Below are 50,424 nucleotides of genomic sequence, written 5' to 3'. Positions count from 1 at the left end.
TGTCGGGTCCCAGGTGATGCCTGACGGTTTGGTCCCAGGTGATGTTTGACGCTGGGCCTAGACAACATCGGAAACCTTGTGGGGCTTGTTGGCTTTCACGTTACGGACCGGGACGTCGGTCGTGCGGCGGATGACCCGGATCTGGCCGTCCAGCTCGACGGTGATCGTCGTGTCCGAGACGTGGACGGTCACGGTCTGGCCTGCGTAGGGGCGGCCGAGGGAGACGACCTGGCGGCAGACCATGACGGTGCCGACCGCGCTGACCCGCCGCTGCACCCGCACGGGCTCGACGCGGGGCCGTGGTGGCGGTCCGGCCGGCCGCAGGCCCCGCAGCCCGCGGACTTCCTCACCGGTCAGCGGGTTGGGCCGCACCCGCAGCAGTTCCCGTGAGGCCGGGTCGAAGAACGACAGAGTCTCGTCGTCGATGCGGACGCCCACCTGGCGGCCGCCGAGGATCTCCGCGGCCAGCACCTGGTGCCCGCCCAGGCCCACCAGGCCGCTGTTGTTCACCACCCGGTCCACCTCGAACGCCGCCTCGTCGCCGGTCGGCAGTGGCGAGGGTCCGGCCGCACGACCGCCCCGGGCCGCCAGCCGACCCAGGTCCGCCACGGACAGGTGCGACCGCACCGTCTTGATCCGCGTCCCGGCGATCAGCAGATGGATCACCGACGTGTCCGCCCAGAACGTCACCGTCAGCCCCGACCGGGCCGGCCCGAGCCAGAACTGTTTGCCCGCGACCTGCAGATTCCCACTCGCCGGCACCACCCGCTCGAACTCCACCGGCCCACCCGCCTCCACCGGAACCGCCGGGACCAGCTCCGGAAGGCCGGGCGACACGGGCGCCTCGTCGACCGGTTCCGGCTCCGCGGAAGGTGTCCGCTGCGGCGGCACCACCGCCAGCATCCCGGGCACCCTCAAGCCCAGCATGTCCCGCTCCTCGTCTGGAACGGGAGTGAACCGGTCGGCGGGAGACTGCATGTCCAGGGCCTGATGCGGACGCATCGAGTTGTATTCCTCCACCCAACGATCCAGCGCCGCCTGAGCATCCCCGACGCTCTCGAAAGCACCGCAGTCGTCGAGGAGTTCACGCCGCAGCGTCTGGTGGAACCGCTCGACCTTCCCTGTCGTGGTCGGCGAGGCCGGCTGGGTGAGCCGGTGGGCGATCCCGTTCTCCCGGCAGATCCGGTCGAACAGCACCTCACCGCCATGCCCGAACCGGTCGGTGAACTGCTTGCCGTTGTCGGTCAGCACCTCCTCCGGCACCCCGAACGTCTCCAAGGCCCTCGCGAAGGCCGCGCAGACCGCACGACCGGTCGCCCGCTCCACCACCTGCGCGATCACGCAGTACCGGGAATGGTCGTCCACCCCGGTCACGATCTTGGCTTCGGTCAGCTCACCCGTCACCGGGTCGACGAGCATGACCCCGCCGACGATGTCCATCTGCCACAGCTGCATCGGACGGTCCCGCTGCCAGCGCTTGTAATCCGACCGCTTCCGGCGCCGCACCCCCGGCTCGATCAGCCCATGCCGGACCAGGATCCGATACACGGTCATCCGCGACGGCACCGGTGAGACGGTCCCGGACCGCTCCAGCACGAACGCGATCCGCCGCGGACCCCACCTCGGATGCTTGCGCCGCAGCTCACACACCGCCGCCTCCACCTCGGCAGAAGCCTGATGCGGGCACGACGCCGGCCTACGCGACCGGTCCGCCAACCCCGCCAGACCCGACGCCTCATACCGGGACTTCCACCCGCTCACCGTCTGCCTGGACACCCCCAACTGGGCGGCGACCTCCGTCACCGTCGCACCCGCCAGCACCGCAAGCACAGCCCGGTATCTCTGCTCGACAACCGACAACTCCACCAGCGCCAATCCCGGCCTCCTGCCACACGCCGCAACGACGTGCACAGAAAAGCCGAACACGGCCACCGTCAAGCATCAGCTGGGACCGAAGTGTCAAGCATCTCCCGGGACCGGACAGATCCTTGCCGTGCCGGTGAATTCAGAACAGCACCACTTCGCCCACGCAGCCGTGCGCCACTACAAGGACGCCGTCTTCCTGATGGACGGAGCACGGCTGCCGAACGCCGACCACCACTTCGGCGTGGCGGTGGAATGTGCCCTCAAGAGCCTGCTGCTCCGCTTCACGGCCGTCACCATGGACCCCGTGAAGCCCGGCGGTGACCGGTCGAAGATGCCTTATCTCAGGGACCCGAAGACCGGCAAGCCCGCGCACAAGTACGGCCATCTGCCCTGGGTCGCCACCGACGTCGCCCTCCTGACGCACGGCAGGACGGCGTCCCCTCTGACCACGGCCCTCGGCGGCCTGTCCGCCTTCGCCACCTGGTCGGTCGAGCACCGCTACCTCGACGGCAGCGAGGTCGTCGAGGCCGACGTGGGGCAACGGCGTACCGTGGCCGAGAAGCTCATCGTCCTGCACGAACAGGCCCTGATCACCGGAAGGCTGCCGTGACTGACGCCCCCGAACCGGCCGGCGGACCCGTCCGCTTCGCCGAGGCGCGCCCGCGCGCTCTCGCCCTCGCCCACGAGCTGGCGGCCGGCGGGACCGAGGTGCTGGCCGTACGGGACGTGCTGGGCCGGTTCACGCTCCTCGTCGACGACCGTACGCAGCCGCTCCCGCCTCCCCTGGAGAACCTGGAGGACGACTACGGCCCCCGGCTCGCCCGCGACCTCGGCCCCTACGCCTCCGACCGCCCGCTCCTGCGGGCCTCCGGCCTCTTCTCGGCCGACACCCTGCTGGACTCGGAGCGGGCCGTGCCCGACCCGCAGCGGCCCGCCGGCCGGGTCCGCGTCCTCGACAACACCGTGGTGGGCGAGGACTGGGCGCAGGTGTCCACGCCCGCACCCGAGGCGGACGGTTCCCGCACCCACCGCACCGCGCTCTACGGCTTCAAGGGCGGCGTGGGCCGCAGCACGGCGACCGCCGTCCTGGCCCGCCACCTGGCCGATAAGGGGCACGTGGTCCTCGTCGTCGACCTGGACCTGGAGTCCCCGGGCGTCGGCACACTGGTCGCCGCCGGGGCGGACCTGCCTCCGCACGGAGTGATCGACCACCTCGTCGAGTCCGCCGTGGGCAACGCCGAGGGCCTGGACCACGTGATCCGCTCCGGCTACACACCGCGAGGCGGCCGGGGCGAGCTGTGGGTGGCACCGGCCCGCGGCCGTGGCACGCCCGGCGTCCCCTACGCCTACGTCGACAAGCTCAACCGCACCTACGCCGACGTCCCCGGCGCCGATTTCGCCGACCGGCTGGAACAGGCCGTGCGCGCCTGCGAGGACGCGGTCGCCCGGGACGGGGACAGCGGACGCCGCCCCGACATCGTCCTCCTCGACAGCCGCGCCGGAATCCACGACATCGCGGCGGTCGCCATCTCCCGCCTGTGCGACCTGGCCCTGCTCTTCGGCACGGACAACGCGCAGACCTGGGAGGGCTACGGCGACCTCTTCGCGGCCTGGCTCTCCTCCGGGCAGGCACCGGCCGTCCGCGAGAAGCTCCGCATGGTCGCCTCGATGGTCCCCGACTCGCCCGAGGGCGCCTACCTCCAGTCGTTCCGCGAGCACGCCTGGGAGTGCTTCGCCCAGCTCTACGACGACGTCCCCGCCGGGTCCGACGAGTACGGCTCCGACGCCTTCTCCCCTTCCCTGGAGGACGAGGCGGCGCCGCACCACCCCGTCCCGATCCTCTTCGAACCGGGCCTGGTCGGCCTGGACCTGGTCACCGCCCCCGGGTGGCAGGACCGGGCCTTCGTGCAGGCGGCGTACCGGGACTTCCTCCCCACCGCTACGCTCCTGATCACCGCCGACCCGCAGACCAGCGAAGGACCGCGATGACCACCCCCCTGACCGTCGAGGAGTACCGCGAGCTGCTGGCCGGCGCCCTCCCGGAGGCCTCGGACGCCGACACGGTGGAGCCGAGGGTCGAGAGCCTGTTCACCCCGGACACCCACCGCGCGGCCCTGTACGTCGACAGCACGGTGGTCCGCGGCGGCCGGGGCGTCGGCAAGACGTTCTGGTACCGCTCGCTCCTCAACGAGTCCCTGCGCGAGGTCGCCGCCCAGGAGTACGGCATCGAGCGGTTGCGCCGGGTCACCGTGTCGCAGGGATTCGGCGCCGCCCTGCGGCACGACCTCTACCCCGGCCCGGGCGCCCTGCGGCAACTGGTGGAGGAGGGCGTCCGCCCGTACGACCTCTGGTACGCCGTCCTGCTGACCGCGTTCGGCCAGCAGGAGCTGCGCGAGCTGCCCGAGTGGAGGGACAAGGCCCTCTGGGTGCGCGCCAACCCCGGCGCGGCGGAGCGCACGGTGCAGAAGGTGGACGAGGAGGCACGGCAACAGGGCGTCACCCACCTCATCCTCTTCGACGCCCTGGAGCACCTGCACCGGGTCCGGGCCCAGGCCGACCGGCTGGTGGGCGGCATCATGGAGCTGGCGCTCGCCATGCGCCTGGGGACGCGCAGCATCCGCTTCAAGGTCTTCATCCGCCCCGACATGTACGACGGCGCCCTGCTCCACTTCCCGGACGCCTCCAAGCTGACCTCCAACGCGGCGGCCCTGACCTGGTCCCGCGCCAACCTCTACGGCCTGCTCTTCCACACCCTGGGCAACCACGACAGCGAGCTGGCCGCCCGTTTCCGGCAGCTCACGGGCGGCTGGCAGAGTGAGGCGTCCGGCAGGCGTCACGTCCCGCCACCGCTGCTCAGCGGCGACGAGCAGTTCCAGTCGGAGCAGTTCACGCAGATCGCCGGACCGTACATGGGCTCGAACTTCCGCAAGGGCCACACCTTCACCTGGCTGCCCAATCACCTCATGGACGGCGTGGAGCAGGTCAGCCCCCGCAGCTTCCTCAGCGCCTTGCAGAAGGCACTGTCGGAGACTCGCGGCCAGTACGCCGGACACGAGTACGCACTGCACCACGAGGGCATCCGGCGCGGGGTGCAGAAGGCTTCGGAAACCCGGGTGACCGAGGTCAGCGAGGACATGCCGTGGGTGGTGTCGGCCATCAGGCCGCTGGCCGGACACCAGGTCCCCGTTGAGCAGGCGAAGGTCGAAGCCCTCTGGCAGGAGTTCCACCTCGCGGACGAGTTGCGCAAGCTGGCCGAACGCTACGAGCCCCAGGGCGACGACGAGATCAAGGTCCGGACCGGCCCTCGCTACCCCGAGGACCCGAAACTGCTGATCGAGGAACTCATCGGCCTGGGCGTGATGCGCCGCCGTCGCGACGGACGCATCGACCTGCCGGACGTCTACCGCATCGCCTTCGGCGTGGGCCGCAAGGGCGGCGTGCCCCGGGTCGCCGGCTGATCCCTGCCGTCTGCCGTCTGCCGTCTGCCCTCTGCCGTCAGCGGCAGCGCGGGCAGTGGGTTTCGTCGCCCACGGGCCTGAAAAGCAGCGGTTGCACGTGGTCGCCCGCGCACTCGCGGGTGCCTGCGAGGCGGGTGGAGAGGCGGGGGCCTGGAGGGTGCTGCCGGGCGGGGCGGTCGTCCGCGTGCGGTGACGTGGTGGTGGCGCGCTCTGGCTGCGTCGGCGGTGGCGGTACGTCGCGGAGCAGGTGGCGCAGGAGGCCGCCGGGGCGGTGGACGGGGGAGCCGTCGTCGGGCAGGCCGCGCAGGATGTGCGTACGGACGGCGGTGGGCGGGTGCCCGGCGGCGAGCCAGCGTGCGGTGAGACTCGTCAGCTCGGGGCGCATGGCGCGAGGGATGTGGCGCAGGTCGGGGGAGAGGGCGGGGAAGGCGTCGACGAGGGAGCGGGCTGCGGTGAGGTGGGGCTCGGAGGGGGCGCTGTCGTCCGGCTGTGGTTTCTGTGTTTCGGTCTCGGTCGGCGCGGGGGGCTTGGGGGGTTGGTTGGGGGTGTTTCCCTCAGGGTCTTGAGTTGGATGACCGTCGGTGGGCGGGGTGGTCGGCTGACCGACGGCCGGTGAACGACGCCCCGGTGCGAGCTGCGGCGATACGCGCTCGGTGGTGGTCGTCCCGGCCGGGCCCAAAGGCATCTGGGCGAGCAGCTTGACGGCTTCACTCTCACTCAACGGCACGCTGGAGACGAGCTGTTGGGTGACCCAAAGCCCGCCGGGTCCTTGGAGTCGCCGCTCGTGCACGAAGCCCTCGTCCTTGAGCTGCCGCTTGGCCCGGGTGAAGGCACAGCCACCGATGCGGGCGCGTTCAGCCGTACGGGAGAGGGATTCCCGGGTGCCGGGAGGGAGCGAGAGCTGCCAGGTCAGGAGGCGAACGGCGTCGGACGACAGCCGGGGATGCCGGATGAGGTCGTGCGAGAACTGGGTGAAGGCGCGCGGGGGCGCGATAAAGTGCCGGTAGATCACGGTGGAGTTGCCTTCCACTGATGGTTCAGGCCCTTGCCGACGGATTAGGCCCCGTCGGTGGGGGCTGCTTTGTGTGGTGACGCTGAGATGGACGGTAGCTCACTGAACGTGGCTGCGTCGAAGCGTTGAGTGAAGAAAGCTTTCACTGGCCGGCGTTCACTCACACGAAGCAACTTGCCCGCTCATGACCCCTGTTGACGCACGCGCGTCCTAGCCTCCGGTTACGGAGAGTGGCTGGACGACGCTGAGGGAGCGAGGCGGGCATGGACGCGGGAGCGGATGCGGGCGGGGCGGAACCGGACTCCAGCGGGCAGTTCCTGCGCTGCTTCGGTCGTCAGATGAAGCTGCTGCGTGAAGTCGCGGGGCTGACGCAGGCGCAGTTGGGGGAGCGGGTCGGGTACGGCGAGGCACAGATCGCGGCCGTGGAGCAGGGTCGGCGCATCCCGAAACCCGAGCTGGTCGACGCGGTGGACCGGGCGGTGGGGGCGCACGGGGTGCTGGTGGCGATGAAGGAGGAGGTGGCGCGAGCGCGGTACCCGTCGTTCTTTCGGCGGTACGTGCAGCTGGAGTCCGAGGCAGTTGAGTTGCACGCCTATGTGAGCCACGTGATCAAGGGGCTCTTGCAGACGGAGGACTGTGCACGGGCGGTCTTCCAGATGTGGCGCCCATTGCTGGACGAAGAGGCCATCGAACAGGGTGTATCCGCACGCATGGAGCGACAGCAGCTCTTTGCGCGTCGCCCGGCGCCACTGCTTAGCTTCGTCTTCGACGAGCACGTGCTGCGCAGGCCCCTGGGCGGACGGGACGTATGGCGCGGTCAGTTGGAGCAACTGCTGATCTACGGCTACCAGCGCAACGTCCGGATGCAGGTGATGCCGACGGACCGGGAAGAGCACGCGGGGTTGGCCGGTCCCTTCACGTTGATCCACTCGAAGGATCAGCGCAGGATGGCCTACATGGAGGTGCAGGACGTGAGCGCCCTGTACTCGGAACCGAAGAAGGTCAGCCCGTTCGAAGCGACGTACGGCGTGCTGCGAGCTGAGGCGCTGACGCCCCGAGAGTCGTTGGCCTTCATCGAGAAACTGTTGGGAGAGCTATGAAGACAGGCAGCCCCGCGCCTGCCGCAGGCGAACTGCGCTGGTTCAAGAGCAGCTACAGCGCGGGAAACGGAGGCGACTGCGTGGAGGTCGCGAACACCGGTACGGCGATGCTGGTCCGCGACTCAAAGCAGCCGGAAGCGGCGCTACTCGCCGTTCCTACCGCTCAATGGACGGCGTTCGTACGGATGGCCACGCGCGGCTGATACGACGACGAGGGGCGGCCGGTGCGCCCCGGCCACCCCTCGTCGGTGTCACGCGCTCTTCTTGCTTCCCCGAGTCTTCCTCTCAGGACGCCAGTTGGTCAGATCGGACTCGGAGAGGCCCCGCTCTGTCCGGCCGTTGTCCAGGGCGGCCTGGAACTCCTCGGCGGGGTTGCCGTCCCACTCCTCGTCGTGACCGCCATACCACTGGTGCACCCAGGGCATCACTTCCCGCAGCCCGGCGAGCAGCGGCACGAACCGCGGATCTTCCTTCTCCCAGCCACCGCTCTCGACGCGGCTGCGGATGAGTCCGACGAGGGCGTCGGCTTGGTCGCGGTGATTCCAGCCGGCCCAGCCGAGGAGGAGGGAGGTGTCGGAGTCGGTGGAGGCGCCGGGGTAGGAGATGAACCGCTCCTTGGGCACGTCGAGCTTGCCGCGGTTCGACCAGTAGGAGTTCTTGAGGAAGTCCGCGCTGGTGTACTTCGGCGGCACCTTGATATCGAGCCGCTGGCCGGTCCGGTCCTCTTCTCGCTGCTGCTCCCAGACCTGCTCCCACTGGGCCCGCTTGCGCAGCCCGCTGTCCTTGTAACGGAGGGCGGCGACGTACGGCACGTGCTCGGCTTCGATGACGGCGGCGAGCACGGTGGCGAGGGAGGCTAACGAGAACACGGGGCTGCATCTCACCCGCTACGACTTCACTCACGGGCAGCCCACGCAATGGGTGAAGGGAGTCCGGGTGATCCTCAAGGCCGACCCGTCGGCACCGTCCGGCTACCGCGTCCTCACCTCGTTCCCCCAGCCGTAACTCGCATCCTTGGAGCAGTTGATGAGTCAGGCACTTCCGCCAGGGCAACGATTCTACGAACTCAGCGACCTGCTGGCGGCATACGCCCACGTGGATTTCACGTTCTCCGACACCGCAGAAGCTCCGGGACCCGCCCTGTCCGCCTACCTCAGGATGGCCGCACGTGACCCCGGGCGCGCCGCGACGGCGGTTCGGCAGATCGACGACCTGCTCGCCGTCGGTGTGTTCTCCGAGGAGATCGCGGACGAGGTGGAACACCTCCCGCACATCCGTCCGCCGATGGGTACGAGCGTTGAGGACTGTCTTCGCGTGGTGAAGGACCACCTTCACCGCTTCCTGCGCGACCCCTCACGCACCCCGCAGGCGAACCCGCAGAGCTCCTGGGAGTGGAACCAGCGCTTCCCGTCCTTGGGTCAGCTGCTCGGCGCCTACTTCCACCGGGACTTCTCCTACATCTACGAGTCCCGCGAAGAGGCCCTCGACGAGTACGTCGGCGAAGCCGATCCGCAGGACCGCGAACAGGCGGCCCAAGAGATCGGTGAGCTTCTGGAAATGGTGTCGTCGGAACGGGAACTCCGCACCGCGACGACGGCCTTGGGGCTCGACCTCCTGCCGCCGCGAGGCATGTCCCTGCGAAAGTGGCTCGAGTCGATTCGCCGAAGGATCACCGCAGCGTAGTCGCCCTCGTCGCCCAGTCTCGTCCCGTATCCGGCCACCGGGGACCGAGCGCTGCCTCGGGCGCGTGCGTCCCCCTGACCTTCCTGCCGAGGAGCCTTTCACCGACGTTCATCGGGCGTCAGTCGTTCCACGACTCGGGAGGCGGGCCGAAAGCCCGCCGACCGGCCCTCACCGCCAGGGTGGCGAGGGTGGCGTTGGCGCCGCCACCGATCACGGCGCCGATTCCGAACGGCGCCACTCGACCGAGGACGATGATCCCCTGCTTGGTCCCGTACTTGGTGATGAAGTGCGGGCCCAGCACCTTGTTGATCTGACGCAGCGTCTCGACAGGCACCTTGGCGACGATCTGCCGCCCCCAGTGCTTGCCCGTGGTCCCGGCGACTTTGGTGATGGTGGAGTTGCCGCTTCCGCCGAGCATGATCCCCATCACGATCGTGCGGCGGCGCTCGACCTCGGCGAGGGGGACTCCGTGGACTTCGGCAACCGAGAGTGCGAAGAGGACGCTCAGTTCGAGAGAGGAGAGGGTCTCACCCGCGGACAGCGCCAGGGCGACTCCGGTGCCGACACCCGGCGCGGCCGCAGCGCCCCCGACCGCGGCCCCCGACCCGGTCAGGGCGCTGACGTACATCCGCTCCAGGCTGCGGATCACCTCTGCGGGCGTCGCCTCCGGGTTCCGCTGGCGGGCCCGGGTGATGTTCCTGCGCACCAGCGGACTCTGGAGGTCGATCGCCTTGTCCAGGAGATCAAGGACTCGCTGGCCACGTGGCGCTTCGTCCGGGACCGGCCCATCGAGGGCATCTGTTGCCATGTCCTGATCTCCTTAAGATCTCCACATCGCGACCGAGACTATCCAGACCGAACTTGAGCCCGCAGGCTCTTCAGGAACAACCCGTCCAGCACCTCCCACTCCGTCACCCGGTCGACCACCTCCACGGTCCGGCCGTCCAGCGTCGGTGTGGCCCGCGGGTCCTCCGCCGGAACCAGCAGCCACAGCCCGTGGGGCGTGTCGGCGGGCCGACGCGCCGACTGCTGGAGCGCGGCCATCAGCTCTCTGCCGCCGGCCTCCCAGTAACGGGCGATCAGGCCCGCGTCATGAGCCAGCAGGACCGTCCGCGGCCCGGAGTTCTCCGCCAGGTCGAGCAGCCGCCCGCGCAGACGCTCCGACGCCAACCGGGTGTACGAGGAGAGCGCAGCGCCCAGTGTGCCGGTGGCCGTGTACTTGGCGTCCGCCTTCAGCAGGGCCTGCCAGCGCACCGACTGCTCCTCGGCCAGCTCCTTGAGCGCGCCCAGGAAGAGGCCGTTCAACGACACGGCGGTCGCCCCGTACCGCTCCGCCAGGCACGCGGCGGTGCCCGGCAGTTCCGCTCCCTTCAGCGTCAGTGCGAGGAACCCCCCTCGGCGGCGGGCCTCGTTGAGGCGTGCCGCCAGCGCCTCACGCGGGTCCCGGCCCTCGGCGATGCTGCCCTGAGCGGCGGCGTACAGGGAACTGGTGCTGGTCAGAACCGACGAGGACAGCACCGGCCGACTGCCCGCGCCGTCCCGCGGCTGCGGTACGAACCGGCGCCGGTCCTGGTCGTAGAGGAGGGGGAACCCCGCCTCGGCCAAGGCCTCACCCAGCTCCACGTACGTCGTCTCCGACAGCACGGCCAGACCGGGGAACCGGGCCCGGACACGGGACAGGAGATCCTCGGTGCCGATCCCGGTCTCGGGCCGCACACCCGCCGGAGCCTGCGAGACCCGCAGGGCACGCGCCAGGGTGAGCGACAGCGGGAACAGCTCCAGCCGCGGTGAGACGGCGACGCCGCCCGCCATCGACGCGGCCAGTTCCACCAGCCGGGTGTCGGCCAGCGGGGACATCCCCTCCGGGGCGGGCACGCCCCGCAGCTCCCGCAGCACCGTGGCACGTCCGGGCAGGGGGTCGCGACCCGCCAGGTCGACGGCGCACTCACCCAGGGCAGCGGCGTAGTCGGCGAGTTCCGCGGGGGTGGGGTCGTCCGCGCCCGGCTGGTCCTCCAGCGCGATCACCACGCGGCCCGCCCGCCGCTGCACGGCCAGTCGCGCGGGCGCTTCCCCCTGGGTACCCGACTGTTCCTCCTCGCGTCCGCGGATCTCCGTCTCGACCGCGGCCCGCACCACCGCCAGCGCCCGTGCCTGTGTCTCGTCCGCGTCGCCGGAGCCCGTACCGTGCCGGGCACGCAGCTCTGACGCCAGCTCCTCGGCCGTCGACACCCGGTCCCGATCGGCCAGGACCGCGACCAGTTCATCGCGGACTCTGCCGAGCCAAGGAAGCTCCGCCCACTGCTCGACCGCCACCTGGAGGTTCTGGGAGACGGTCGGCTGGCTGATGCCGAGCGAGTGGGCGATCGAGCTCTGTGCGGGCCACGGCTCAAGCGACTCCCCGGCCTCCAGCACGGCCGGCAACTGCAAGGTCGCCCGGACGACGTCGGGGCGGGGCCGGGTACGGCGCTTTCCCGGAGGCGGAGTCAGCCGCGCGGCCAGTGTGTCGACGGACTCCAGCAGCTCTTCCGGAGCGTCTGAGGCAACGGCCGACGGCTTGGCGGCCGACGCGCGCCGACGGTGGACCTGCGTCCACTGCCGGTGCCGGCGGTTCAGCTCCTTGCGGATCGCGTTGCCCGCGCCGCGCGCCCGCGAGATGTGGTGCGGCGGAATGTTCAACAACTGCTCCACCGTGTGCGCCTTCAGGCTCTCGGCGACCGACACCGCACGGGGGGACAGCCCTGCGGCGGCGAGCGGGGTGTCGAGCGAGGCCGCTTCGGCCGCCTGCTCACGCGCGTCCTCCAGGTCGTCCGCACTCATGCCGACCGTTGCGGGAGTGGTGGCCGGGCGAGCCGCGTCCGCTGTCCGGAAAACCTGCCGCCACGCCTCCTGCAACTGCCGCAGGCTGTCGTAGCGCTGCTCGGCGTCACGGTGCAGCGCGCGCTCGAAGAACCGCTTCAGGCCCTCACTGAGCGCGGCGGGGAAAAGCTCGGCGGACACGTGCAGCGCCGCGTCCGGAGCCATGCGCGGGTCCCCCTGGCCGTCTCCCCAGACCGGCCTCTCACCTGCGGCCATCTCGTGGAGCGTGACGGCAGCGGCGTACCACTCGGCGTGGTCGTCGTAACGCGAACGGCCGGCACTGCCCAGGAACGGGTCCAGGTAACCGCGCGTCCCCGCGTGCAGGTCCTGGTCGGGGGCGTCGGCCAGCGAGAAGTCGAACAGCATCAGCTGCCACGAACCGTCGCTCCGCTTGAACAGGCCGAGATTGTCGGGCTTGATGTCCCGGTGCCGCACCCCGCGGGCGGCGAGCGCGTCCAAGGCGTCGAACAAATCGTTGCCGAACCGCTCCAACTGGTCGTATCCCAGGGGCCCTTGGTCGCGCAATCGTGACCCCAGGCTCACCGGTTCACGGTCGTCCACCCCCCGGTACCCGCCCGCGTACTCCAGCTCCAGAACCGTGTGGCCCGCGAGCTCCTGCGGTTCGGCGAGCAGTTTCACGATGCGCCCGCCACCCACCTCCTTCAGGGCCTTGGCCTCCGCGAGCAGCCGAGCGTCCTTCTCCTGGTCCAGAGCGACCTTGAAGACCCGCAGGGAGCTCTCCGCCGGGGAGCCTTCCGTCCCCTCGTCGGCCGTACCGCGCACCAGCAGGGCGCGGGCCGTCGCACCCGTACCGAGCACACGCACCACCGACCAGGCACCGTTCAGACGCTGTCCGGGCTGGACCGTGAGGGGGTCCGCCTCCGGCCCACCGGACACCTGCGGAGCAGCCGCGTCCACCTCGGCGGCGGCAAGGAGTTCGAGGAACTCGTCGACGGAGGCCAGACGGTCCTGCACGTCCGCCGCGGTGGCCCGGAACACGAGCGTGTCCAGGGCGGCGGAGACGGAGTCGGACACGGCGTAGGGACGCAGTCCCTTGTCACTCTGCAGCCGTTCCAGCAAGGCGCTGCGGCGATCGGCCGGCGGACGCCCCGTGAGCAGGAGGTACGTGAGAGCGCCGAGCCCGAAGACGTCGAGGTCCACGGGATCGGCGAACTCCTGCTCCGTCTCCGGAGCCAGATACGTCTGCGCCGTGTCCGCGATCAGACCGCCGTCCAGAGGCGTGTCACCCAGCGAGCGGTGCAGGGTGGTCTCGAAATCGCGGGCCGCGGTCTGCCAGTCGGCGATGCGCAGAAGGGGAACGGTGCCGTCCTCCCGCGCCGATACGTACACCGAGCGCGCCGACAACGCCCGGTGGTACAGGGACCGGTGGTGGGCATAACGCACTGCTTCCGCGAGCTGCCGAACCAGATCGAGACGGATCACGGGGGAGAGGAGGCCGCCGTACGCGTCGAGGTAGGCGTCGAGCCGCAGATCCGACTCCCGGTGCCGGAAGAGGATCGCCGGCCCGCCCTGGTGCTCGCGGATCTGCACCGCCTGCACGATGCCGCGGTGGTTGATTCCCTGGAGCACCTGGTACTCGCGGCGGGCGGCGCGGTCCACCTTCGCCCGCTGCTCCTCCGACGCCGCGGCGCCGGCCAGGTATATACGGACACGGCCGCTCTCCTGGACGAGCCCGTCGTCCCGTACCGCCAGCCGGTCCTCCCAGTCGGGGCCCGCGTCGAGGGAACGGGGAGCGAGTTTCCAGTCGTCGCCGAAGCGCAGGTGCGCCGTGGAGTGGCTGATGCCGATCCGCTGCATCAACTGTTCCAGCCGCTGGCTGACCAGCGGGGTGACCCGCCAGTTCTCCCGCTCCGGAGGGCGGCTCAGCAGATCGTCCCAGATCTTCGGCAGGCCGCTCGCCCCGTCGTTGCGTCCGTAGACGGAACTGCGCTGGAACTCGTCCAGCTCGCTCGCGAGCCCCGGGTCGTGGAGGAAGACGGCAGGCTTGACGAACGGCACCTGCCGCGGATCCATACCGAGCGCCCGCGCCGCGCGTTCGAGCTGGCTCTTGAGCTCCTTGGCCTTGAGATCGGTCAGGTGGAGCGGATTGCGGATGGTGCGTACCCGGTCGCCGTGGAACTGCCAGGTGTCCCCGTGATTCACCACCCGGCCGGGATGCCCCTTCAGTTCCAGCAGGTACAGGCCGCCCGGTACGGCGATCAACACATCGCACTCGTTGATACGGCCGGACGGACCCGTGAACTGGAACGTGGCCCAGGCCCGGAAGGGCTCGGTCCTCGGCATCAGAGCCCGAAGATGATCGAGCCCCTCCTGCTCCCAGCGGAAACCGGATGTGCGCGGCTGGAACCAGCGTTCCCGGGTGACGGGAGCTGTTGGCCTGGGAGCGGCTGGCACCAAGCACCTCCGGGACGGCTGCGGCGAACGAGGGAGGGTCCGCGACATCTGCCCGAGCCCTCTCCATGACAGGGGAAGAATCCTAGTCCGCGCATACGACAGCCGGTCCGGAGCCGGTTGCCCGACCGCGGACGAAGGGGGCGTCGCTCGTCCCCTCCTACTGCGGCCCGTACTTCCGTCCCGTCCGGGACGAGAGTCCGCTCAGGATTCCCCGGGGCACCAGCTTCGCCGCGCCCATCAGGGTCTTGTAGCGGGGGTCGGGGATCGACAGGGTCTTCCCGCGCGCCAGGTCGCTCAGCGCCGCCGCGACGACCTTGTCCGCGTCCAGCCACATCCAGCCCGGGATGTTGTCCGTGCCCATCCCGGCCCGCTGGTGGAACTCCGTGCGCACGAAGCCGGGGCACAGGGCCATCAGGCGTACGCCGCTGCCGGCCAGGTCCTTCGCCACCCCCTGGGTGAACTGCACGACCCACGCCTTGGAAGCGCCATAGGTGCCGCGCGGCAGGAAGGCCGCGACCGAGGCCACGTTGACCACGCCACCGCGCCCGCGCTCCCGCATCGCCTCCGCCGCGGCCGAGGTCAGCTTGAGCACCGCCTCGCAGTGCACCCTGAGCATCGTCAGCTCGTCGGCCATGGAGACCTCGAGGAAGCGGCCCTTGTTGCCGAAGCCGGCGTTGTTGATCAGCAGGTCGACGGGCTTCCTGCGCTCGCCGAGCCGGGCTGCCACCGCGTCGATGCCGGCGCCCGTCGCCAGGTCGGCCGTCAGCACCTCCGCCTCGATGCCGTGCCGGTCGTGCAGTTCGGTCGCCTGTTCGCGCAGCCGCTTGGTGTCGCGGGCCACCAGCACCAGGTCGTGTCCGTCGGCCGCCAGCCGTCGCGCGAACGCGGCGCCGATGCCCGCCGTCGCACCCGTAATCAATGCCGTAGTCATGGCGCAAGGTTATGGGCCCGGACCGGGCAGGTCCGTTTCACTCACCCGGTCCGCCGCTCGTGAAGGTCCGGTGAGCGAAATGGCGGCGCGGCCGGACCAGGCTCCGTACGACTCCCCGTACGTCCGGGCCTCCGCCGGCGACTCCGGGTGGAGCGCCTCGCCCGCCGCGAGCAGCCGGGGCAGCGGCTCCCACTCGGTCGTCGCCGCCCGGAACTGCAACGCCACCGTCACCTCGTGGCCGGGCCGGTGCACGATCTCGACCGGGTCGCCGACGCGTGTCCCACCGGGCTCGACGACCCGCAGGTACGCGCCCGGCGCGCCCTTCCGCATGAAGCGCTTCACCCACCGCTCCTCACCGAGGCGGAACCGTAGAGCACTCCCCGTCAAAGCGTCGACGCACTATTCGGCGTCCGGTCAAAGCGTCGCTTATCCTCGAGGGTGTGATCGAGGCTCGTCATCTCCGCGTGCTGCGCGCCGTGGCATCGACCGGTTCCTTCTCCGCCGCGGGACGCGAGCTGGGCTGCACCCAGCCCGCCGTCAGCCAGCAGATGAAGGCGCTGGAGACCTCCGTCGGCACGCCCCTGCTCGTGCGCACCGGACGCGAGATGCGGCTGACCCAGGCCGGTGAGGCGCTCGTGCGGCACGCCGCCGGGATCCTCGCCGGGCTGACCGCGGCCGAGGAGGAGGTCGCCGCCATCGCCGGGCTGCGCGCCGGGCGGGTGCGCCTGGTCTCCTTCCCCAGCGGCAGCTCCACCCTCGTACCGACCGCCCTGGCCGCGCTGCGCGCCGCGCACCCCGGCACCCGGGTCTCCCTGGAGGAGGCCGAGCCGCCCAGGTCCGTCGCGCTGCTGCGCGAGGGCGACTGCGACGTGGCGCTCGCCTTCCGCTACGAGGGCGCCGCGGGTGCGCAGGAGTGGGACGACCTCGTCGTACGGCCGTTGCTGACCGACCGCCTGGTGGCGCTGGTGCCCGAAGGACACCGGCTCGCGCGCACGGAAGCCGACGGGGCCGTGGCCATCGGGGAACTCGCCCGGGAGGCCTGGATCGCGGGCTGCCCGCGCTGCCGCGGCCAGCTGGTCGAGGTGTGCGAGGGCGCCGGCTTCACGCCCCGCATCGACTTCGCCACCGACGACTACCCGGCGGTCGTCGGCCTGGTGGGGGCGGGGCTCGGCGTGGCCGTCCTTCCCCAGCTCGCCGTCGAGTCCGTACGGCCCCGGGGGGTGCGCACCGTGGCGCTGGAGCCCGCGGTGCGGCGGGAGATCGTCGCGCTCACCCTGCCCGACCTGGCCCAGGTGCCGGCGGTGACGGCGACGCTGGACGAGCTGGCTCGGGCGGGGTCGCGCCAGTCGGCGACGCGCTGAGCGGCAGTCCGGGACCACCGTACGCGGCGACCTCGGGTAGAGAAACGTTCCTTCAGTGCTGCGTGACCGCCTCCCCGCCGACCGACGCCGTCGCCGCCACCAGGCGGTTGCGGGCACGGCCCATGAGTTCCTCGCGCTCGTCCTCGGTCAGGCCGCCCCATACGCCGTACGGTTCGCGCACCGCGAGTGCGTGCGCCGCGCACTCGGCGCGGACCGGGCACCTCATGCAGACCTCCTTGGCCGAGTTCTCGCGAGCACTCCGCGCCGCACCGCGTTCGCCCTCCGGATGGAAGAAGAGCGAACTGTCCACCCCGCGGCACGCAGCCAGGAGCTGCCAGTCCCACAGATCCGCGTTCGGTCCGGGAAGGCGGGAGAAATCTGCCATTGCGTGACCCCTTGTAGCCGATGTGGGTAGATGCGGGGATACCAGCGTCCACGACCGTACAACTACGATCTAAGGAGATGAAAATATGACTCATTGCGAATCTAGCCGCAGACACCAGTGAAGTGGAAGAAAAGCGGCTGAATGGGGCATGGGTTGTGATGAAACGGGGCGGGTCCGACGCGCATGTCTGCTGCGTGGCGACCCCCTCACGTAGAGTGCCGAAGACGACACACAGCCCCGTAACTCTTTCGAGTGACCGTCGTTGAGAGTGCGGAGGCGGTTGAAGGAACAAGTGCTCGGGCGGGCGTCCGGGACGGTCGACCGCACAGGTGACGATTTCGTACCAGCCTGGAGGCTCAACGTGACGCGCATCAGCTGCGGAGGACGGCCATGACTTCCGTCCTCGTCTGCGACGACTCCCCGCTTGCCCGAGAGGCGCTCCGCCGCGCGGTCGCGACCGTGCCCGGCGTCGAGCGCGTGACGACGGCCGCCAACGGCGAGGAAGTCCTCCGCCGCTGGGGTGCCGACCGCTCGGACCTGATCCTGATGGACGTGCGCATGCCCGGCCTGGGCGGCGTCGAGACCGTCCGGCGGCTGCTGTCCGCCGACCCCGGGGCGCGCATCATCATGCTCACCGTCGCCGAGGACCTGGACGGCGTGGCTCTCGCGGTCGCCGCCGGCGCCCGCGGCTACCTGCACAAGGACGCCTCGCGCGCCGAGCTGCGGGCCACCGTGACGCAGGCCCTCGCCGACCCGACCTGGCGGCTCGCCCCGCGCCGGCTGCGTTCGGCCGAGATGGGCGCCGCGCCCACGCTCACCGCGCGTGAGATCCAGGTCCTGGAGGGCATGAGCCACGGCCGCTCCAACGCGGAGATCGGCCGCGAGCTGTTCCTCTCCGAGGACACCGTCAAGACCCACGCCCGGCGGCTCTTCAAGAAGCTCGGCGCCTCGGACCGGGCACACGCGGTGGCGCTCGGCTTCCGGTGGGGCCTGGTCCGCTAGGGGCACCCCGTGCGGTGCAGACGGAAAAAGCCCGTCGGGGATGCCGCGATTCCCGCTTATCGCGAGGTGAGCGGGGGTGACAAGGCGACCCGCCGGATGTCCGGTGCTTGTTTCGCCGCCGATGACGCATCCTTGAGGTGTGGAGTTCCTCGGGGACGAGTCGGTCGAGCGGAAGGGGAGGGCGCAGGGGATGAGTTCCGGCGCACCTGCTCATAACGCTTCGGTGCACAACAACGGGCGCGACGCCACGGATCGGACGGCCGCAAGGCACCATGGACCGATGCGTGACGACGAGGCGGCCCCTGACCAGGGGACGGTCGGTGGGCTCGTCCACCGCGCCGTCGACGGGGACGAGCAGGCCACGCACGACCTGCTCGCCCATGTCCACCCCTTGGCGCTGCGCTACTGCCGCACGCGTCTGTCCCGGCTGCCGGGTGACGCCCGGCACTTCGTCGAGGATCTCGCCCAGGAAGTCTGCGTGGCGGTGCTGCTCGCACTGCCCCGCTACAAGGACACCGGGCGCCCCTTCGAGGCGTTCGTCTTCGCCATCGCCGCCCACAAGGTCGCCGACCTCCAGCGTGCGGCGATGCGCCACCCCGGCTCCACGGTCGTCCCGTCCGACGAGATGCCCGAGCGGCCGGACGACTCACTGGGCCCGGAGGAGCGCGCGCTGCTCAACAGCGACGCCGCCTGGGCCAAGAAACTGCTGGCCAACCTGCCCGAGAACCAGCGCGAGCTGCTCCTGCTGCGGATCGCGGTGGGGCTCACGGCGGAGGAGACCGGGCAGATGTTGGGAATGTCACCCGGGGCCGTGCGCGTCGCCCAGCACCGGGCCCTGAGCCGTCTGCGGGCCCTGGCGGAGCAGTAACGCCGGGCGTGAACGGACGGCGGCCGGTGTCCGTACGAAGCTACGAACGCCACGGCCGTCCGGGATCGTGGAATGAGCCACCCGCATTCCCCGTTAGCATGGACATCCGCACCGATCAAGGCCATTTGGGGAAGGTGTCATGACTGCCAACGTCGACGGAGTGCCCGGAAAATTCGCGACACTCGGGCTGACCTACGACGACGTGCTGCTGCTGCCGGGCCCGTCGGACATGGCACCCGACGAGATCGACACCGCCTCGTACGTCTCCAAGAACGTGCGGGTCAACATCCCGCTGCTGTCCGCCGCCATGGACAAGGTCACCGAGTCGCGCATGGCGATCGCGATGGCCCGCCAGGGCGGCGTCGGCGTCCTGCACCGCAACCTGTCCATCGAGGACCAGGCCAACCAGGTCGACCTGGTCAAGCGCTCCGAGTCCGGCATGGTGGCCGACCCCATCACCATCCACCCGGACGCCACCCTCGGCGAGGCCGACGCCCTGTGCGCCAAGTTCCGCATCAGCGGCGTCCCGGTCACCGACGGCGGCAAGAAGCTGCTCGGCATCGTCACCAACCGCGACATGGCCTTCGAGACCGACCGCTCCCGGCAGGTGCGCGAGGTCATGACGCCGATGCCGCTGGTCACCGGCAAGGTCGGCATCTCCGGCGCGGACGCCATGGAGCTGCTGCGCCGCCACAAGATCGAGAAGCTGCCGCTGGTCGACGACCACGGCGTACTCAAGGGCCTGATCACGGTCAAGGACTTCGTGAAGGCCGAGAAGTACCCCAACGCCGCCAAGGACGGCGAGGGCCGTCTGCTGGTCGGCGCCGCGGTGGGCGTCACCGGTGACGCCTTCGAGCGCGCCCAGGCGCTGATCGAGGCGGGCGTCGACTTCATCGTCGTCGACACCGCGCACGGCCACTCCCGTCTGGTCGGCGACATGGTCGGCAAGATCAAGTCGAACTCCGCCGGCATCGACGTCATCGGCGGCAACATCGCCACCCGCGACGGCGCCCAGGCCCTCATCGACGCCGGCGTGGACGGCATCAAGGTCGGTGTCGGCCCCGGCTCCATCTGCACCACCCGCGTCGTCGCCGGCATCGGCGTCCCGCAGGTCACGGCGATCTACGAGGCGTCGCTCGCCGCCAAGGAGGCCGGCGTCCCGGTCATCGGCGACGGTGGCCTCCAGTACTCCGGCGACATCGCCAAGGCCCTGGTCGCGGGCGCCGACACGGTGATGCTGGGCTCGCTCCTCGCGGGCTGCGAGGAGTCGCCCGGCGAGCTGATGTTCATCAACGGCAAGCAGTTCAAGTCGTACCGCGGCATGGGCTCGCTGGGCGCCATGCAGACCCGCGGCGACCGCAAGTCGTTCTCCAAGGACCGCTACTTCCAGGAGGGCGTCGCCTCCGACGAGCAGCTGGTCCCCGAGGGCATCGAGGGCCAGGTGCCCTACCGCGGCCCGCTCTCCTCGGTCGTCCACCAGCTCGTCGGCGGCCTGCGCCAGTCGATGTTCTACGTCGGCGGCCGGACCGTGCCGCAGCTCCAGGACAACGGCCGGTTCGTGCGGATCACCTCCGCCGGCCTCAAGGAGAGCCACCCGCACGACATCCAGATGACGGTCGAGGCACCGAACTACAGCCGCAGCAAGTAAGCAGCAGCTCCCCGAGGGCGGCCCCGGACCACCGGGGCCGCCCTCTGCGGTGCCCCGCCGTGCCCGTCGGGGATACTGGAAGGCGCTGCAAACGCATCAGGGAAAGGCCACAGACGTGACTGAGATCGAGATCGGGCGCGGCAAGCGCGGCCGCCGGGCGTACGCCTTCGACGACATCGCCGTCGTCCCCAGCCGCCGTACGCGGGACCCGAAGGAGGTCTCGATCGCCTGGCAGATCGACGCCTACCGCTTCGAGCTGCCGTTCCTGGCCGCTCCCATGGACTCGGTCGTCTCCCCGGCCACCGCCATCCGCATCGGCGAGCTGGGCGGCCTCGGCGTACTGAACCTGGAAGGGCTCTGGACGCGGCACGAGGACCCGCAGCCGCTGCTCGACGAGATCGCCGGGCTGGACGCGGACAACGCGACCCGCCGCCTCCAGGAGATCTACGCGGCTCCCATCAGGGAGGAGCTGATCGGGCAGCGCATCAAGGAGGTGCGCGACTCGGGCGTGGTCACCGCCGCCGCGCTCTCCCCGCAGCGCACCGCCGAGTTCTCCAAGGCGGTCGTGGACGCGGGCGTCGACATCTTCGTCATCCGCGGCACCACGGTGTCGGCGGAGCACGTCTCCGGCTCGCACGAGCCGCTGAACCTGAAGCAGTTCATCTACGAGCTGGACGTCCCGGTGATCGTCGGCGGCTGCGCCACGTACACCGCCGCCCTGCACCTGATGCGCACCGGCGCGGCGGGCGTCCTCGTCGGCTTCGGCGGCGGCGCGGCCCACACCACGCGCAACGTGCTGGGCATCCAGGTGCCCATGGCGACGGCGGTGGCGGACGTGGCGGCGGCCCGCCGGGACTACATGGACGAGTCCGGCGGCCGGTACGTGCACGTGATCGCCGACGGCGGTGTCGGCTGGTCCGGCGACCTGCCCAAGGCCATCGCCTGCGGCGCCGACTCGGTGATGATGGGCTCGCCGCTGGCCCGCGCGACCGACGCGCCAGGCAAGGGCAACCACTGGGGCATGGAGGCCGTCAACGAGGAGCTGCCGCGCGGCAAGAAGGTGGACCTGGGCACGGTCGGCACCATCGAGGAGATCCTCACCGGCCCGTCCCGCAACCCCGACGGCTCGATGAACTTCTTCGGGGCGCTGCGCCGGGCGATGGCGACGACCGGGTACAGCGAGCTGAAGGAGTTCCAGCGCGTCGAGGTGACGGTGGGCGACTCGCAGCACCGCCGGTAGGTCCCACGGCACGCGGAGGAGGCCGGCCACCCGGACGGGTGGCCGGCCTCCTCCGCGTGTGCGGGGCCGTCTCGCGGCCCCCGTCACAACCGGTGCGCCGCCCCCGTGGGCGTGGCGCCCCGCGTGTCCAGCAGCAGCTGGGCCTTCACCGACAGGCCCTGCAGGTCGTACGTGCGGTGCTGCTGGAGGAGGATCGTCAGGTCGGCGCCGGCGGCGGCCTCGTAGAGGGAGTCGGCGCGGGGGACGGGCCGGTCCAGGACGTTCCAGGACGGGATGTGGGGGTCGTGGTAGCTGACCGTGGCGCCCATCGACATCAGGCGGGTCGCGATCTCCTCGGCCGGAGTCGCCTGCTGGTCGGCGAGGTCCGCCTTGTAGGTGATGCCGAGGAGCAGGACGCGGGCGCCCCGCGCGGACTTGCCGTGCTCGTTGAGGAGGGCGGCGGCGCGCTGGACGACGTAGCGGGGCATCTGGGCGTTGACCTGCTGGGCCAGTTCCACCATGCGCAGGCTGTGGGGCGCCTGGCCGGTCAGGTCCTGGGGAACGGAGTGGCCGCCGACGCCGGGACCGGGGCGGAAGGTCTGGAAGCCGAACGGCTTGGTCTCGGCGCAGCGCAGGACGTCCCACAGGTCGACGCCCAGGTCGTCGCAGAGGACGGCCATCTCGTTGACGAGGGCGATGTTGACGTGCCGGAAGTTGGTCTCCAGCAGCTGCACCGTCTCCGCCTCGCGGGGGCCGCGCGCCCGTACGACCTTGTCGGTGAGGCGGCCGTAGAAGGTGGCGGCCGACTCGGTGCAGGCGGGGGTGAGGCCGCCGATCACCTTCGGGGTGTTGGCCGGGGTGAAGTCGCGGTTGCCGGGGTCGGCGCGGCTGGGGGAGTAGGCGAGGTGGAAGTCGCGCCCGGCGCGCAGTCCGGAGCCCTGTTCCAGGATCGGGCGCAGGAACTCCTCCGTCGTCCCCGGCTGCACGGGCGACTCCAGGATCACCGTGGTGTGCGGGCGCATGTGGGCGGCCAGCGTGCGGGCCGCGGCCTCCACCTGGGTGAGGTCCAGGCCGCCGTCCGGAGCCCGCGGGGTGGGAGCGCAGATGACCGCCGTGCGGACGCGGCCCAGCTCGGCCGGTCCGGCCGGGGTCCGGAAGCCCGTGGCGAGCATCCGGCGCACCTCGGCGGGGGTGAGCGGGTCCGCCTCGGGGCCGGTGCGGTAGCCGAGGGTGGGGATGCCGGCGGCGACGGCGGCCTGAGCCAGCGGCAGGCCGTACGGGCCGAGTCCGATGACGGCGAGATCTGCGGGCATGGCGTGGGCCGTCCTTCCCATTAGCCGTAGCGGGACAGGTGCGCAAGCCCGGTGGACAGGACGGGCGAGCACAACGTCAGACTAGGAGTAAATATGACCGTTATGCGGGATTGGTCCGCCGAGTCCCGGTGAGTGTCGAGTGCCGGCAGCGGGCTGCGGGGGAGTTGTCCACAGGCTGGGGGCCGCGCGGCGGCCGATGTCGGGCGAGCCGGTCAGAATCTGGGCATGGTGGGTACCAGGAACCGGGCCTCGCCCCGACGGGTGCGGCCGACGCGACCGACAGCGGGAGGCAGCAGTGAGGACAGCGACACTGGGGCCGGCGCAGCGCGCCGAGTCGCTCGCGGCCATGGCCGAGCGTGAGCTGGACGTACTGGTGGTGGGCGCGGGCGTGGTCGGTGCGGGCACCGCGCTCGACGCGGTGACGCGCGGCCTGTCCACCGGCCTGGTCGAGGCGCGGGACTGGGCGTCGGGCACCTCCAGCAGGTCCAGCAAGCTGATCCACGGCGGCCTGCGCTATCTGGAGATGCTCGACTTCGTGCTCATCCGGGAGGCGCTGAAGGAGCGCGGCCTGCTGCTCGAACGGCTCGCGCCGCACCTGGTGAAGCCGGTGCCGTTCCTGTACCCCTTGCAGCACAAGGGCTGGGAGCGGCTCTACGCCGGCTCGGGCGTCGCGCTCTACGACGCCATGTCCATGGCCCGGGGCCACGGCCGGGGCCTGCCGATGCACCGGCACCTGAGCCGCCGGCACGCCCTGCGGGTGGCGCCCGCCCTGAAGAAGGACGCGCTGGTCGGCGCGCTGCAGTACTACGACGCCCAGATGGACGACGCCCGGTTCGTGACCACGCTGGTCCGCACGGCGGCGGCGTACGGCGCCCAGGTCGCCAACCGCGCGCGGGTCACCTCCTTCCTCCGCGAGGGCGAGCGCGTGGTCGGCGCCCGGGTGCAGGACGTCGAGGCGGGCGGCGAGTACGACATCCGCGCCAAGCAGGTGGTGAACGCGACCGGGGTGTGGACCGACGACACCCAGGCGATGGTGGGCGAGCGCGGCCAGTTCCACGTCCGCGCCTCCAAGGGCATCCACCTGGTCGTGCCCAAGGACCGCATCCACTCCACCAGCGGGCTGATCCTGCGCACCGAGAAGTCCGTGCTGTTCGTCATCCCCTGGGGCCGGCACTGGATCATCGGCACCACGGACACCGACTGGGACCTGGACAAGGCCCACCCGGCCGCCTCCAGCGCCGACATCGACTACCTGCTGGAGCACGTCAACTCGGTGCTGTCCGTCCCGCTCACCCGCGACGACGTCGAGGGCGTGTACGCCGGTCTGCGCCCGCTGCTGGCCGGCGAGTCGGACGCCACCAGCAAGCTGTCGCGCGAGCACACCGTCGCGCACCCGGTGCCCGGGCTGGTCGTCGTGGCGGGCGGCAAGTACACGACCTACCGCGTGATGGCCAAGGACGCCGTGGACGCGGCGGTGCACGGGCTCGACCTGCGGGTCGCCGACTGCGTCACCGAGGACACGCCGCTGATCGGCGCCGAGGGCTACCGGGCGCTGTGGAACGCGCGGGCGCGCGTCGCCGCGCGCACCGGCCTGCACGTCGTCCGCGTGGAGCACCTGCTGAACCGGTACGGCGCCATGGCGGAGGAGGTACTGGAGCTGATCGCCGCCGACCCCTCCCTCGGCGAGCCCCTGCACGCCGCCGACGACTACCTGCGCGCCGAGGTCGTCTACGCCGCCTCGCACGAGGGCGCGCGCCACCTGGACGACGTGCTGACCCGGCGCACCCGCATCTCCATCGAGACCTTCGACCGGGGCACGCGCAGCGCCCGCGAGGCCGCCGAGCTGATGGCGCCGGTGCTCGGCTGGGACGGGGACCAGGTCGAACGGGAGGTCCGGCACTACGAGAAGCGGGTCGAGGCCGAGCGGGAGTCGCAGCGCCAGCCGGACGACCTGACGGCCGACGCGGCCCGGCTCGGAGCACCGGACGTCGTGCCGCGGTAGGGCGGGCGAACGCGCCGGTGGCAGGGGCCGGTGGGACACGGGTGACGTGCGGCCGGTCCGTCACGGCGCCCGCCCGCGCGCCGGGCCGGGCCGAGGGGCACCCTGGGCGTCGAGCACTTGTCGGGTGAGGGACAATGAAGGCTCTGTCAGGGCGGGTTGCATGAGGGGACGCATGTCGGAGGCGGAGCGGGCGGGAGCATCCCGTACGGACAAGAGCGCACGTCTCCTCGCCGGGCGGTACCGGCTGGGAGACGTGCTCGGCCGCGGCGGCATGGGGACGGTGTGGCGGGCCGAGGACGAGACCCTCGGACGCACGGTCGCCGTCAAGGAGCTGCGGTTCCCGGGGAACATCGACGAGGAGGAGAAGCGGCGCCTGATCACGCGCACGCTGCGCGAGGCCAAGGCGATCGCGCGGATCCGCAACAACAGCGCCGTGACCGTCTACGACGTGGTCGAGGAGGACGACCGGCCGTGGATCGTGATGGAACTCGTCGAGGGCAAGTCGCTCGCCGAGGCCATTCGCGAGGACGGGCTGCTGGAGCCGAAGCGTGCGGCGGAGGTCGGTCTCGCGGTCCTCGACGTCCTGCGCTCCGCGCACCGCGAGGGCATCCTGCACCGTGACGTGAAGCCGTCGAACGTACTGATCTCCGAGGACGGCAGGGTCGTCCTCACCGACTTCGGCATCGCCCAGGTGGAGGGCGACCCGTCCATCACCTCCACCGGCATGCTCGTCGGCGCCCCCTCCTACATCTCCCCCGAACGCGCCCGCGGCCACAAGCCGGGACCGGCCGCCGACCTGTGGTCGCTCGGCGGCCTGCTGTACGCCGCCGTGGAGGGCTTCCCGCCCTACGACAGGGGCTCTGCGATCGCGACGCTCACCGCGGTGATGACGGAGAACCTGGAGGAGCCGAAGAACGCCGGGCCCCTGCGCGACGTCATCCACGGCCTGCTCACCAAGGACCCCGCCCAGCGGCTCGACGACGCGGGCGCCCGCGCGATGCTCCACAAGGTCATCCACGCACCGGACAGGACGGCCGGCGCCGAGCAGGCCGACGCCACCAAGGTCGTGCCGCTGCCGGCGCAGCCGGACGAGCGGACCCGGCGGGGCGGTTCGGGCGGCGCCGGGGGCAAGCGGGGCGAGGAGGCCGGGGAACGGCTGCGCGGGGCACTGCGTTCCGTGCGCAAGGCCGCCGTCGGAGCCGGTGCGGCCGGTGCGGCCGGCTCCCGCACCGGGCCGGACGGCACCGACCGGACCGCGTCGGGCGCGACCGGTCCCGCGGGAGCCTCCGCCGCACCCGGGACCGCCGGACCGGCCACCGCGTCGGCGCAGGCGCCGGCACGGGGCGCCGGTGCCGCAGCGGCCTCGGGTCCGGGCGCCTCGAACCCGCCCGCGGGCAACCGGAGTTCCGGCTGGCCCGTCGTACCGCCGCCGGACCTGCCGCCCCGGCCCGCGCCCCGGGCGTCGATCACCGACGTGGTGCCGCGCCGCACGCTGGTGATCATCGCGGTGATCGTGGCGCTCGCCGTGCTCGGCACCGTGCTGGCCCTCACGCTCGGCGGTGGTGACGAGAACGGGGCCGAGGGCGGAAGCGGGGACGGGACCGTCGCCTCCTCCTCCCCGAGTGGTGACACCAAGCGGGACGAGGAGAGCGGGGCCGGCGCCGACGGCTCCGCCTCGGGCCCGGCGACCGACGGCGCCTCGGACGCCGCCCCGGAGACCGGCGCGAGCGCCTCGGGCGACGCGGGCACCGGGTCGGGCGACTCCGGGAAGTCAGGCGCCGACGAGGGCGCGGCCACCACCTACCAGGGTGGCCAGGGGTACTCCATCGGCCTGCCCGAGGGCTGGACGTTCGGGTACACGGGCTCCGCGGGGGACCGTTTCACCGGGCCGGAGGGGCAGAAGCTGCTCGTCGCCTGGACGTCCACGCCCAAGGACGACCCGGTCGCCGACTGGAAGAATCAGGAGCGGTCCATGGTCCGCTCGCAGTACAAGAAGATCCGCATAGAGAAGGTGGACTACCGCGACTGGAACGCGGCCGACTGGGAGTTCACCTACAGCGACGGCGGTACCTCCTACCGGACCGTGGACCGGGGATTCGTCGTCAACGACCACCAGGGCTACGCCCTCATGTACACCGCCGAGGCCGGGAACTGGGACAGTGACCTGCGCCGGGACACCTGGCAGACCCTGACGAAGACCTTCGAACCCAAGTCCTGAGCAGGCGGCGCACGGGTTTGAGCGGCCCGATATCTGGCATCCCCTCTTTGCGGGTTGCCTCCGGCACGTATCGTGAGTGCTTGCGAGCCGTGCGCAGCCGGAACGGCCCGCCGGGCGAACGGAATTGACCGACGGGCTGCCGGGGGTGTTCGACGTGGACGACTATGCGGGACGGGTACTCGCCGACCGCTACCGCCTGCCCCTGCCGCCCTCCGACGAGTACGAACTCACCGAGACGCGGGCCTTCGACACCTACAGCGGCCAGGAGGTCCTGGTCCGCCAGGTGCCGCTGCCCGAGGTCGTCGAGGCGGAGGTGCTCGACGCGGACGGTCTGCCCGACGGTTTCACGGCCCGGGACGGCGGTTCCCGGCGCCCCGGCGGGCGTGCGCCGGCCGCGCACGGCGGCCCCCGGCGCCCCGCCGACCCGGTGGTTCGCCGTGCCGTCGAGGCCGCGCAGGCCGCCGCCGCCGTCCCCGACCACCCCCGTCTGGACCAGGTCTTCGACGTGTTCGCGGAGGGCGGTTCGCTGTGGGTCGTCAGTGAGCTGGTGGCCGCGAGGCCGCTGGCCGCGCTGCTCGCCGAGGAACCGCTGACGCCGTACCGGGCCGCCGAGGTGGCCTCCGACGTCCTCCTGGCGCTGCGGGTGCTGCACACCTACGGCTGGGTGCACCGCAACATCACCGCGCGCACGGTGCTCGTCTGCGACGACGGACGCGTGATGCTGACCGGCCTGGCGGTCGGGGCGGCGGAGGAGGCCCTGTGCGGGTACGACCCGGTGCCGGCCCCCGAGAGCGAGGACGGCGCCGGTTCCCCGGTCGCCCCTGACGGGACCTTCGGCCGGGGCGCCGGCGCGGAGACCGGTGCCCTCGGACCCGGCGGTGCCGGGGCGGGCTTCGCCGGCTCGGGGGGTGGGGCGGTTCCTGGTCTTGCCGGCCATGGGGGTGGGATGCCTGGGCTTCCCGGCTCCGGTGGTGGAGTGCCTGGTCCTTCCGGCCACGGTGGTGGGGTGCCCGGTCTTGCCGGCCACGGTGGTGCCGGGGTCCTGGGCGTCGGTCCCGGGAGTACCCGGCCGCGGAGCACCGGCCCCGGAGGGGTGCGGACCGGGATGCCCGGCCCCGGTGGGGACGATCCCGAGGCCGCCCGGCGTGCCGCCATCGAGGCGCGGAGCGTCGGTGGGCTGCCCGCGTCCGGCGCCGGAGCACCGGGCGGGGCCGCCGCCGGGCTCCCTCCCGCCCCGCTCGACACCAGCGGCGACGCCCGCGCGGCCCGTGCCGGGGCGATCGCTGCGTACCGGGCGGGAGCCCGAGCCGCCGCCCGCGTCCAGGAGGCGCAGGACGGCCGCACCGCCCTGCCCGGCGCCCGCCCCGCCCCCGACGACGTCCCGGGCCCGCCCGGGCGGATCGCCGACCCCTACGGCGTGGGCACGGCTTCCTGGCACGGTGCCGCCCCCCGCACCGTCGGCGGCCCGGCCGTCCCCGAGCCCTCCCTCCCGGACACCGGACGCGCCCTGCCCGCCGGTCCGCACCAGGAGGCCGGCGCCGCGCCGTCCGGGCACTGGGACGGCCCGGCCGCCCGGACCCCCGCGGCACGCGGCCCCGCCACCGCGCTCGCCGCCGAACGGGCGCGGCAGACGCGGATGGCCGTGGTCGGGCCGGTGACCGAGCGCTGGGCGCCGGAACAGGCCGGGCCGGTGCACGAGAACTGGCAGCTGGCCGCGCCCATCGGCCCCGCCACCGACCTGTGGGCGCTGGGCGCGCTGCTCTTCCGCGCCGTACAGGGGCACGCGCCCTACCCGGAGGACTCGACCGCCGAGCTGGTGCAGATCGTGTGCGCGGAGCCGCCGGCGTTCGCCGAGGAGTGCGGGCCGCTGCGGCCGGTCGTGGAGTCGCTGCTGCGTCAGGACCCCACCGAACGCATCGACTTCGAGGAGCTGAGCGGCTGGCTGCGCTCCCTCGTACGCTCGGCCCCGGAGCCGGAGGCCGGGATGCACGTCATCTCGGCCCCGCCCGCCGAGACCGGCCGGCTGCCCATCGTGCGCCGCCGGGGCGAACTGGTGCGCAGGCGGCGCGCCGGACTCCCCGCCCACCACGGACGGCACAAGCGGGACCGGCGGGAGGCGGCCCGTTCCCCGCGCAGCCTCGGCCGGACACTGCTCCTGCTGATCCTGCTCGCCCTGGCCGGAGCGGTCGCCTACGCCCTGTTCCTCATGCCGAAGAACGACACGAACGGCACCGGCGGCACCGACCGGACGGGAGCCGTCGGCGGGGCGAGCCAGGCACCGCCCGGGCGCTCCCCCGACGTCAGCAGCGAGCCCCGGCCGGAGCAGACCTCGCCGGAGACCGGACCGAGCGCCTCGGGGACGGGGGCCGGTTCCGCCGAGACGCAGACCACCGACCCGGACGTCGCCGACGGGTTCACCCTGCGCCAGGACCCGGAAGGCTTCCGCGTCGCGGTCGCCGAGGGCTGGGACCGCACGCCGCGCAACGGCAGCGGCCAGGTCGTCTACGGCAAGGGCGACTTCGAGCTCATCGTCGTGCCGGGCCGGGACCGCGCGAACGACCACGGCGACGACCCCATGGCGTACCAGCGCGACAGCGAGCCCGAGCTGGCGTCCTACCGCGCCTCCAGCTGGGCGACCTCCAGCGGGCTGAAGACCATAGAGGTCGGCGGACGGGCCATGGCGGAGGGGCAGTTCACCTGGACCGGCGCGGGCGGCGGCGAGCTGTACGTGCGCAACGTCGCGATCCTGATGGACGGGCGCTACCACGTGGTGCAGGTGCGCGGCCCGGAGGCGGAACGGGACGAGGTGACCCGGCTGTTCGAACAGGCGTCGGCGACCTACCAGTACACGCGCTGACCGCGGTGCGTCCCGATGGTTGCCTGCCGTAACGGAAAGCGACAACCGTCACAGAGCGGTTTCCGTACCGCCCCACCCGTTCCCCGAACGGGGACCGGTCCCTAGTCTGGCCCTGACAAGACCATTGCGGGGCAACGTGAATCAGATGCAGGGCCGGCTCGTGGCGGGCCGTTACCGGCTCGGCGACGCCATCGGCAGCGGTGGCATGGGCCGGGTGTGGCGCGCACACGACGAGGTGCTGCACCGTACCGTCGCCATCAAGGAGTTGACCGCCGCGCTCTACGTCTCGGAGAGCGACCGGGCCATCCTCCTGGCCCGCACCCGGGGCGAGGCGCGCGCGGCGGCGCGGATCAACCACTCGGCCGTCGTCACCGTGCACGACGTACTCGAACACGACGGCCGGCCGTGGATCGTGATGGAGCTGGTCGAGGGCCGCTCCCTGGCCGACGCGGTCAAGGACGAGGAGCGGGTCGATCCGCGGGAGGCGGCCCGCGTCGGCCTGTGGGTGCTGCGGGCCCTGCGCGCCGCACACACCGCCGGCGTCCTGCACCGCGACGTCAAGCCCGGCAACGTCCTGCTCGCCGACGACGGCCGCGTGCTGCTCACCGACTTCGGCATCGCGCAGATCGAGGGCGACAGCACGATCACGCGGACCGGAGAGGTGGTCGGTTCCGTCGACTACCTCGCGCCCGAGCGCGTCCGCGGCCAAGACCCCGGCCCCGCCGCCGACCTGTGGGCCCTCGGCGCGACGCTGTACACGGCGGTGGAGGGCAGGTCGCCGTTCCGCCGCACCTCGCCGCTCACCACCATGCAGGCGGTCGTCGAGGAGGAGCCCTCCGAGCCCCGGCACGCCGGTCCGCTCGGGCCCGTCATCAGCGCCCTGCTCCGCAAGGAGCCGGACGCGCGGCCCGACGCGACCGAGGCCGAGCACCTGCTCGCCCAGGCGGCGGAGGGACGGCGGCCGGACGCGGCCCAGGCCTACGTGCCGACCCGGTACACCGGCCCGGGGCGGCAGGGCGACACGCTCCACCAGGGACCGGCGGGGGCGGCGGGGGCGGTCGGCCCGGCGCCGTATGCGCCGACGGCCGGCCCGACGGCGTTCGGACACGCGGCCGACGGCCCCACGGCGAGCGGTCACGCGGCACCGGGGCACGCGCCCACGGGACCCACCAGGACCGGGTACCCGCCGGCCGGAACGCCGGGAGCCGCCGCGCCCCGCGGCCCCCGGCGCGGCAGGCTGCGCACGCTCGCCCTGGTCGTCGCCGTCGCCGCCCTCGTCGGCGCGGGCACCGCCGTGGTGCTGCACCAGCGGGACACCGGCGGCTCGGAGGCCGGCCCGGGCCCCACCCGCTCGGCATCCCCCTCGCCCTCCGCCACCGCCTCCCAGGACGCCGGAGGGCCCGCCCCGGCCGACTGGGTGCGGCGCGACGACCCGCTGGGTTTCAGCCTCTACCTGCCCGAGGGCTGGGAGCGCCAGGCCTTCGACGACGAGGGCGAACTCCGGCAGGTCGACTACAGCCCCGACGGCGGCGAGCACGTCCTCCGCGTCTCCGTCGACACCGCCCCCGACTACGACGACCCGTACGCGCACCAGATCGACCTGGAGGAACAGCTCCAGCGGCTGGTCGACTACCGGCGCGTCACCCTGGAGCGCACCACCTACCGCGACCGCGACAGCGGCCGGTGGGAGTACACCTGGACGGCGCTGGCGAAGGACACCGCCTTCCCCGGCCCGCGCCGCGCCGCCGCCCACGCCTATATGTCCCGGGACGGCGTCGAGTACGCCCTCAACATGTCCGGGCCCGCGGGCGACTGGGAGACCACCCGGCAGCAGTTCACGTCGGTGCTGCGGAGCTGGCAGGAGCGGTCCGGCTGAGACCGGCACCGGGCGGGACCCGGGAGCCGCCGCGACGGCGCTCGCGCACCCGTCGGTTGTCGGCCACCCGCGGGACGACGGCAGGGAGCCGCCGCACCCGTTGGGGCATGATGGGACGCATGGTGACCGAGGGGGCGGGCGGGCGTGTCATCGCGGGCCGTTACCGGCTCCACGAGCGGCTCGGCCGCGGCGGCATGGGCATCGTGTGGCGGGCCACCGACCAACTGCTCGTCCGCGAGGTGGCCGTGAAGGTGCTTCCGCTCGACGAGGCCCTCTCCGAGGCCGGGGCCAGGCGGCGCCGGGAGCGGACCCTGCGTGAGGCCCGCGCGGTCGCCCAGCTGAGACATCCGCACGTCATCGTCGTGCACGACGTCGTCGAGGACGACGAACGCGCCTACATGGTCATGGAACTGGTCGACGGGGGCTCGCTCGCCGACCGCGTCCTGCGCCACGGCCCGGTCGACGCCACCGAGGCGGCCCGCATCGGCGTCGCCCTGCTCGACGCCCTGGGCACCGCGCACGCCGCCGGCATCCTGCACCGGGACGTGAAACCGTCCAACGTGCTGATCGCCGAGGACGGCCGGGTCGTCCTCACCGACTTCGGCGTCGCCGAGGTCGCGGGCGCCACCACGCTCACCGAGAGCGGCTCCTTCGTCGGTTCCCCCGAGTACACCGCGCCGGAGCGGATGTCCGGCGCCGGGACCGGCCCGGAGTCCGACCTGTGGTCGCTGGGCGTGCTGCTCTGCGCGGTCCTCAGCGGCGCCTCGCCGTTCCACCGGGACTCGCTGGGCGGCGTGCTGCACGCGGTGGTCACCGAGGAGATCCGGCCGCCCGCACAGGCCGGGCCGATCCTGCCCGTCGTCCAGGGACTGCTGGAGCGCGACCCGGAACGGCGGCTGGACGCGGCCGAGGCGGAGCGGATGCTGCGCGCCTTCCTGGACACGGGCCGTACGCCCGCCATGCCCCGGGCCGGCGGGCCCCGGCAGGCGACGCGCGGCGCGCTCATGGCGGTCCTCCTGGTCACCGTGGCGGCGGGTGCGGGCGTCGCCGCGGCGGCGCTGCTCGCGGAGGGCGAGGGCGGCGGGGGCGGCGGGGGCGGTACGCCGACGCGATCGGCCTCCGTGCCACCGGCTACGGGGCCGCGGCCACCGTCCGCGTCCCTCTCCGCCTCCTTTCCCGCGTCCCTCTCGGCCTCCCTGCCCGCGCCCGGCTCGGCGTCCCTGCCTGCGCCCGGTTCCGCGTCCCGGCCTGCGCCCGGCTCGGCCTCCCTCGCCGCGCCTCCCTCCCCGTCGCCGCGCCTGTTCCGCTCCGGGCACCCGTCCCCGTTCCATTCGGCGTCGCCGCCCGACGCCGGGGCCGCCGCATCGCACCTAAACAGGAGATAAGCGGCAACCCGCGTCACGGGTCTGTGACCGCGGCCCGCGGGTGGTGGCTACGGACACGCCCGGCGCGATAAGGATGGAGCCATGAGCAGCAACGGGGGACCGCGCAGGCGAGCGGACGAGCCGACGAGTTTCGGACTGCAACCACCGCGTCCGCCCGCCGCGGTGCCGCACCCCGGCAATCCGTACGCGGCGCCCACCCGGGTCGTGGCGCCGCAGTCGCCGTCCCGGCCCGCGGGGGCGGAGCCCGGGTACCCGGACGAGCACCCCGGGCCCCCGGGGGCGGGCGCGCAGGTCCCGGGCGTCGGGCGGCTCATCGCCGGCCGCTACCGGCTGGTCGCCAGACTCGGACACGGCGGCATGGGCACGGTGTGGCGGGCGAAGGACGAGACCGTGGACCGCGAGGTCGCCGTCAAGGAGCCCCGCGTACCCGACCATCTTCCGGAACGTGAACGGGACAACGCCTTCGAGCGGATGCGCCGCGAGGCGCGCGCGGCGGCCCGGCTCGACCACCCCGCCGTGGTCAACGTGCACGACGTGGCGGTGGTGGACGACCAGCCGTGGATCGTGATGGAGCTGGTGCGGGGCCGTTCACTGGGCGACGCCCTCCAGGAGGGCACGCTGGGCGCGCGCGAGGCGGCCAGGGTCGGCCTGGAGGTGCTCGGCGCGCTGGAGGCCGCCCACGCGGCCGGCATCCTGCACCGGGACGTGAAGCCGGACAACGTGCTGCTCGGCCGGCACGACCGGGTCGTCCTCACCGACTTCGGCATCGCCCAGATCGAGGGCGAGACCAACCTGACCGACACCGGCGGCTTCGTCGGCTCGCCCGAGTACATCGCCCCGGAGCGGGTGCTCGGCCAGCGCCCCGGCCCGGCGAGCGACCTGTGGTCGCTGGGCGTGGTGCTGTACGCGGCGACGGAGGGCGTCTCGCCGTTCCGCCGCAGCAACACCCCCGCCACGCTCCAGTCCGTGCTCAACGCCGCTCCCGCGCCGCCCGCCTCCGCGCGGGGGCCGCTGGCCGAGGTCATCACCGGCCTGCTGGACAAGGACCCGGCGCGCCGCCCGGACGCCTCCCGGGTCCGCGCCCTGCTGGACGCCGCCGCGAACCCGCCCGCGCCGGCGCCCACCCGGGTCGTGCGGGGCGAGGGACCGGGCGGGCCGGGCGGAGCGTCCGCGTCCCGGTGGGGCGTCCGGCTGGGCCGCAACGCCTGGATCACCCTCGGCGCGGCGGTCGTCGCGGCGGCGGTCGCGTCGTACCTGGTGATCGCGGAGCCCTTCGCGGGGCCGCTGCCGGAGGGCTGGGAGCGGCAGGAACTCGGCACGAGGCACGGCATGAGCGTCGGCGTGCCGGAGGCGTTCGTGAAGCTGAAGCACCCCGACGACTGGGACGGCACCACCGAGTCGTTCGCCGATCCCAGCGGTGCGGTCACCGTCCACGTGGACCGCGACATCAAGGCCGAGGACAAGGACGGCGTGCTCCCGGACTCCGCCATGGCCAACGCGTGGGCGGACTGGGAGGTGGTCAGGGACGGCGACTACTCCCGGAACATCGCCGGCGATCCCGCCCCCGAGGGCGAACCGGTCGCGACCCGGTACCGGGACGGCAAGGCCGCCGAGAACACCGTCGCCTACACGACGACGGACACGCGCAACCCCCTTGAGCGGGAGACCCACTTCCTCTACTACCGCGCCGGGAACGGCGACATGTACCGGGTCTCGATCGACTACCCCCGCACGGGATACTTCGCCGACGAGGGACGGGAGATCGCCCGGACCGTCGTCGCCAACTGGGAGGTCGACCAGCTCTGATGGAATCCCAGGGCCGCCTGGTGGGCGAGCGGTACCGGCTGCACGGGCGCGTCGGTTCCGGCGTCTCGGGAACCGTCTGGCGGGCGTTCGACGAACGCGCGGAGCACGAAGTCGCCGTCAAACGTCCGCGGTTGCCCGGAGACCTCGCGGACGAGACGTACCGCCGGGCCGCCCACCGCCTCTACCGCGAGGCACGGGCCGCCGCCCGTGTCGACCACCCCGCCGCCGTCCGCATCCACGACGTGGTCGTGGAGGAGGCGGGGCTCGACGGACTGCCGTGGATCGTCATGGAGTGGGTCCCGGGCGAGTCCCTGCACGAGGTGCTCCGGCGCGGCCCGGTGGCGGCGCCCGAAGCGGCCCGGGTGGGCCTCGCGGTCCTCGGCGCCCTGCGGGCCGCGCACGCCGTCGGCATCGTGCACCGCGCGGTGAGGCCCACCAAGGTCCTCCTCGGCCCGCACGGCCGCGTCGTGCTCACCGACTTCGGCACCGCCCGCGCGCCCGGCGGGGATTCCCTCCGGGGCGCCGGACCCGCGGCGGACCTGCGGTCACTGGGCGTCCTGCTGCACACCGCCGTCGGGGACCGGACGCCGGCCGGGCCGCTCGGCCCGCTGATCGAACGGCTGAAGGCCGAGGACGCCACGCGGCGCCCGGACGCGCAGGAGGCCGAGCGGCACCTGCGGACGGTGGCCGGCGCCTCGGTCCCCGCGCCGGACCGGCGGGACGCGATCGGGCCCGGTCTTTCCTTACCCCCACGATAACTCCCTGATCAGCACGTTTGTTGCCAGCGATCACTGGCGCCGTGTGAGCGCCCGGTGAATCCCTATTACCGACGGGTACACAAAGCGCGCGCGGCGGCATACTCTGCGGCTCATGACGGATGCGCAGGCCCCGGCCATCACCGGCACGAATCCTCTCGCCCCCGCCCCGGCGGGCGCCCGCACCGCCGCGGACGTGGTCACACCCGAGCTGGTCGCCCAGCTCACCAAGGGCGTGGCCGGCTCCGGCCGCACCGCCAACCACACGCCGTTCACCGGCGAGAAGCTGGCCGACCTGCCCGAGTCGACGCCCGAGGACGTGGCCCGCGCCTTCGAGCAGGCCCGCGCCGCCCAGGCGGTCTGGGCGCGCACCCCCGTACGGCAGCGCGCCGCCGTCCTGCTGCGCTTCCACGACCTGGTGCTGGAACGCCAGGCGGAGGTGCTCGACCTCATCCAGCTGGAGACCGGCAAGGCCCGCCTGCACGCCCACGAGGAGGTCCAGGCGGTCGCGGTCGCCGCCCGGCACTACGGCCACAAGGCCCCCGCCTACCTGCGGCCCAAGCGGCACACCGGCGCCGTACCCACCCTGACCAAGGTCACCGAACTGCGCCACCCGCGAGGTGTCGTCGGCCAGATCGTGCCCTGGAACTACCCCTTCGAACTCTCCGTGGGCGACGCCCTGCCCGCCCTCGTCGCCGGCAACGCGGTCGTGATGAAGCCCGACACCGAGTCCTGCCTCACCGCGCTGTGGGCTCGTGACCTGCTCGTCGAGGCCGGGCTGCCCGCCGACGTCCTCCAGGCCGTCATCGGCGTCGGTCCCGTCATCGGCCCCGAGGTCGTCAAGCACGGCGACTACGTCTCCTTCACCGGCTCGACCCGCACCGGCCGCGAGGTCGCCACGGTCGCCGCGGACCGCCTGGTCGGCGTCTCGCTGGAACTCGGCGGCAAGAACGCCATGCTGGTCCTGGAGGACGCCGACGTCGAGAAGGCGGCGGCGGGCGCCGTACGCGCGTGCTTCTCCTCCGCCGGCCAGCTGTGCGTCTCCATCGAGCGGCTGTACGTCCACGAGTCGGTCGCCGACGCCTTCCTGGACCGCTTCGCCGCCCGCACCCGCGCGATGCGGCTGGGCAGCGCCCTGGCCTACGGCGCGGACATGGGTTCGCTGGTCAGCGGGCACCAGCTGGAGACCGTCAAACGGCACGTGGAGGACGCCGTCGCGAAGGGCGCGCGCGTCGTCGCGGGCGGGGCGGCCCGACCCGACATAGGCCCGTACTTCTACGAGCCGACCATCCTCGACGGCGTCACGGACGCGATGACCCTGTGCTGCGAGGAGACCTTCGGCCCGGTCGTCTCCGTGTACCGCTTCTCGCACGTGGACGAGGCCGTCGACCGCGCCAACGCCACGCCGTACGGGCTGAACTCCTCGGTGTGGACGACCGACGCCCGCCTCGGCCGCCAGGTCGCCGCCCGTCTGCGCACCGGCACCGTCAACATCAACGAGGGCTACGCCTCCGCGTACGGCAGCGTCCAGTCGCCCATGGGCGGCATGAAGGAGTCGGGGCTCGGCCGCCGGCACGGCTCCGAGGGCATCCTCAAGTACACCGAGTCGCAGACCGTCGCCCACCAGCGGTTGCTGCCGATGGCGCCCTCGCTGGGCATGGACGACGCGAAGTACGCGGCGTTCTTGAACCGGAGCCTGCGCCTGATGAAGGCGTTCCGCTTCCGCTAGGCCACCTCCCAGTCCACCCCGTTCTCAACGAGGAGAGCACGTGTCGCAGGAGAAGTCCGTCCAGACCCGGGACGAGCACGGGTACGACTACGACGTCGTCGTCGTGGGTTCGGGGTTCGGCGGCTCCGTGTCCGCCCTCCGCCTCACCGAGAAGGGCTACCGCGTCGGCGTCCTGGAAGCCGGCCGCCGCTTCACCCGCGAGTCGCTGCCGAAGAACTCCTGGGACCTGAAGAACTACCTCTGGGCCCCCAGGCTCGGCATGTTCGGCATCCAGCGCATCCACCTGCTCGGGAATGTCATGGTCCTGGCAGGCGCCGGGGTGGGCGGCGGCTCCCTCAACTACGCCAACACCCTCTACGTGCCGCCGAAGCCCTTCTTCGAGGACCCCCAGTGGCGTGGCATCACCGACTGGCACGAGGAGCTCACGCCGTACTACGACCAGGCCCGGCGCATGCTCGGGGTCCGGCTGAACCCGACGACGACCCCGTCCGACGTGCACCTGAGGGCGGCGGCCGAGCGGATGGGCGTGGGGGACACCTTCCACATGGCGCCGGTCGGCGTCTTCTTCGGCGACGGCGAGGACGCCGACGGCACGGCCAGGGCGGAACCGGGCGAGAGGACGCCCGACCCCTACTTCGGCGGCGCGGGCCCGGAACGGCAGGCCTGCACCGAGTGCGGCTCGTGCATGACCGGCTGCCGCCTCGGCGCCAAGAACACCCTCAACGAGAACTACCTGTACCTCGCCGAGCGGGCCGGAGCGGTCGTGCACCCGATGACGACGGTCCTCTCGGTCACCGAGGACTCGCGCGGCGGGTTCGCGCTCGCCACGCTCCCCACCGACCGCCGGAAGAAGGGGACGGGCCGCACCTTCACGGCCCGCCGGGTCGTCATAGCCGCCGGCACCTACGGCACCCAGACCCTGCTGCACCGCATGAAGGCGGGCGGCCAGTTGCCCCACCTGTCCGACCGGCTCGGCGAGCTGACCCGGACCAACTCCGAGGCCCTGGTCGGCGCCCAGACCGACGACCGGCGCTACCGCAAGGCCACCGGCGAGCCCCGGGCCGACTTCACGCGCGGCGTCGCCATCACGTCCTCGATCCACCCGGACGCCAGCACCCACATCGAGCCGGTGCGGTACGGCAAGGGCTCCAACTCGATGGGCAGCCTGTCCATCCTCCAGGTCCCCTACGCCGGACCCACCGCGTCCGGCGCGTCCCGGGTCCTGGGTTTCCTGGGTCACGCGGCCAAGCACCCCCTGCTGGTCCTGCGCTCCCTGTCCAACCGCAAGTGGTCGGAGCGGACCATCATCGCCCTGGTCATGCAGTCCCTGGACAACTCCCTGACCACGCGCCTGAAACCGACGGGGGTCGGCAAGGGCCTGCTCACCGCCGGCCAGGGCCACGGCTCGCCCAACCCGAAGCAGATCAAGGCGGCCACGGAAGGCGCCTCGGCGCTCGCCGCCGAGATCAACGGCTTCGCCGGTTCCAACGTCGGCGAATTGATGGGCACCCCCCTCACCGCCCACTTCCTGGGCGGCTGCCCGATCGGCGCCTCCCGCGAGACCGGCGTCATCGACCCGTACCACCGGCTCTACGGCCACCCCGGCATCTCGGTCGTCGACGGCGCCGCGGTCTCCGCGAACCTGGGCGTCAACCCGTCCCTGACCATCACGGCACAGGCCGAGCGGGCGATGTCGTACTGGCCGAACAAGGGCGAGAGCGACCCGCGTCCGGCACAGGGCGCGGGGTACGAGCGCCTGAAGCCCGTCGAGCCGGCCTCCCCGGCGGTCCCGGCGGACGCCTTCGGCGCGCTGCGGCTTCCGTTCCTGGGCATACCGGCGGTCCCGGCGAAGAAGTAGTGGGGGCGGGAGCGGGAGAAGCAGGAGGAGAAGTGAAAGCGGGAGCGGGGGCGGGAGCGGGAGGAGAAGCAGGGGCGGGGCGGGGGCGGGGCGGGAGATCGGCGGGGCGGACGTACGAAAGGACCTGCGCCCCCCTCCGCGCGCAGGTCCTTCCCGTCTTGTGAGCCCTACCGGTGCTTACGCCTCGGTACCGGCCTTGCGGCGGCGCACCGCGAACACCGCCCCGCCACCGACGGCGAGGGCGAGTCCACCGGCGAGGCCGATCATCGGCAGCGCGGAGCTGGAACCGGTCTCGGCGAGGCTGCCGGTGACCGCGGGCGTGTCGGCGGCCGGCTTCTCGGCGGCGACCGGCGCCTTGCCGCCTTCCTGCGGCTCGGTGCCCTCCGTGGCCGTACCGGCGGCCACGATCCGGAACTTGTAGGCGACGTCACCGAAGCCGGTGCACTCGCCGTCCGCGTCCCCGTAGATCGTCGCGCCGAGCGTGAAGCCGGCGCCGACCGGGGCGTCGGCCCGCACGTTGATCCGCAGCGGGATGTCGACCTCGTAGTCGGGCGCCAGCTCCTCGGTGTAACCGATGTAGCCGACCGCGTAGCCGAACTCGTTGAGGTCCTCCCAGAGCTCGTCCTCCGGGTTCCACGCCTGGAGGCCGACCTTCTTGCTCTCGAACAGCTCCTCGCCGTTCACGTCGGCGGAGGCGCCGGCCAGGTACTCCAGGTTCTGGAGCGTGGAGCCCGAGTTGTTGGCCACGTTCAGCGAGAACTCGTGCCAGCCGCTGCCCGCCGCGATGCTGCCGGGCAGGCCGGTGATGTCGACGCCGACCTTGGTGTCCTCGCACACGGACGGCTCGGGGTCGGGAGTCTCCGTCTCCTCGGGCGCGGAGGTGCTCGGCGACGGCGAGGCGGGCGGCGTCGAGGTGCCGGGCGCCGTGGACTCGGGGGCCGAGGCGCTCGGAGAGCTGCTCGGGGAGTCGCTCGGAGAATCGGTCGGCGAGTCGCTCGGCGAGTCGCCAGGCGTGGGGGCGGTCTCGTCGGTGGACTGGCTCGGGGACGGGTCGCCGGTCGCGGGTGTGCTCTCGGAACTGCTCGGCGGCGGGGACGACGGCGTGTCACCGGTCGCGTAGGCGGCCGGCGCCGCGAGCAGCGCCGCCGGCGCTATCACTGCGGTGGCGGCCACGGCTGCCATGGCGCGGCGAAGCTTCATGAAGACCTCGGGTGGTCCGGCGTGCCGCACGTGCGGCACGGAGGGTCGGGAGGCCTCCGCGTGTGGGGCGCGCGGGAGTGGCCCTTGGTTCAAATGGTTCGGTTGGTTCGGTTGGTTCGGTTGGTTCGACCTGTTGGATCTGTGCAGGCTGTGAATGGTTGTCCTGACCTCACAGAACCTTTATGTGTCCTGCGTCACCCGAGCGGGCCGAGGGCATGGCGAAGGGCCCCGCGGGCTGGTGCCGCGGGGCCCTTCCTCGGTCAGCACCGGCGTCAGGGCTGCGCCGGTGCCCGGGGAGCGGCGCCGGGGGGCTGCGCCGCTTGCCTCGATTGGCCATGCGGTCGAGTGGGTCGCGCGGGGACTGGGCCGCTGTCCCGCCGGAGCGCGTTCCGCCGGCGGAGAGGGCCTCGGCAACCGTTCGGTCCTGGTTCGGACCCTTTCCGGCGGCCGGCTCCGGGCGTCCCCGGAGCCGGCCGTTCTCTGGGTGACCGGGCTGCTGTCCCCTGCCGTCCGGTCACTTTCCTGGAGCGAGGTCCCACGACGCACGGCACCATCCGTGCGTCTCATCGCTCCAGCGAGCCACGCGTGGTTCTTTCGGGCCCGCCCCTGGCTGACACGGACACCGGGACCAACGAAGCCGCCGCCGTCCCGGTCACGCGCCGTACGGGTGAGTTCGGATTCGTACCCGGAGGCGACACCCGGACGTGCGGGCCCCTCAGACGCGTCCGCGGCACAGCTCCAGCATCGTCATCGCCAGCGCCGTGCCCGGCCTGCCCAGCGCCTGCCGGTAGTGGTCGAGAACCTCCATCTCGCGGGAGAGGTTCACGCGCCGGCCGCCGGAGGTGATCCGCGCCTCCTGGATGACGGCGGACACGGCCATCCGTTCCTGGATCAGTCCGATGATCCGGTCGTCGAGCGCGTCGATGCGCTCCCGTGCGCCGGTGATCACGCCGGCGGCCTCGGTGGTGCGGGCGCCGGTGTTGTCTGCTGCGGTGACGGTCATGTCGGGAACTCCTCGCCGAAGGGAGGTGCCCCGGCCGACGCGGTCCGCGAACGCCAGACGCCCCGGACCTTGTCGGCCCGGGGCGCCTGGGAAGTCGCTTGTCAGATGCTCAAGCAGCACGACCATGGCAGCCGGTGGGCCGGTTGCCATAGGTAAAGAGGAAGGTCTGGTGCGTGAGCATGGGCCCAGTATGCCCCCGCGACGGACGGCGTCCAAGCCTGTTCGCATGGTGAGACGCGGGGTGCAGCGACTTGGGCACCGGGGGCGGGGTGGGCACACGGGTCCGCTGTGGTGGCTGGGCCCGCGTGGTGGCTGGGCTCGCGTGGTGGCTGGGCTCGCTGTGGTGGCTGGGACATGCGGGCCACCGGCCTCCGCGGTGGCCGGGTGGGGCGGGCTGTGCGTCCAGTGTGGTGGCTGGGTGGGGACCGGGTGTGTGTCCAGTGCGGTGGCTGGGGGTGGTGGCGGGCTGTGTGTCCAGTGCGGTGGGCGGGCGGGACGGGGTGCCTGCCCGTCTCGGTAGAATCGGGAGTACAAGACCCCCAGCCCGACCGCCGGAAGGCACCCCGTGTCATCAGCGACTCCCGCTGCCGCCGCCCCCGACACCGTCCTGGTCGTCGACTTCGGCGCGCAGTACGCCCAGCTCATCGCCCGTCGTGTCCGCGAGGCGCGGGTCTACAGCGAGATCGTGCCGAGCTCCATGCCGGTCGAGGAGATGCTCGCCAAGAACCCGGCGGCCATCATCCTCTCCGGCGGTCCCTCGTCGGTGTACGAGCCCGATGCCCCCACCCTCGACCGCTCCCTGTTCGAGGCGGGTGTCCCCGTCTTCGGCATGTGCTACGGCTTCCAGCTGATGGCGCAGACCCTCGGCGGCACCGTCGACAACTCCGGCGCCCGCGAGTACGGCCGTACCGACCTGTCGGTCTCCAAGCCGTCCTCCACCCTCTTCGAGGGCACCCCCGCCGAGCAGGCCGTGTGGATGTCGCACGGCGACGCCTGCTCCGCCGCCCCCGAGGGCTTCGCCGTCACCGGCTCCACGAGCGTCGTCCCGGTCGCCGCCTTCGAGAACGACGAGAAGAAGCTCTACGGCGTCCAGTACCACCCCGAGGTGATGCACTCCACGCACGGGCAGCAGGTGCTGGAGCACTTCCTGTACCGGGGCGCGGGTCTGCGCCCGGACTGGACCACCGGGAACGTCATCGAGGAGCAGGTCGCGGCCATCCGCGAGCAGGTCGGCGACAAGCGCGCCATCTGCGGCCTGTCCGGCGGCGTGGACTCCGCCGTCGCCGCCGCCCTCGTCCAGAAGGCCGTCGGCTCGCAGCTGACCTGTGTCTACGTCGACCACGGCCTGATGCGCCAGGGCGAGACCGAGCAGGTCGAGAAGGACTTCGTCGCCTCCACCGGGGTCAACCTGAAGGTCGTCGACGCCGAGGAGCGGTTCCTCAAGGCGCTCGCCGGGGTCTCCGACCCGGAGGAGAAGCGGAAGATCATCGGCCGCGAGTTCATCCGCGTCTTCGAGCAGGCCCAGGCCGAGATCATCGCCGACGAGGGCCCCGCCGTGGAGTTCCTCGTCCAGGGCACCCTCTACCCGGACGTCGTCGAGTCCGGCGGCGGCACCGGCGCGGCGAACATCAAGTCCCACCACAACGTGGGCGGGCTCCCCGAGGATCTCGAGTTCCAGCTCGTCGAGCCGCTGCGCAAGCTGTTCAAGGACGAGGTCCGGATGGTCGGCCAGGAGCTGGGTCTGCCGGACGAGATCGTCCAGCGCCAGCCCTTCCCGGGCCCGGGTCTCGGCATCCGCATCGTCGGCGAGGTCACGAGGGAGCGGCTCGACCTGCTCCGCGCGGCCGACGCCATCGCCCGCGAGGAGCTGACCGCGGCCGGCCTCGACCGGGACATCTGGCAGTGCCCCGTGGTGCTGCTCGCGGACGTCCGCTCCGTCGGCGTCCAGGGCGACGGCCGCACCTACGGCCACCCGATCGTGCTGCGGCCCGTCTCCTCCGAGGACGCGATGACGGCCGACTGGTCGCGGCTGCCGTACGACGTGCTCTCCAGGATCTCGACCCGGATCACCAACGAGGTCAAGGACGTCAACCGGGTCGTCCTCGACGTGACGTCGAAGCCGCCGGGCACGATCGAGTGGGAGTGACCCCCCGCCCTATGCGCGCCTGACCGTGCGCAGGGGCTGCCCGGGGTGCCAGACCTGGACGACCAGGAACGCGTCGTCCTCGACGCAGGTGCGCACGACCTCCGTCAGCTCGGTACGGAAGAGGTGGAACGGCTCCGGCGGTTCCACCTCTTCCACGTAACGGGCCCTCGTCCCGGCGTCCTCCACCTCGACGGCGCGTCCGCCGACGCGTACGTCCCCGCCGCCCATGCCGGTGCCGTCCCCCGGGTTCGCCTGCAACGCGAACCGCGGGTCGCGGCGCAGGTCGAGCGCCTTGACCGAGCCCGGCATCATGCCGAGCCACAGCTCACCGCCGAGGAAGCGCACCTCCAGACCGGTGGTGCGCGGCGAGCCGTCCTTGCGCAGGGTGGCGAGGGTGTGGTGGGTGTACGCGCCGAAGCGTGCCTCGACGGTGGCCGCCAGTGCGGGTTCGGCCGTGGCGAAGTCCGCCCAGTTCGCGGTGGTGCTCGTTGTCATACGGCGAGTGTGGACTCGAATCCCGACATCCTGTGTCGAGTATCGCGCCCGCATCTGTCCTCCCGGTCTCACCGCCGGTGACTCCCGGCCCGTAGGCGATGCCAGTGCCGCGCCCAGCACCGAAGGACGACCGAAGGACGACTGAAGGGCAGAGGACACATGCACGGGACGGCCGGGGCCACTCCGCCCCCGCCGGTGCCCACCGCGAAACCGGTGTCGCCGTCGACGCGAGGAGGGGCGGCGCATCGCCGAGGTGCTCGGCTCCGGCAAGGCACTCGTGCCGCGCGACCACGGGCTGCTGACGGCCGGCGACTCGGTGGACGCGGCGGCGGGAGCGGACACGGAGCTGATCCCGGCCGTGACGGGATTCCCGCAGCCGGGTCAACACGGCGGTCCGCATGTCACTCGCGCCGAGCCGGGCGGGCCGGGGGTGCCGGGCGCACGGGGGGCCGCGTGCGGCACAATTCGCTGTCGTCCCACGGGACTTGCGGGGGCCGTCGCGGGCGAGCGGCGGTGTCGCCGCGGACGTGGGTGCTGGGGTTTTCGCAGAGTTCTCGGGAAGGCGGGCGTCGGGCGTGGCGGTGCAGGAGGCGAGACACGGGAGCGGCCCGGTCAAGGGCGGGTACGAGGCGGCGCACGGCGGCGGCTGCACCTGCGGGGACTGCCCGCACGGAGCCCGTGAGGGGCATCGCCGGGCGGTCGCCGCGTTCCTGCTGCGGCGGGACGAGTTCGCGGCCGGGCGAGGGCTGCCGGCCGCCGTGGCCCACTCGGCGTCCGCCTCCCGGCAGTGGGTCTCGGAGGAGTTGACCCAGTCCGCGGAGGTCGTCGCCGAACGAGGGCGTGCCGAGGGCGAGGCGTGGCTCGCGGGCCTCGGGCGCCGCACGGCGGCCTTCGTGTGGGCTGCGGTCGTGCTGCTCCTCCTCGTCCAGGCGCTCACCGCGATCGGTGCCGGCTGGACGGCGGCGCGCACCGCCGGGCTCGCGGCGGCGCTGGTCCTGGCGGGCGCGCTGACGGCGGCGTCGTGGTTCCACCGGGCGCGGGGCGGGGCGCTGGCCCCGGTCATCGGGGAGGACAACCGCCTGTCCACGTCCCGGGCCGTGGCCGCCGCCTGGGTGCTGTTCGTCGCCTACGCGGTGCTCGTCCTGGCCGGACAGCTGGCCGCGGCCTCGGACGGTGATCGGCGGGACACGCTGCTCTCCGGGCTGGAACTCGCCCGCGGCGCCGGCGCGGTGACGGTGCTCGCGGTGGTGTGCGGGATCGCGGTCCTGGTCCGCCGGGTGGTCGGGCTGCGGGTGCTGGGGCAGCGGCTGCAGAAGGTGCGGGCGGACCGGCCGCGCGCGGCCGACCTGCTGACGGACGATGCGGGGCGCGGGGCCTTCGCCGACATCCAGTACGTGGTGATCAGTGCCGTCGCCCTCGTCTTCGCGGCCGTACGGCTGGCCCGGCGCCCGGAACACCTGCCCGATCTGCCGTGGGGGCTCGCGGTCGTGGTGCTGGTGTCGGCGGCGACCTACGTGGCCGGCAAGTACGCGGAGGGCGGTCGCCCCGTGATCCTCTCCGTGGTGCGGGCACGGGAGGCCGGTGACCTGGATGCGCCCATCCGCACCGGCGACGACATCGAGATCCGCGGCGCCGGCTTCGTGCCACCGGGCGCCCAGCGCGCGGACCGGCTGTCCCGCATGGTGGTCCGCATCGGCGCGGTCAACGTCCACGTTCCCCTCGTCCCCGTCACCGGCGGCTTCAGCAACCCCACGGACGACCTGCTGACCGTCCCGGTCCCCGCGGACGTGGAGCCGGGCCGGGTCGACGTCCAGGTGGTCACCAGCGCGGGCGTGGAGACCAACCGGTACGCGATCGACGTGACGGACTGAACGCACCGGCCGCACCCGTCGCACCGGGTGCCCCGCCGCACCGGCCGTACCGGGTGCCCCGCCGCACCGGCCGTACCGGGTGCCCCGCCGCACCGGCTGCTCGATCGTCTCGGATGCCCGGATGCCCGGATGCCCGGATGCCCGGATGCCCGGCCGAGCGGCGACTTGTCGGGACGAGGCGGGACGGGGCGGGCACCGACGCGGCAGCCTGTCGAAACCGACAGGAAGAATCCGGCCGCACAAGGATTGAGCTGGGCTCCCGCGTCGTACGTATGGACTGTGACGGGGCTCGGCGCGCGGGCGAGAGGCGGCTGGCAGGGATGACTCACGGCAGGCGGACGGACGCGTACGGCGCACATCCGGGTGGTGGCGGGGACTGGCGCGACCACGCCACCCGGTATGCCCTGCTGCCCCTGAGGATCTTTCTCGGCATCACCTTCATCTACGCGGGCCTCGACAAGCTCACCGACAGCGCCTTCATGCAGGACGCGGGGGCCGGCTCCGTCGGCGACATGATGCGTGCCGTCCGCGACTCCTCGGCCATCCCCTCCCTGGTCGACCTGGCCCTGGAGAGCCCCGTCGGTTTCGGCTACGCCATCGCCCTGGGGGAACTGGCCGTCGGCATCGGCGCCCTGCTCGGCCTGCTGACCCGTCTGGCGGCGCTCGGCGGCGCGCTGATCTCGCTCAGCCTGTGGCTGACCGTCAGCTGGGCCTCCGCCCCGTACTACTACGGCAACGACCTCCCGTACATGTTCTGCTGGGTGCCTCTCGTGCTGGCCGGCGCACCCCTCTGGTCACTGGACGCCCTGATCAGGAACCGGCGCCGCAGCAGGGCCTACTAAGCCAGGAACACCGGCACAGCGGCACGGCCGCCAGTGGCGATCCACGGGGGCCGGAGTCCCGGGGCACGCGCGGTGAACCTCGGGGCGCGAGTCACGGGCGGCCGTTTACGGGGCAGGAGTCACCCGCCACGGGGACCGCCCCCCGAGCCGCGAGCTCCGTCGGCCGGGAAGTCCGCCCGGGGCTCGTCGGCGTCAGCGTGGAGCGCTCCGCGGCGCCGGTGCAGGGACCGGGCCATGACCCCGACCGCTCCGGCGATGCAGAGGCCGCCCACGACGAGGGGGATCATCGCGAACCACGGGGTCTCCCAGAGGCCGCCCGCATCGCCGGCGTAGACGACGCCGGCCAGGGCCAGGAAGACACCGGCGACCAGTCGTCCGGGCTGGAACCTATGAAGCAGCACGGGAAACCTCCGCCTGTCCGACGCCGACCCGGAGGTCCAGGTCGAGCGTGCCGGTGTCCTTGCCGCCCGTGGCGGGAGGGAGGGTGACCTCCTTGTGCTTGCCCGGTGCCACGTCCACGTCCTTCTTGTCGTCGCCGGGCAGCTGGATGTCGCCCACGCCCACCTCGACGCTCAGCCGCACGGTCACGTCCTGGGGCACGACGACCCGTATTCGGCCCAGGTCCACGTCGGCCCGGGTGGTGACCGTCTGCCCCTCGGCCAGATCCAGCCGGGACAGGTCGAGGGTGCCGCTGCCGGTACCGATGTCGTACTGCTCGCGGACGCCGGCCGTCGTGGTGGGCTCCCAGCTGGGCCGGGTCCAGTCGGTGCCGACGTCCTCGGGGACGGTGGCCGCCCCGGCCAGCAGGACGGCCGTGACGATCGCCAGGAAGATCGAACCGGCGCCGGTGCGCCCCAGGAAGGAGCTGACCGCGATACCGATACCGAAGACGGCGAGCGCGCAGGCCAGGCCCGTCTGAAGACTGGCGCCGAGCGGGTGGTCGTCCCAGGTCAGCCGGGTGCCGAGGAACCCCGCGGCCATGGCGAGGAGGAAGATCCAACCGCCGATTCCATGAGAGACGCGCGGCTGGGGGGACCGCGCACCCCGGTCGCTCGCGGTCGCGCGGCCGCAGTCCGGGACTCCGCGGCCCCCGACCGGGACTCCTCGGCCGATGTTGACGGCCGCCGCGACGTCCCGGTCCTCGGAGTCCGGCGGGCCCCACAGGTACCCCGTCCCACCGACACGGGTGCCGTCCTTGACTATGGGTTCGCGCCACCAGGAGGGCCACGTGAACATGATCGGGGGCGCCTGGGCCTCCGGTGGGGCGTCGGCCACGGCCTGGGCGGAGAGCGGGTCGGGGTCGGGCGCCTTGCGATGCCGCGACCAGTACCCGGCGCCCGCGAGGACCAGAGAGAGGACGACGGCGAAGGTCAGCACCCCGCCGTTGTTCAGCATGGTCAGGAAGACCCCGCAGCCGACCAGGGCGAACAGCACGGCGGCCAGTGCCTGGCCGTCGACCCGGCCGGTCAGCAGCTTGTGCACCTCGTTCTCGTCCTCGTCGTCGTAGGGGACGAAGAGCCAGGCGAAGCCGTAGAAGATGAGGCCGATGCCGCCGGTGGCGGAGAGCACCGCGAGCGTGATGCGGAAGATCACCGGGTCCAAGTCGCACTGACGCCCGAGACCGGCGCACACCCCGGCGAACGTCTTGTGCCGCCGGTCGCGCCGGAACCTGTGCGGCGGCTCGGGGACACCGGAGCCGCCGGCGCCGCCGGGTGCGCCCGCGGCACCGGCGTCGGTGGCCGCATCCGCGGCATCCGCGGCGGTCGCGGCGGCCTGCGGCCCGGCGCCCAGCGGGGGGCGCGGGCCGGGGCCGGGTCCCGGACCCGTCGCGGCGTGCTCGTGATCTGTCATGAGTCCATGGTGACGGGCGCGACGCCGTGACGGCAGCCGGTTCGACCCTGGTCGGACCCTGATATCGGCCCTGACTCCGTGCCGGGGGAGCGTTCGAGACAGCCCCGGACCGAAGATCAGGGGAGTCTCGGGGACCGACCCTGATGCCCGTGCTCCCGCGGCCGTGTGAACATCGGTGGCATGCCGGAAGCCGCAGCAGCACCACTCGCCGAACCGCGGCCGCCGCGCAAGCTCTACCGCAGCGGCGACGGACGCTGGCTCGGTGGCGTGGCGCGGGGGCTCGCCGGGCACCTCGGACTGCCCGTCATCTGGGTGCGGTTCGCCTTCGTGGGCCTGTTCATGGCCGACGGCCTCGGCGCGCTGCTGTACGCGGCCTTCTGGTTCTTCGTGCCCCTGGGCATCGGCGGCGTCGACGCCCAGAGGCCGCCGTCACTCGTCACGGCCGGGACCTCGCCGGACGGGCGCCGAAGACTGGTCGCCCGCAAGCCGGACCGGGGCCAGATCGTCGCCCTGCTCCTCATGGTCGTCGTGGCCCTGGTCTTCGTGGGCAACGTCGACCTCGGCGGCGGAGCCAAGGCCTACCTCTGGCCGACCGTACTCGTCGGCGCGGGCGTCGCCCTGGTGTGGCGCCAGGCGGACAACGCGCGCCGGGCCCGCTGGGCCGAGGTGGGCCGTCACCGGCGCACCGTGACCCTGCTGCGCTCCGTGGCCGGGGTCCTGCTGGTGACGGCCGGTGTCACGGGCATCTTCGTCCTGCAGGGGTCGGCCGCGCACCTCGGCTCCGTTCTCCAGGCGGCCCTCGCCGTCCTCGTCGGCATCACGCTCCTCGCCGGCCCCTACCTGGTGCGGATGACGCAGGACCTCTCCGAGGAGCGGTTGATGCGCATCCGGGCGCAGGAGCGCGCCGAGGTCGCCGCCCACGTCCACGACTCGGTGCTGCACACCCTGACCCTGATCCAGCGCAACGCGGACAGCCCGGGCGAGGTGCGTCGGCTGGCCCGGGCCCAGGAGCGCGACCTGCGCGCCTGGCTCTACAAACCGGAGGGCAACGGCAAGGACGAGGACGATGAGCCCACCACCCTCGCCGAGGCCGTCCGGCGCAACGCCGCGGAGGTGGAGGACAAGCACGGCGTCCCCATCGAGGTCGTGGTCGTCGGCGACTGCCCGCTCGACGAGAGGATCTCCGCACAGGTGCAGGCCGCACGCGAGGCGATGGTGAACGCCGCCAAGTACGGTGGCGAGGGCGGCGCCGTACAGGTCTTCGCCGAAGTCGAGGGCAGGACGGTCTTCGTGTCCGTCCGGGACCGGGGCCCCGGCTTCGACCTCGACTCGATACCCGCCGACCGGATGGGCGTCAGAGAATCGATCATCGGCCGTATGGAGCGCAACGGGGGTACGGCGCGGCTGCGCGCG

The 50,424-nt window shown here is 72.6% G+C and carries 38 protein-coding genes and 3 pseudogenes (1 of these 41 cut by a window edge); 27 read left to right on the top strand and 14 right to left on the bottom strand.

Features of this window, described 5'->3' with window-relative positions:
- Nucleotides 1-57: 57 nt before the first annotated feature.
- Entirely contained in the window at nt 58-1,860 is a 1,803-nt protein-coding gene (locus ACVV2G_RS06585; protein ID WP_453841647.1) for an IS481 family transposase, read from the bottom strand.
- 139 nt (nt 1,861-1,999) lie between these two features.
- On the opposite strand from ACVV2G_RS06585, the gene ACVV2G_RS06580 reads away from it, so the two are divergent.
- From ACVV2G_RS06580 to ACVV2G_RS06570, 3 genes are read left to right on the top strand one after another with little or no spacing between them, the layout of a single operon-like run.
- Nucleotides 2,000-2,476: a hypothetical protein gene (locus ACVV2G_RS06580; protein ID WP_453841632.1), complete on the top strand. Its 477-nt coding sequence runs from the start codon at nt 2,000-2,002 to the stop codon at nt 2,474-2,476.
- Complete coding sequence (locus ACVV2G_RS06575; RefSeq protein WP_453841631.1) at nt 2,473-3,855, top strand: KGGVGR-motif variant AAA ATPase; 1,383 nt, start codon at nt 2,473-2,475, stop codon at nt 3,853-3,855. The genes ACVV2G_RS06580 and ACVV2G_RS06575 overlap by 4 nt, the downstream gene beginning before the upstream one ends.
- Nucleotides 3,852-5,324, top strand: coding sequence for a hypothetical protein (locus ACVV2G_RS06570; RefSeq protein ID WP_453841630.1), 1,473 nt, complete (start codon nt 3,852-3,854; stop codon nt 5,322-5,324). The genes ACVV2G_RS06575 and ACVV2G_RS06570 overlap by 4 nt, the downstream gene beginning before the upstream one ends.
- A gap of 37 nt (nt 5,325-5,361) precedes the next feature.
- Here the strand turns inward: ACVV2G_RS06570 and ACVV2G_RS06565 are convergent, their stop codons facing one another.
- On the bottom strand, nt 5,362-6,354 hold the full coding sequence (locus ACVV2G_RS06565) for a hypothetical protein (RefSeq protein ID WP_453841629.1): 993 nt from the start codon (nt 6,352-6,354) through the stop codon (nt 5,362-5,364).
- Between the two features lie 245 nt (nt 6,355-6,599).
- Between ACVV2G_RS06565 and ACVV2G_RS06560 the strand changes: the two genes are divergently transcribed.
- The gene (locus ACVV2G_RS06560; protein WP_453841628.1) at nt 6,600-7,436 is read left to right on the top strand and encodes a helix-turn-helix domain-containing protein; all 837 of its coding nucleotides are present in this window, start codon (nt 6,600-6,602) and stop codon (nt 7,434-7,436) included.
- Nucleotides 7,433-7,639, top strand: a complete 207-nt coding sequence (locus ACVV2G_RS06555) for a DUF397 domain-containing protein (RefSeq protein WP_453841627.1) — start codon at nt 7,433-7,435, stop codon at nt 7,637-7,639. Before ACVV2G_RS06560 ends, ACVV2G_RS06555 begins: the two co-directional genes overlap by 4 nt.
- A 48-nt stretch (nt 7,640-7,687) precedes the next feature.
- On the opposite strand, the gene ACVV2G_RS06550 is transcribed toward ACVV2G_RS06555, so the two are convergent.
- Nucleotides 7,688-8,305 (bottom strand): DUF7008 domain-containing protein, encoded by a 618-nt coding sequence (locus ACVV2G_RS06550; protein WP_453841626.1) that lies wholly within the window; start codon nt 8,303-8,305, stop codon nt 7,688-7,690.
- Between ACVV2G_RS06550 and ACVV2G_RS06545 the strand changes: the two genes are divergently transcribed.
- Both ACVV2G_RS06545 and ACVV2G_RS06540 read left to right on the top strand, forming a co-directional pair.
- Nucleotides 8,262-8,441 carry an RNase A-like domain-containing protein gene (locus tag ACVV2G_RS06545; RefSeq protein ID WP_453841625.1) on the top strand — a complete coding sequence of 60 codons (180 nt, stop codon included), beginning with the start codon at nt 8,262-8,264 and terminating at the stop codon, nt 8,439-8,441. The genes ACVV2G_RS06550 and ACVV2G_RS06545 overlap by 44 nt on opposite strands.
- Before the next feature lie 9 nt (nt 8,442-8,450).
- A complete protein-coding gene (locus ACVV2G_RS06540) occupies nt 8,451-9,119 on the top strand; it encodes a contact-dependent growth inhibition system immunity protein (protein ID WP_453841624.1) in 669 nt (222 codons plus the stop codon).
- A gap of 118 nt (nt 9,120-9,237) precedes the next feature.
- Here ACVV2G_RS06540 and ACVV2G_RS06535 read toward each other — a convergent pair whose 3' ends face one another.
- The 4 genes and pseudogenes from ACVV2G_RS06535 to ACVV2G_RS06520 form a co-directional block, all read right to left on the bottom strand.
- Nucleotides 9,238-9,927, bottom strand: coding sequence for a hypothetical protein (locus ACVV2G_RS06535; protein WP_453841623.1), 690 nt, complete (start codon nt 9,925-9,927; stop codon nt 9,238-9,240).
- A 38-nt stretch (nt 9,928-9,965) separates the two neighbouring features.
- Nucleotides 9,966-14,438 (bottom strand): BREX system serine/threonine kinase PglW, encoded by a 4,473-nt coding sequence (gene pglW / locus ACVV2G_RS06530; RefSeq protein ID WP_453841622.1) that lies wholly within the window; start codon nt 14,436-14,438, stop codon nt 9,966-9,968.
- 109 nt (nt 14,439-14,547) lie between these two features.
- Nucleotides 14,548-15,321: an SDR family NAD(P)-dependent oxidoreductase gene (locus ACVV2G_RS06525; RefSeq protein WP_453841621.1), complete on the bottom strand. Its 774-nt coding sequence runs from the start codon at nt 15,319-15,321 to the stop codon at nt 14,548-14,550.
- A gap of 99 nt (nt 15,322-15,420) precedes the next feature.
- Nucleotides 15,421-15,681, bottom strand: a pseudogene (locus tag ACVV2G_RS06520) (MOSC domain-containing protein); the annotation flags it as partial.
- 80 nt (nt 15,682-15,761) lie between these two features.
- On the opposite strand from ACVV2G_RS06520, the gene ACVV2G_RS06515 reads away from it, so the two are divergent.
- Nucleotides 15,762-16,682: a LysR family transcriptional regulator gene (locus tag ACVV2G_RS06515; RefSeq protein WP_453841619.1), complete on the top strand. Its 921-nt coding sequence runs from the start codon at nt 15,762-15,764 to the stop codon at nt 16,680-16,682.
- Nucleotides 16,683-16,734: 52 nt separating this feature from the next.
- Here ACVV2G_RS06515 and ACVV2G_RS06510 read toward each other — a convergent pair whose 3' ends face one another.
- The gene (locus ACVV2G_RS06510) at nt 16,735-17,067 is read right to left on the bottom strand and encodes a WhiB family transcriptional regulator (RefSeq protein WP_453841618.1); all 333 of its coding nucleotides are present in this window, start codon (nt 17,065-17,067) and stop codon (nt 16,735-16,737) included.
- 390 nt (nt 17,068-17,457) lie between these two features.
- Between ACVV2G_RS06510 and ACVV2G_RS06505 the strand changes: the two genes are divergently transcribed.
- The 4 genes from ACVV2G_RS06505 to ACVV2G_RS06490 all read left to right on the top strand — a co-directional run bounded on the left by ACVV2G_RS06505 (nt 17,458) and on the right by ACVV2G_RS06490 (nt 21,825).
- Complete coding sequence (locus tag ACVV2G_RS06505; RefSeq protein ID WP_003948568.1) at nt 17,458-18,069, top strand: response regulator transcription factor; 612 nt, start codon at nt 17,458-17,460, stop codon at nt 18,067-18,069.
- 280 nt (nt 18,070-18,349) lie between these two features.
- Nucleotides 18,350-18,937: a sigma-70 family RNA polymerase sigma factor gene (locus ACVV2G_RS06500; RefSeq protein ID WP_382720506.1), complete on the top strand. Its 588-nt coding sequence runs from the start codon at nt 18,350-18,352 to the stop codon at nt 18,935-18,937.
- A gap of 139 nt (nt 18,938-19,076) precedes the next feature.
- A complete protein-coding gene (guaB, locus tag ACVV2G_RS06495) occupies nt 19,077-20,585 on the top strand; it encodes an IMP dehydrogenase (protein ID WP_453841617.1) in 1,509 nt (502 codons plus the stop codon).
- Nucleotides 20,586-20,700: 115 nt separating this feature from the next.
- Nucleotides 20,701-21,825, top strand: a complete 1,125-nt coding sequence (locus tag ACVV2G_RS06490; RefSeq protein ID WP_453841616.1) for a GuaB3 family IMP dehydrogenase-related protein — start codon at nt 20,701-20,703, stop codon at nt 21,823-21,825.
- An 83-nt stretch (nt 21,826-21,908) separates the two neighbouring features.
- On the opposite strand, the gene ACVV2G_RS06485 is transcribed toward ACVV2G_RS06490, so the two are convergent.
- Complete coding sequence (locus tag ACVV2G_RS06485) at nt 21,909-23,117, bottom strand: nucleotide sugar dehydrogenase (RefSeq protein ID WP_453841615.1); 1,209 nt, start codon at nt 23,115-23,117, stop codon at nt 21,909-21,911.
- Between the two features lie 295 nt (nt 23,118-23,412).
- On the opposite strand from ACVV2G_RS06485, the gene ACVV2G_RS06480 reads away from it, so the two are divergent.
- From ACVV2G_RS06480 to ACVV2G_RS06440, 9 genes and pseudogenes are all read left to right on the top strand, one after another.
- Nucleotides 23,413-25,119 carry a glycerol-3-phosphate dehydrogenase/oxidase gene (locus ACVV2G_RS06480; RefSeq protein WP_453841614.1) on the top strand — a complete coding sequence of 569 codons (1,707 nt, stop codon included), beginning with the start codon at nt 23,413-23,415 and terminating at the stop codon, nt 25,117-25,119.
- Nucleotides 25,120-25,291: 172 nt separating this feature from the next.
- Nucleotides 25,292-27,337, top strand: coding sequence for a serine/threonine-protein kinase (locus ACVV2G_RS06475; protein ID WP_453841646.1), 2,046 nt, complete (start codon nt 25,292-25,294; stop codon nt 27,335-27,337).
- 154 nt (nt 27,338-27,491) lie between these two features.
- Nucleotides 27,492-30,194, top strand: coding sequence for a protein kinase (locus ACVV2G_RS06470; protein WP_453841613.1), 2,703 nt, complete (start codon nt 27,492-27,494; stop codon nt 30,192-30,194).
- Nucleotides 30,195-30,339: 145 nt separating this feature from the next.
- On the top strand, nt 30,340-32,070 hold the full coding sequence (locus ACVV2G_RS06465; RefSeq protein ID WP_453841645.1) for a serine/threonine-protein kinase: 1,731 nt from the start codon (nt 30,340-30,342) through the stop codon (nt 32,068-32,070).
- Nucleotides 32,071-32,180: 110 nt separating this feature from the next.
- The gene (locus tag ACVV2G_RS06460; protein ID WP_453841644.1) at nt 32,181-33,455 is read left to right on the top strand and encodes a serine/threonine-protein kinase; all 1,275 of its coding nucleotides are present in this window, start codon (nt 32,181-32,183) and stop codon (nt 33,453-33,455) included.
- 81 nt (nt 33,456-33,536) lie between these two features.
- Complete coding sequence (locus ACVV2G_RS06455) at nt 33,537-35,261, top strand: serine/threonine-protein kinase (protein ID WP_453841612.1); 1,725 nt, start codon at nt 33,537-33,539, stop codon at nt 35,259-35,261.
- Nucleotides 35,261-35,974 (top strand): annotated as a pseudogene (locus ACVV2G_RS06450) (serine/threonine-protein kinase); the annotation flags it as partial. The gene ACVV2G_RS06455 and the pseudogene ACVV2G_RS06450, both read left to right, overlap by 1 nt.
- A 157-nt stretch (nt 35,975-36,131) precedes the next feature.
- The gene (locus tag ACVV2G_RS06445) at nt 36,132-37,745 is read left to right on the top strand and encodes a succinic semialdehyde dehydrogenase (RefSeq protein WP_453841611.1); all 1,614 of its coding nucleotides are present in this window, start codon (nt 36,132-36,134) and stop codon (nt 37,743-37,745) included.
- A gap of 40 nt (nt 37,746-37,785) precedes the next feature.
- Nucleotides 37,786-39,603, top strand: a complete 1,818-nt coding sequence (locus tag ACVV2G_RS06440; RefSeq protein WP_453841610.1) for a GMC oxidoreductase — start codon at nt 37,786-37,788, stop codon at nt 39,601-39,603.
- 177 nt (nt 39,604-39,780) lie between these two features.
- Here ACVV2G_RS06440 and ACVV2G_RS06435 read toward each other — a convergent pair whose 3' ends face one another.
- Nucleotides 39,781-40,440, bottom strand: coding sequence for an LAETG motif-containing sortase-dependent surface protein (locus ACVV2G_RS06435; RefSeq protein ID WP_453841609.1), 660 nt, complete (start codon nt 40,438-40,440; stop codon nt 39,781-39,783).
- On the opposite strand from ACVV2G_RS06435, the gene ACVV2G_RS06430 reads away from it, so the two are divergent.
- On the top strand, nt 40,427-40,723 hold the full coding sequence (locus ACVV2G_RS06430) for a hypothetical protein (RefSeq protein WP_453841608.1): 297 nt from the start codon (nt 40,427-40,429) through the stop codon (nt 40,721-40,723). The two genes, ACVV2G_RS06435 and ACVV2G_RS06430, sit on opposite strands and share 14 nt — an antisense overlap.
- Nucleotides 40,724-41,518: 795 nt before the next feature.
- Here the strand turns inward: ACVV2G_RS06430 and ACVV2G_RS06425 are convergent.
- Nucleotides 41,519-41,806, bottom strand: a complete 288-nt coding sequence (locus ACVV2G_RS06425) for a chorismate mutase (protein ID WP_453841607.1) — start codon at nt 41,804-41,806, stop codon at nt 41,519-41,521.
- Nucleotides 41,807-42,371: 565 nt separating this feature from the next.
- Here ACVV2G_RS06425 and guaA point away from each other — a divergent pair.
- Nucleotides 42,372-43,952 (top strand): glutamine-hydrolyzing GMP synthase, encoded by a 1,581-nt coding sequence (gene guaA / locus ACVV2G_RS06420; RefSeq protein WP_453841606.1) that lies wholly within the window; start codon nt 42,372-42,374, stop codon nt 43,950-43,952.
- 9 nt (nt 43,953-43,961) lie between these two features.
- Here guaA and ACVV2G_RS06415 read toward each other — a convergent pair whose 3' ends face one another.
- Complete coding sequence (locus tag ACVV2G_RS06415; protein ID WP_453841605.1) at nt 43,962-44,447, bottom strand: pyridoxamine 5'-phosphate oxidase family protein; 486 nt, start codon at nt 44,445-44,447, stop codon at nt 43,962-43,964.
- A 209-nt stretch (nt 44,448-44,656) separates the two neighbouring features.
- On the opposite strand from ACVV2G_RS06415, the pseudogene ACVV2G_RS06410 reads away from it, so the two are divergent.
- From ACVV2G_RS06410 to ACVV2G_RS06400, 3 genes and pseudogenes are all read left to right on the top strand, one after another.
- Nucleotides 44,657-44,778 (top strand): annotated as a pseudogene (locus tag ACVV2G_RS06410) (class II aldolase/adducin family protein); the annotation flags it as partial.
- Between the two features lie 244 nt (nt 44,779-45,022).
- Nucleotides 45,023-46,318, top strand: a complete 1,296-nt coding sequence (locus tag ACVV2G_RS06405; protein WP_453841604.1) for a hypothetical protein — start codon at nt 45,023-45,025, stop codon at nt 46,316-46,318.
- Nucleotides 46,319-46,638: 320 nt separating this feature from the next.
- On the top strand, nt 46,639-47,160 hold the full coding sequence (locus ACVV2G_RS06400; protein WP_453841603.1) for a DoxX family protein: 522 nt from the start codon (nt 46,639-46,641) through the stop codon (nt 47,158-47,160).
- 119 nt (nt 47,161-47,279) lie between these two features.
- On the opposite strand, the gene ACVV2G_RS06395 is transcribed toward ACVV2G_RS06400, so the two are convergent.
- Both ACVV2G_RS06395 and ACVV2G_RS06390 read right to left on the bottom strand, forming a co-directional pair.
- Nucleotides 47,280-47,561 carry a hypothetical protein gene (locus tag ACVV2G_RS06395; protein ID WP_453841602.1) on the bottom strand — a complete coding sequence of 94 codons (282 nt, stop codon included), beginning with the start codon at nt 47,559-47,561 and terminating at the stop codon, nt 47,280-47,282.
- The gene (locus ACVV2G_RS06390; RefSeq protein ID WP_453841601.1) at nt 47,548-49,011 is read right to left on the bottom strand and encodes a PspC domain-containing protein; all 1,464 of its coding nucleotides are present in this window, start codon (nt 49,009-49,011) and stop codon (nt 47,548-47,550) included. The genes ACVV2G_RS06395 and ACVV2G_RS06390 overlap by 14 nt, the downstream gene beginning before the upstream one ends.
- 180 nt (nt 49,012-49,191) lie before the next feature.
- Here ACVV2G_RS06390 and ACVV2G_RS06385 point away from each other — a divergent pair, with 180 nt between their 5' ends.
- Nucleotides 49,192-50,424, top strand: the 5' portion of a protein-coding gene (locus tag ACVV2G_RS06385) for an ATP-binding protein (protein WP_453841600.1). The gene runs 60 nt beyond the window's last position; 1,233 of the gene's 1,293 nt are visible here — the first part of the coding sequence; the start codon lies at nt 49,192-49,194; the stop codon falls past the right edge of the window.

The sequence above is a fragment of the Streptomyces sp. JK94 genome, from assembly GCF_053613315.1.
This window is presented reverse-complemented; position numbering and strand designations above follow the sequence as displayed.

Bases quoted from the DNA above. Each gene is read 5' to 3' on its own strand.
- ACVV2G_RS06425 (WP_453841607.1), bottom strand. From the start codon at position 41,806: ATGACCGTCACCGCAGCAGACAACACCGGCGCCCGCACCACCGAGGCC.
- ACVV2G_RS06535 (WP_453841623.1), bottom strand. From the start codon at position 9,927: ATGGCAACAGATGCCCTCGATGGGCCGGTCCCGGACGAAGCGCCACGT.
- guaB (WP_453841617.1), top strand. From the start codon at position 19,077: ATGACTGCCAACGTCGACGGAGTGCCCGGAAAATTCGCGACACTCGGG.
- ACVV2G_RS06485 (WP_453841615.1), bottom strand. From the start codon at position 23,117: ATGCCCGCAGATCTCGCCGTCATCGGACTCGGCCCGTACGGCCTGCCG.
- ACVV2G_RS06390 (WP_453841601.1), bottom strand. From the start codon at position 49,011: ATGACAGATCACGAGCACGCCGCGACGGGTCCGGGACCCGGCCCCGGC.
- ACVV2G_RS06505 (WP_003948568.1), top strand. From the start codon at position 17,458: ATGACTTCCGTCCTCGTCTGCGACGACTCCCCGCTTGCCCGAGAGGCG.
- ACVV2G_RS06525 (WP_453841621.1), bottom strand. From the start codon at position 15,321: ATGACTACGGCATTGATTACGGGTGCGACGGCGGGCATCGGCGCCGCG.
- ACVV2G_RS06400 (WP_453841603.1), top strand. From the start codon at position 46,639: ATGACTCACGGCAGGCGGACGGACGCGTACGGCGCACATCCGGGTGGT.
- pglW (WP_453841622.1), bottom strand. From the start codon at position 14,438: ATGTCGCGGACCCTCCCTCGTTCGCCGCAGCCGTCCCGGAGGTGCTTG.
- ACVV2G_RS06500 (WP_382720506.1), top strand. From the start codon at position 18,350: ATGCGTGACGACGAGGCGGCCCCTGACCAGGGGACGGTCGGTGGGCTC.
- ACVV2G_RS06475 (WP_453841646.1), top strand. From the start codon at position 25,292: ATGTCGGAGGCGGAGCGGGCGGGAGCATCCCGTACGGACAAGAGCGCA.
- ACVV2G_RS06465 (WP_453841645.1), top strand. From the start codon at position 30,340: ATGCAGGGCCGGCTCGTGGCGGGCCGTTACCGGCTCGGCGACGCCATC.
- ACVV2G_RS06460 (WP_453841644.1), top strand. From the start codon at position 32,181: ATGGGACGCATGGTGACCGAGGGGGCGGGCGGGCGTGTCATCGCGGGC.
- ACVV2G_RS06445 (WP_453841611.1), top strand. From the start codon at position 36,132: ATGACGGATGCGCAGGCCCCGGCCATCACCGGCACGAATCCTCTCGCC.
- ACVV2G_RS06510 (WP_453841618.1), bottom strand. From the start codon at position 17,067: ATGGCAGATTTCTCCCGCCTTCCCGGACCGAACGCGGATCTGTGGGAC.
- ACVV2G_RS06415 (WP_453841605.1), bottom strand. From the start codon at position 44,447: ATGACAACGAGCACCACCGCGAACTGGGCGGACTTCGCCACGGCCGAA.
- ACVV2G_RS06570 (WP_453841630.1), top strand. From the start codon at position 3,852: ATGACCACCCCCCTGACCGTCGAGGAGTACCGCGAGCTGCTGGCCGGC.
- ACVV2G_RS06545 (WP_453841625.1), top strand. From the start codon at position 8,262: ATGACGGCGGCGAGCACGGTGGCGAGGGAGGCTAACGAGAACACGGGG.
- ACVV2G_RS06455 (WP_453841612.1), top strand. From the start codon at position 33,537: ATGAGCAGCAACGGGGGACCGCGCAGGCGAGCGGACGAGCCGACGAGT.
- ACVV2G_RS06560 (WP_453841628.1), top strand. From the start codon at position 6,600: ATGGACGCGGGAGCGGATGCGGGCGGGGCGGAACCGGACTCCAGCGGG.
- ACVV2G_RS06555 (WP_453841627.1), top strand. From the start codon at position 7,433: ATGAAGACAGGCAGCCCCGCGCCTGCCGCAGGCGAACTGCGCTGGTTC.